The sequence below is a fragment of the Dehalobacter sp. genome, from assembly GCF_030063005.1.
GTDB lineage: Bacteria > Bacillota > Desulfitobacteriia > Desulfitobacteriales > Syntrophobotulaceae > Dehalobacter > Dehalobacter restrictus.
In genome coordinates this window covers 1-42,940 of the sequence record NZ_JAPDHR010000040.1, presented here as the reverse complement: position 1 = coordinate 42,940, position 42,940 = coordinate 1, and the positions used below count along the sequence as shown (strand labels likewise).

38 protein-coding genes and 4 pseudogenes are annotated in these 42,940 nt (G+C 40.5%); 13 read left to right on the top strand and 29 right to left on the bottom strand.

The genetic code is table 11. The annotated features are described in order from the left end of the window. Positions 1-227: 227 nt before the first annotated feature. From OKX56_RS11130 to OKX56_RS11085, 10 genes are all read right to left on the bottom strand, one after another. Positions 228-1,094: a uroporphyrinogen decarboxylase family protein gene (locus OKX56_RS11130; protein ID WP_021315235.1), complete on the bottom strand. Its 867-nt coding sequence runs from the start codon at positions 1,092-1,094 to the stop codon at positions 228-230. A gap of 118 nt (positions 1,095-1,212) precedes the next feature. Then, the gene (locus tag OKX56_RS11125) at positions 1,213-3,039 is read right to left on the bottom strand and encodes an ASKHA domain-containing protein (RefSeq protein ID WP_021315249.1); all 1,827 of its coding nucleotides are present in this window, start codon (positions 3,037-3,039) and stop codon (positions 1,213-1,215) included. Beyond that, on the bottom strand, positions 3,036-3,656 hold the full coding sequence (locus OKX56_RS11120) for a DUF1638 domain-containing protein (RefSeq protein WP_021315241.1): 621 nt from the start codon (positions 3,654-3,656) through the stop codon (positions 3,036-3,038). The genes OKX56_RS11125 and OKX56_RS11120 overlap by 4 nt, the downstream gene beginning before the upstream one ends. A gap of 16 nt (positions 3,657-3,672) precedes the next feature. Then, on the bottom strand, positions 3,673-4,572 hold the full coding sequence (locus tag OKX56_RS11115; RefSeq protein WP_021315254.1) for a Tetrahydromethanopterin S-methyltransferase subunit H: 900 nt from the start codon (positions 4,570-4,572) through the stop codon (positions 3,673-3,675). Positions 4,573-4,585: 13 nt separating this feature from the next. Beyond that, positions 4,586-5,599, bottom strand: a complete 1,014-nt coding sequence (locus OKX56_RS11110; RefSeq protein ID WP_034378052.1) for a uroporphyrinogen decarboxylase family protein — start codon at positions 5,597-5,599, stop codon at positions 4,586-4,588. Between the two features lie 12 nt (positions 5,600-5,611). Then, positions 5,612-6,427: a response regulator transcription factor gene (locus OKX56_RS11105; protein WP_021315238.1), complete on the bottom strand. Its 816-nt coding sequence runs from the start codon at positions 6,425-6,427 to the stop codon at positions 5,612-5,614. A gap of 49 nt (positions 6,428-6,476) precedes the next feature. Next, positions 6,477-7,637: a uroporphyrinogen decarboxylase family protein gene (locus OKX56_RS11100; protein ID WP_287896477.1), complete on the bottom strand. Its 1,161-nt coding sequence runs from the start codon at positions 7,635-7,637 to the stop codon at positions 6,477-6,479. Positions 7,638-7,646: 9 nt separating this feature from the next. Then, positions 7,647-8,288: a cobalamin B12-binding domain-containing protein gene (locus OKX56_RS11095; protein ID WP_287896475.1), complete on the bottom strand. Its 642-nt coding sequence runs from the start codon at positions 8,286-8,288 to the stop codon at positions 7,647-7,649. A 330-nt stretch (positions 8,289-8,618) separates the two neighbouring features. Continuing rightward, on the bottom strand, positions 8,619-9,905 hold the full coding sequence (locus OKX56_RS11090) for a sensor histidine kinase (RefSeq protein WP_287896474.1): 1,287 nt from the start codon (positions 9,903-9,905) through the stop codon (positions 8,619-8,621). 502 nt (positions 9,906-10,407) lie between these two features. Next, complete coding sequence (locus OKX56_RS11085; protein WP_015043241.1) at positions 10,408-10,557, bottom strand: helix-turn-helix domain-containing protein; 150 nt, start codon at positions 10,555-10,557, stop codon at positions 10,408-10,410. 27 nt (positions 10,558-10,584) lie between these two features. Here OKX56_RS11085 and OKX56_RS11080 point away from each other — a divergent pair. Then, positions 10,585-11,442 (top strand): annotated as a pseudogene (locus tag OKX56_RS11080) (transposase); the annotation flags it as partial. 549 nt (positions 11,443-11,991) lie between these two features. Here OKX56_RS11080 and OKX56_RS11075 read toward each other — a convergent pair. The 5 genes from OKX56_RS11075 to OKX56_RS11055 all read right to left on the bottom strand — a co-directional run bounded on the left by OKX56_RS11075 (position 11,992) and on the right by OKX56_RS11055 (position 16,892). Continuing rightward, the gene (locus tag OKX56_RS11075; RefSeq protein ID WP_287896472.1) at positions 11,992-12,885 is read right to left on the bottom strand and encodes an FAD:protein FMN transferase; all 894 of its coding nucleotides are present in this window, start codon (positions 12,883-12,885) and stop codon (positions 11,992-11,994) included. A gap of 154 nt (positions 12,886-13,039) precedes the next feature. Next, positions 13,040-13,438, bottom strand: a complete 399-nt coding sequence (locus OKX56_RS11070) for a NusG domain II-containing protein (RefSeq protein ID WP_193352139.1) — start codon at positions 13,436-13,438, stop codon at positions 13,040-13,042. A 63-nt stretch (positions 13,439-13,501) separates the two neighbouring features. Next, positions 13,502-14,848, bottom strand: coding sequence for an FMN-binding protein (locus OKX56_RS11065; RefSeq protein WP_287896465.1), 1,347 nt, complete (start codon positions 14,846-14,848; stop codon positions 13,502-13,504). 193 nt (positions 14,849-15,041) lie between these two features. After that, positions 15,042-15,359, bottom strand: a complete 318-nt coding sequence (locus OKX56_RS11060) for a VcrB family reductive dehalogenase putative membrane anchor (RefSeq protein WP_015043246.1) — start codon at positions 15,357-15,359, stop codon at positions 15,042-15,044. 18 nt (positions 15,360-15,377) lie between these two features. Next, the gene (locus OKX56_RS11055) at positions 15,378-16,892 is read right to left on the bottom strand and encodes a reductive dehalogenase (protein WP_287896461.1); all 1,515 of its coding nucleotides are present in this window, start codon (positions 16,890-16,892) and stop codon (positions 15,378-15,380) included. 355 nt (positions 16,893-17,247) lie between these two features. Here OKX56_RS11055 and OKX56_RS11050 point away from each other — a divergent pair, with 355 nt between their 5' ends. The 3 genes and pseudogenes from OKX56_RS11050 to OKX56_RS15045 all read left to right on the top strand — a co-directional run. Then, positions 17,248-17,865: a DUF1638 domain-containing protein gene (locus OKX56_RS11050; RefSeq protein WP_015043248.1), complete on the top strand. Its 618-nt coding sequence runs from the start codon at positions 17,248-17,250 to the stop codon at positions 17,863-17,865. 40 nt (positions 17,866-17,905) lie between these two features. Next, a complete protein-coding gene (locus OKX56_RS11045) occupies positions 17,906-18,217 on the top strand; it encodes a pyridoxamine 5'-phosphate oxidase family protein (protein ID WP_015043249.1) in 312 nt (103 codons plus the stop codon). Between the two features lie 27 nt (positions 18,218-18,244). Continuing rightward, positions 18,245-18,412: pseudogene (locus OKX56_RS15045) on the top strand (energy-coupling factor transporter ATPase); the annotation flags it as partial. A gap of 31 nt (positions 18,413-18,443) precedes the next feature. Here OKX56_RS15045 and OKX56_RS11040 read toward each other — a convergent pair. The 3 genes from OKX56_RS11040 to OKX56_RS11030 all read right to left on the bottom strand — a co-directional run bounded on the left by OKX56_RS11040 (position 18,444) and on the right by OKX56_RS11030 (position 21,603). Continuing rightward, positions 18,444-19,130: a hypothetical protein gene (locus OKX56_RS11040; protein ID WP_015043250.1), complete on the bottom strand. Its 687-nt coding sequence runs from the start codon at positions 19,128-19,130 to the stop codon at positions 18,444-18,446. 125 nt (positions 19,131-19,255) lie between these two features. Further along, complete coding sequence (locus OKX56_RS11035; protein ID WP_015043251.1) at positions 19,256-20,149, bottom strand: hypothetical protein; 894 nt, start codon at positions 20,147-20,149, stop codon at positions 19,256-19,258. 404 nt (positions 20,150-20,553) lie between these two features. After that, positions 20,554-21,603: a group II intron reverse transcriptase gene (locus OKX56_RS11030; protein WP_256364963.1), complete on the bottom strand. Its 1,050-nt coding sequence runs from the start codon at positions 21,601-21,603 to the stop codon at positions 20,554-20,556. 145 nt (positions 21,604-21,748) lie between these two features. On the opposite strand from OKX56_RS11030, the gene OKX56_RS11025 reads away from it, so the two are divergent. From OKX56_RS11025 to OKX56_RS11015, 3 genes are read left to right on the top strand one after another with little or no spacing between them, the layout of a single operon-like run. Beyond that, positions 21,749-22,984, top strand: coding sequence for a site-specific integrase (locus tag OKX56_RS11025; RefSeq protein WP_015043253.1), 1,236 nt, complete (start codon positions 21,749-21,751; stop codon positions 22,982-22,984). Continuing rightward, positions 22,977-23,963 carry a tyrosine-type recombinase/integrase gene (locus OKX56_RS11020; RefSeq protein ID WP_015043254.1) on the top strand — a complete coding sequence of 329 codons (987 nt, stop codon included), beginning with the start codon at positions 22,977-22,979 and terminating at the stop codon, positions 23,961-23,963. The genes OKX56_RS11025 and OKX56_RS11020 overlap by 8 nt, the downstream gene beginning before the upstream one ends. Then, entirely contained in the window at positions 23,950-24,963 is a 1,014-nt protein-coding gene (locus OKX56_RS11015; protein WP_015043255.1) for a site-specific integrase, read from the top strand. Before OKX56_RS11020 ends, OKX56_RS11015 begins: the two co-directional genes overlap by 14 nt. Before the next feature lie 101 nt (positions 24,964-25,064). Here OKX56_RS11015 and OKX56_RS11010 read toward each other — a convergent pair whose 3' ends face one another. Both OKX56_RS11010 and ltrA read right to left on the bottom strand, forming a co-directional pair. After that, on the bottom strand, positions 25,065-25,799 hold the full coding sequence (locus OKX56_RS11010) for a reverse transcriptase N-terminal domain-containing protein (RefSeq protein ID WP_015043256.1): 735 nt from the start codon (positions 25,797-25,799) through the stop codon (positions 25,065-25,067). A gap of 663 nt (positions 25,800-26,462) precedes the next feature. After that, the gene (ltrA, locus tag OKX56_RS11005; RefSeq protein WP_015043257.1) at positions 26,463-28,274 is read right to left on the bottom strand and encodes a group II intron reverse transcriptase/maturase; all 1,812 of its coding nucleotides are present in this window, start codon (positions 28,272-28,274) and stop codon (positions 26,463-26,465) included. A 1,140-nt stretch (positions 28,275-29,414) separates the two neighbouring features. Between ltrA and OKX56_RS11000 the strand changes: the two genes are divergently transcribed. The 6 genes and pseudogenes from OKX56_RS11000 to OKX56_RS10975 all read left to right on the top strand — a co-directional run bounded on the left by OKX56_RS11000 (position 29,415) and on the right by OKX56_RS10975 (position 33,375). Then, positions 29,415-30,035 (top strand): DUF1638 domain-containing protein, encoded by a 621-nt coding sequence (locus OKX56_RS11000; protein ID WP_287896453.1) that lies wholly within the window; start codon positions 29,415-29,417, stop codon positions 30,033-30,035. Positions 30,036-30,079: 44 nt separating this feature from the next. After that, entirely contained in the window at positions 30,080-30,391 is a 312-nt protein-coding gene (locus tag OKX56_RS10995) for a pyridoxamine 5'-phosphate oxidase family protein (protein WP_287896451.1), read from the top strand. Positions 30,392-30,524: 133 nt separating this feature from the next. Further along, positions 30,525-31,211: a Crp/Fnr family transcriptional regulator gene (locus tag OKX56_RS10990; protein ID WP_287896449.1), complete on the top strand. Its 687-nt coding sequence runs from the start codon at positions 30,525-30,527 to the stop codon at positions 31,209-31,211. A gap of 416 nt (positions 31,212-31,627) precedes the next feature. Next, positions 31,628-31,828: pseudogene (locus tag OKX56_RS10985) on the top strand (hypothetical protein); the annotation flags it as partial. Positions 31,829-31,862: 34 nt separating this feature from the next. Beyond that, positions 31,863-32,048 (top strand): YcaO-like family protein, encoded by a 186-nt coding sequence (locus OKX56_RS10980; RefSeq protein WP_287896446.1) that lies wholly within the window; start codon positions 31,863-31,865, stop codon positions 32,046-32,048. A gap of 223 nt (positions 32,049-32,271) precedes the next feature. Further along, positions 32,272-33,375 carry a lactonase family protein gene (locus OKX56_RS10975; RefSeq protein ID WP_287896444.1) on the top strand — a complete coding sequence of 368 codons (1,104 nt, stop codon included), beginning with the start codon at positions 32,272-32,274 and terminating at the stop codon, positions 33,373-33,375. A 507-nt stretch (positions 33,376-33,882) separates the two neighbouring features. Here the strand turns inward: OKX56_RS10975 and OKX56_RS10970 are convergent. The 9 genes and pseudogenes from OKX56_RS10970 to OKX56_RS10935 form a co-directional block, all read right to left on the bottom strand. Beyond that, positions 33,883-34,578, bottom strand: coding sequence for a flavodoxin family protein (locus OKX56_RS10970; RefSeq protein WP_287896441.1), 696 nt, complete (start codon positions 34,576-34,578; stop codon positions 33,883-33,885). Positions 34,579-34,648: 70 nt separating this feature from the next. Beyond that, positions 34,649-35,077, bottom strand: coding sequence for a Crp/Fnr family transcriptional regulator (locus tag OKX56_RS10965; protein ID WP_287896438.1), 429 nt, complete (start codon positions 35,075-35,077; stop codon positions 34,649-34,651). Positions 35,078-35,209: 132 nt separating this feature from the next. Next, entirely contained in the window at positions 35,210-35,746 is a 537-nt protein-coding gene (locus OKX56_RS10960) for a DUF3231 family protein (protein ID WP_287896436.1), read from the bottom strand. Positions 35,747-35,889: 143 nt separating this feature from the next. Next, positions 35,890-36,129, bottom strand: a pseudogene (locus OKX56_RS10955) (DinB/UmuC family translesion DNA polymerase); the annotation flags it as partial. Between the two features lie 815 nt (positions 36,130-36,944). Next, complete coding sequence (locus tag OKX56_RS10950) at positions 36,945-38,219, bottom strand: hypothetical protein (protein WP_287896433.1); 1,275 nt, start codon at positions 38,217-38,219, stop codon at positions 36,945-36,947. 275 nt (positions 38,220-38,494) lie between these two features. Further along, positions 38,495-39,328 carry a reverse transcriptase domain-containing protein gene (locus OKX56_RS10945; RefSeq protein WP_287896431.1) on the bottom strand — a complete coding sequence of 278 codons (834 nt, stop codon included), beginning with the start codon at positions 39,326-39,328 and terminating at the stop codon, positions 38,495-38,497. A 391-nt stretch (positions 39,329-39,719) separates the two neighbouring features. Beyond that, complete coding sequence (locus OKX56_RS14955) at positions 39,720-40,586, bottom strand: reverse transcriptase domain-containing protein (RefSeq protein WP_353737770.1); 867 nt, start codon at positions 40,584-40,586, stop codon at positions 39,720-39,722. Continuing rightward, a complete protein-coding gene (locus tag OKX56_RS10940) occupies positions 40,531-40,974 on the bottom strand; it encodes a reverse transcriptase family protein (protein ID WP_287896429.1) in 444 nt (147 codons plus the stop codon). Before OKX56_RS10940 ends, OKX56_RS14955 begins: the two co-directional genes overlap by 56 nt. A gap of 1,547 nt (positions 40,975-42,521) precedes the next feature. Continuing rightward, positions 42,522-42,650, bottom strand: a complete 129-nt coding sequence (locus tag OKX56_RS10935) for a hypothetical protein (protein WP_287896427.1) — start codon at positions 42,648-42,650, stop codon at positions 42,522-42,524. Between the last annotated feature and the right edge of the window lie 290 nt (positions 42,651-42,940).

Sequence of the window (42,940 nt, the reverse complement as noted above, 5' to 3'; positions counted from 1 at the left end):
TACCCGATATGCGTAATACGACTTAATACTTTAATTCAATATTCATTTTTAAAGTCCGCATTTGGTGGGCTTATTTTGGTGTACCCTTCTTTTTACGCAGTCTCATGTCTGAACTCTTTCAAACTAACTACCTCAATCATAAAATATTATAATAACAGGCATCCTTGAAAACCTAGAAGAAATTTATTATAAAATATAGTAAAGAGGATATTCATGACCTTTTATATCTAGGTTAATTCTATTCCCCAAATGTAGGGCTGATCCATCTTCATTGGACCCCATGCTATACACCTGTGACCCACAACAATAGGTTCAGTTAACTTATCCAGAAGCCCTGCCAGAGCTTGACCATAGGTGGAAGCATTGTCGGTGTCAATAGCATACGAGTGGACCATATCTGCGTTTTCAAGCGCTGCGGAGGTTCGGCCACAAAGATGGATCAGAAATCTCCCCCCAACTTCTTTTATTCCATTAATAATTCGTAGGTTTGATGAGCCGCTGAAATCCTGGTAAATAGTTGGTCCTATAACATCCGGTACACCTACCGCGTCCTCGTAGGAAATAATAGAGGCACCCCTTTTTACACCCTCAATACCATATTGAATAACACTCTTTTCAATAACAGCCATGATTTTCTTGATTTGCTCTGGATCCTTACGCAAGCCATGGTAAAAAATTGTATGATTTATCAAGGCATAAATAATCGTGAATGGACCGACAATGTTGAGTATTACTTTTTCACCCGACTCAGCCAGGATCCCCACAGCATCCAGTACTTCTCCAATTCGGCCTTTAGAAATATCTGGCGCTTGGATACCGGATAGTTCTTCAATAGACGAGAAGCGGTGGCCATTTGGTCTTGGTCGGTGCATAGCATCGCCCATTTTTATATATGCTCCGAAGGCTTCTGCTTCGACCGTGACACAAAAAGGTACCTTGGCAAACACATCGTCCTGGTATTTCTTTTGTACTCTGGCAAGAGCAACTATGTTATTTTTATCCGTGTAAGCCTTCGGAAAAGTTATCCCAGCTTCCCTTAGAACCTCTTCTGGAATATGATCTTGATTATGTCCAGGACATTTAAATTCCACCATTCTTCCCTCCAATAAAGTAAACTAGTAATATTTACTTAAAAGATTTTGAAGTACAATCTATTCCTATTCTTAACCTTCTCCAAACTAACCCGCGTTTTAGCCCGTCCATTGATCATGTTCACATAAAAGCACAGGCATCTCTAAAGGACCTATTGAAATCCGCTCTGAGCGAAAGTTCGACGTGAGTTGCCTTCCTAGCCAGATACTGTGCATGATTTCGCTCGTTTTCTGAAGAAAGCGCTAAAATTGCACCTTCTCCTGCTGCATTTCCTACAGAATAGACAACTCTCTCATCTACTCTTGGAAGCATTCCTATTGAGAGAATACTCTCTTTCCTGACAAAGCTACCAAATGCCCCAGCCAGCATCACCGCGTTTAAATCTCTTGCCTTAATGTCTGCTTCCTTCAAAAGAATTTCTGCTCCAGCCCTGACAGAAGCCTTTGCCATCTGTAATTCACGTACATCCCGCTGGGTTAAAACTATATCATCAGCATCTGTTGTGCCATAATAAAGGACAAAATCCTGTCCAGAGCTACTGTGACGTAACCGGTGCCACAATTCTTCTGGAATTTTCCCATCCAGGTCTTTTTGAGACATAATCCGGCCGTTGTTATTAATAATACCTGCTTTTACCAATTCCGAAACAGCGTCAATTAAACCGGAGCCACAAATCCCACATGGAGCAACATTTCCGATAACATCAACAGTCACCGTTTTATCAATACGTACTTTTTCTATAGCCCCTTTAACGGCTCTCATCCCGTGATAAATATGAGCACCTTCAAAAGCTGGCCCTGCAGCTGTAGAGCAGGTATACAGTCTTCCATCACACGCCAGTGCTATTTCTCCGTTGGTACCTAGATCAATCATCATTGCCGATCCGGTATATTTGTCTATCTTCACTGCTAACAAAGCCGCCACAGTATCAGAACCAACATATCCTGCAATGTTAGGCAACACGATAACCTGCGCACGATGATTGATTTCTAATCCCAAGGCATAGGCAGGGATTACTGTCATGGAAGAGAATGCAGGAATAAAAGGTGATTTTCCCAGTGCAGCGGGGGACAACCCTAAAAACAGATGGGACATGACGGTGTTTCCTACGACCAACACCTGATAGATGCTCCCAATATCAATTCCATTCTGCTGTGTCAATTCATTGATTATTTCATTTATGACACTTAATACATCTTCCTGCAAACATTTCAAACCGTTATCTTGTTCATTAGAAAACTGGATGCGGGATATAACATCTGCCCCATAAGAATTCTGCTTATTAGTACGGGATGCGGCTCCTATTACAAGACCTTGACATAAATCCAGCAAAAAACCAACAACAGTGGTTGTTCCAATATCCAATGCTACTCCATAGATTTTGTTACGTGTATCCCCTGCTTCTACTACCAATAATTCGTTTCCCGCCAGAACAGCAGTAACCTTAAAATCATTTTCCCGCAGGATAAATGGTATAGTAGATAATACATCGAGCTGCAATGGATTAATTTGTTTCCCTTTCAACCCATCTATGAGGCGGTTTGCATCTGATCTGAAATCATGAACATGTGGTTTCTCTAATTCCAAGTATTCTTTTCTTAAATCTGTGTCCAGTAATACTTTTTTCGATTCCAGGCTCAATTTTCGAGATAATTCATTTCCTTTTTCCGGAACAAAAACCTCAAGATTACCATAGCCCCGGCACTGACAAGCCAGGGCTATCCCTTTTTCTACATCTGATGAACTAAGGAAGTTTTCCTCGACATTTGTTAATGGTTCTCTTGCCCCATGTTGAATGCGTACCCTGCATTTACCACAAGTTCCTTTGCCGCCGCATGTGGCTTCAATAGCTATACCAGCTTTTTGAGAGGCTTCTAAAATAGTTTTTTTTTCACCAGTCAAAATCATCTTCTCTTCAGGATAAAAAACTATTTTTCTATCAGTCATAGCTTTCCTCCATTGCTCTTGGGAAACTGCTTAATTTCTTTTAAAGTTTGCCTAATAAGTGTTTCAAAATTTTTGCTACCAATTCTTTGAATTTCCAGGGGTAGGTTAAGAAAGTCAGCTATTTCGCGAGCTTTCTTGTCAAGGGAGTTATCTTCCATGACATCCAAGTAGACAACTCGTTGATAATTCCGAAGCATCATTTCTTTAATCCTAGGCCGCTCTTTCCAATCCAAAGGCTCTACAACCAGCTTGTTAAAATTCCTGCATACATCGTCTGTCAAAAAATAGGTTCCCGGCACTTTTTTAAGCATTTCCCGGTAGATGTCTTCACCGACATACATCGCATAACATAATTCGCCTGGAACCCTGATTGCCCCATGTTGATTAACTATTTCATCAATTCTGTAAGCACATTTGCCGTAAACAACAATTATTCCACTGTATATGCCTTTAAAGGAAGCGAGCAGTCCATTAATAGCAGCTGACAACTTATCTGGATAAAGGTGCATAATCGCAGGCAGGTAAATAATGTCCGGCCGCTCATCTTCGTGCAATGCTTCGATAGCTTTTTCTAATGGAATTTTCAAAGTTCCGCAGGCGACAATTATGTTAGACATTTTTCACCCCAAAAATTTACTTAAAAACATTGTACAAAGGATGATCATGGCTGGCAGGCCTTACGCCATGCTGCATACAGCTATAAGCAACCAAAGCATCAACTGCCGCCATGGACGGCACTATTTCCGTTTGTTTGATTCCATACATAATAAAGTCGGCACCCAAAAGCTGCAGGCTGGTCGCCATACTGGTTTTGGTGGAAGCTACTTCAATCTTGTTATACATAAATGATTTCTTCCATCCGGTAATCACCGTATGGGTTGGTGAACAGCCGGCAGGATATCCATATTTGTCTTTGAGCATATATATTGCTTTAGCTGCCGGCCCCGGCTCCACTATGTCCAGTACGGCCATGTCAAGCATCAGTTTTTGAAAACCATAGGACTTAGCCCGTTCAATCAGTGCTTCAGCAATATCTACTCTGCCCTGGGCTGTTGGCTTCTTTGAATTGTTCAACATAACTACGGTGGCCTTCAAACCATGCTTTTTTACTTCTTTCAGTTCCTCATCTTTACTCTCAACGTTTACGGAATCAAACACTGCCCTGTCCTGTAAACCAAGCTTGGCAGCCATTTCCACTCCGGCAATTCTCACTTTGGCAACCGTCCCATCAATGATGAACGGCAGATCTGTGTTGCGTCCGATGAATTCAACATAGGCACGCATAGCATTTTCGCTGGCTCCGACAATATCTATCATCAGAGGAAGTTTAACTTTTCTGCACATATCATCAATTTTGTTAATCCAGCCAAGGGCTCCTTCTTGATCAAAAGTTCCCTTTTCTTCATCTTTAACAAGCTTGTCACCCTGATAAAAGATGCTTGCCATTAATACTGTCGGATGCTGTCCAGGTTGGCCGCCGATTGTAACATTTCCAATTTGATAAATTTTCTGTTCAGCTTTGAATTTGAACAAATCGTCCCCCCCTTTACTCGTACCGCCCAAATTTTTCTGCAGCTCTAACCATGGCCTCTACATTTTCCGGCGGTACATCAGCGGTAATTTCACAACCCGGTGACAGCATGTACTGTCCGCCTTCCTTGGCGGCAGTGATGATCTCTCCGCATTTTTCCTCTACTTCCTCTGCGGAAGCCTGGGGCAAAAAGACAATATGGTCTAGGTTTCCGGCGAAACCAAGCTTTCCGGTATATTTCTTTTTAAACTTAAGCATGTCTGTGTGGTGCCCTAAACTGACCATCTGCAGTTTTTCCATGTCAGACAGAGCATCCCCATTTACATCAAGATGATTATTTACTTTCCCGCACATGTGCAAAATGTTATATTCGTAGGTGAGCGCCTGCTTTAGATATGGGATGAAAAACTCGGTCATCGTTGCGGGAGCGAACATCTGCAGATCGTGTTCACAGATCACCAAGAAAGATGCCCCGGCTTCTTTTAATGCTTGGGCATACGCGTTCACTACTTCTGTGCTTTTCTGAATCAGGGCATGCATAAATTCTTTTTTATTGATACTTCTGATGAAATTCTCATAGGGAAATAGCTGCATTGAGAAGGTAAACGGCCCGGTTACATACGCACCTACCGGAACGTCTGTACTTTCCGCCAGGATCCTCGTCCCCTCTACAGTCACTTTTGAACCAGGAGCTTTAGCAAAATCCGGCATCTTAAAATTTTTAATATCTTCTTCTGTTAAAATAGGATTCTTCGTGATCCACGGGTATTTGTCAGGGGGATAAAAAAGTGTTCCGCCGCACGCTTCAACTACCGGCCAACTTGGTTCCACCTGGATCGCCACCGAATCATACTTGTACCGATTTAATGCCTTTAGGTGCGCCTCAGCTGCTCTCCTCGCATCCTTGTACATTACATCAAAAGTTAAACCCTGACTAACTCCTGCATGATCTCCAACCTGGGCAAGTACAGGTACCCGATCAGGTATCTTTCCGTCTAAAGTAGCAAAAACTCTCTCTCTCGAATTCATGTCTTAGTCACCTCACAGTTTATTTAGTAGATCTTTCCAGTCGTCTTCTTTCCCTTCTTGGATGTGATAACTGGAAGGAGTGGTCCCAACCTTTTGACTGAACACCTTGCTGAAATAATCGGGATCCTGAAATCCGGTTTCACGCGCAATGGTCTTGATGGGAAGATTTGTATTCTCCAAAAGGACTTTAGCCCGTTCAATCCGAGATTGGATTACATATTCTTTAAATGTCATGCTCTCTTCTTTACTGAACAAAGTACTGAAATAGCTCATACTAAATCCCACATGGTCGGCTACTTCTTTCAATGTCAGCTGTTTTCTAAGGTTTTGCCGAACATATGACTTGGCTGAGTTAATGACGCGTTTAGTTGAGTCTAAAGGGTTCCATGAATTAATGTCTTCAGAAGTATTTTCTTCATCTTTCTCAGATATCAAATTTTGAGGATCTACCATTTTCCAAAAAGCATTGACAATTTCTCGCCGGTGTACCGGTTTCAGGAGATAATCTTTAGCTTGCAGATTTAAGGCCATGCGCAGCATAGGATAATCACCATAGGCTGATATGAATGTGAACTTTACCTCTGGATAATGCAACTTGATCTGTCCCGCTACATCCAATCCGTTTTTCCCTGGCATCCGTACATCTAAAAACGCCACTGAAATATCCTGCCGGCTCAATATTTCCATTGTTTCATTACCATCTTGCGCCTGGAAAACCTGAATATGGTAATTCTTGTCGCATCTTGCGTTACTGGTAATAGTTTCAATAATTACAGCCCGCTCCAATGATTCATCATCCGCAACCAATAATCGGATTGTCTCTGCCATAGTAGACCCTCCCTTACAGAAAACTAGACATTCCAGCATATAGGACTATTTAATCCAATTTATTCAGATTGATGGGGAAAGTCCCATATTTATTTAAAGCATCAATAAACGCACGGACATTTTCCACAGGTGACCCTTGGGGAATCGCACAAGGCACAACCATGCACCCTCCCTTACATGGATACAGCCCTTTGATATATTCCTTGACTCGATTTTCAATTATTTCCGGTGTCCCTTCTTTAAACAACTCTGTATGGACTCCTACGGCATATGCCTTATGAAAAGTATTAGCAAGCTCGCGGAAAGTCTTCAGATCCCTGCTGGGTCCTTGCTGAGGATCAGGGTCAAGATTTGTCATGATATATGTTCCTGTTGAAGCCTGGCGGGCCAAAAACCTTGTCCAATCATCACCAAGAAGGTGCAAGCCCCAATAATAGTGCATAAATGGCAAAGGACTGGCACTTTGAATCATTCTGGCCAGATACGGTGTGTCGAATTCCCAAAGCTGCTCCGGCCTAAAGTTGGGCACGCTGTTCCAAGCTGCAATAGATGTAATCCCATGAATCCCGGTTTCTTTAAAAGCCTGAGCAAACTTTATGGCTGCCTGGGTACATGCCTCAACCACTCTATGCATTAAAAGAGGCTTTGTTTTCATCCATTTAACGGCCAGAGGGTATCCCAAGATTTGTATTGCCACCGGGAGAGGCTGCATCGGCGTGGCAATTACTGCATACTCACCTTTTGTCTTTTTCACCAGCTGTTTAAACAGTTCCAGTCTGACCGGCATACGCCCTTCGGTACGTCCGTCCAAAGCTGCCACTTTTTCTTCCAGTTCTTCAACATCACGTTCACAGGTTATTGCTTCTTTAACAATTTGAGGGTTTGAATCTTTAGGTCTCTTTAAAGTACACCCTAGGATTTCTGCCTCGACAACGGTCGTTTCAATCCCTGGAAATACTACGTCATAGTCGAATTCTTCAAAAAACTTCACTATCGCATCCGAATGCTTTTCGGGATCTGCGGCCGCTTCACTGCAGGAGTAACCATACCGGTTGACAATCCATTCCGTGAACAAAAATCCTGTCGGTATCCTATCGGCATGCTCTTGGAACACCGTCAGAATGATCCTCTCAATGTGCTGCAGTTTCTGGCCCTTGTCCCTTTTATCAATGATGTTTTTTACCATTTCTATTTGCTCTTTACTGGCCATATTAATTATTCACCCCCCTATCAATCTTTTCGCTTCCCGTATGGCTCCATCGGCGTCCTCAGCAAATCCGTCGCCACCGACCCGTTGAACATATTGTGGGAATACAGCTACTCCTCCCATAAGCACTTTCACTTTGTCTCTCAGAGATTCTTTGACCAGCAGGTCCATTGTGTCTTCAATCCCTTTTAGGGTGGTGGACATGTAAGAACCAAGGCCTAAAATCTCCGGTTGTTCCTTTTTTACCGCTTCAATAAACGTATCGGCTGAAACATCTACTCCCAAGTCTATTACTTCAAAACCATCTGCCCTTAATAGCGCAGCAACGATGTTCTTACCAATGTCATGGACATCTCCTTCAACGCTACCAATTACTACTTTTCCGATAGATTTAGGAGAAGCATCACCCGTCATATAAGGAATGAGTATCTGTACGCCGGCATTCATTGCCTCACCAGCCATCATTAGCTCAGGGAGAAAATATTCACCTGTCGCAAATTTCCGACCTGCTTCTCTGGCTCCCGGTGACATTCCATTGATTATTTCTGTTGGAGTTAATCCTGCTTCAATCCCTTGACTCACCAATTCTTTGGTTAGATCATCATTACCGTTCGAAACTGCTTCAGTTAGCTGTTCTAAAATTTTTTTGCTCATTACATCTAATTCCTTTCTTTTTCTACTTTAATTGAGTCCTTTTGAAGTGGCCACCTTCAAAAAAATTTCACCCGTCCCAAGGAGTGTTTTGCTCTAGGAAAAGGTTATTGAGATAATAGATTCTATTTTATTTGATTAGTCCCTCTGGATTAATTTTTGTTGATCTGGAGAAAAATTTTGAATTTTCGTTTAATCGATATCCTTAAATACTTAATATAGATAAAATATAATCTTAAAGGAAAATGGAAAAAGATGATTTGCATCCCAAGAATACAAAGATATGGCTAAGAAAAGCTGGTGGAGTATGAGTGACAATAGTGAACTGTATCACTAATTACCTATAACTAGCGGCATAATTAATGTTACCTTAGTACCTTTGATATCCGGCGGCCCTGATAACTGCAATCCATATGCCTCGCCAAACGACCGTCTCAATCTTTGATGGATATTTTCCAGACTGGAACCAGGGCAATGGCACCAGTGATCACTTTCGGTAAAACGTCGAGTTTCAATACCTATTCCGTCATCAATGACATTGACTAACAAACGATTTCCCTGGATATCCTCATCAACCTTTATTAATAGGCGGTGTTTGCCGGGGACCGATTCGAACCCATGTTTGAATGCATTGTCTACCAGTGGTTGTAAAGTATAAGGAAGAATTTTCACGTTTAGATGTTCTTTTTTTACTATGATTCTTACGTTAATCCGGTTTCCAAACCTTAACTGTTGGATGCTCAAGTAAGAACTTATATGATCTAATTCCGTTTTCAAAAAGACCATTTCGATATTTCCCTCGATACCGTAACGGGCCACATCCGCTAAAGCAAAAACAGCTCTCTCAGTCTCAACTGCTCCTTCGGCAAACGCCAATCGGGCGATTACATTTAAGGCGTTAAAAAGGAAATGCGGGTTCATTTTGGCCTGCAGTTCCCTTAGTTCTGCATGTTTCAGCATCAACTGGTACTCAGTAATTTCTTTTTCCAGATTGCCTGTTTTTTGGATTTCTCGAAGCAGACGCTCTTGATAGGACATCAATTCTTGTTGATAACGGGAAAGACTTTCGGAAACTGTAAGATAATTAGCCAAGGTAGAAATTAATCTTGCAACGGCTGTAAACCGATCACCAGAAATCTTAGGGATAGTACTCAAATGTTTTAAATAATTCTCGTGTGGTCCATCTGTCCCTCCGGGCAAAGATTCCGCTTCCATGAGCTGAACTGGCCCGGTAATTAAACATCCTAAAAGAACATCATCTCGGGAATATAGAGGAGCAGAAATTAGAGTGAGACCGCAATGTCCTTTATAGACCTTGGAACTTTCATTGTTATAACTATTTTTCAAACCCGTTTCAAAACAGTATAAACATTGAAAGAAATGCTTTTTATTAGCAAAATAGGACTGGCACCAATTAGGGAAAGACCCTAATGGGGGAGATATGGGAACTGCTCTGTTATCAATGAAGACAATATTAATCGCTAAGACATTAAAAAACATATTATTAATTTCTTGCATTGTTTCTCGTGTAATAATCTCAGCTAAGTGGTATGTCCTGTCAATAATGGTACTTATTCTATTAATCGCCTTTGCTTTATCGTTGCTTTGCGCCACTACCATTCCCCCTTAGCAATTCTAGTTATATTATTAGTAGTAGTTATGCAGTTCTAGGATAATACTCCCAACTCCATAACCTTAGTTACAAAGATCGTGGCCAAAATTTATCAATAAGCCTTGAAAAATGCTCGGTTGCCGTGTCGAAATAGACTTGGATCAACTGCTCGCAACAGTGGATCAGAATCAAACATTTATTTCACCTTCTTTTCGTATCGTATACTTGCATTATTCTCTACAAAACCGAGGATCGATCCTCTACCTTTAGGATAAAGTTCCAAGATTTCAGTAGGAAACAAAAATAATTTTCAATCTAGAAGTCGGAAGAAACATTAAGCAGCATAGTAATTTCTTTAAAACCTCCTTTTTATTAGTGGACTGGTTTAAGTGTATATTTTAAAGAAATATATTTCTGTAAAGTATTTTACAAAAAAAAGAGCTGTCTTTGGTAAGACACTCCTTCTGAAATATAACTTAATTTATATCCAGTTTTTATAAATTCCTTTTACTACATATTGTCCACTAAATAGAACATTCGTTGATTAATCATAATGACACCTTCATGTTTAAGTTCGTTAAGAACATTAGTAACCATGACTCTTGAAGCATTAACCAGATTGGCCAACTCTTGGTAGCTTAAGATAATGTTTATTTTCAATCCCTCTGGAGTCAATTCTCCATGATCCTTCGCGACCTGATGCGCTATCGGTTTAAGTTGACTAATTTTATGTCCAGCGAGAAAAATCGGCTTCAAAACAGCTTAACGGTTTCTAATATTCAGCTTGGCAATGTGGTTTCAGATACCTTCGGTAAAAGCTCCATGAACATCATTGACAAGATCTTGGAAAATCCGCTTGATACCTCTTTTGACATCGAGCCTTTGATCCATGGTTCCATGAAGAAGAAGGTTCCTGAACTCGAACTCGCGATCGACGGATTGATGACACCCGAACAAGCAGGAAAATTAAAAGTCATTCAGCGACATTACGAAGACCTAAATTCGTGTAAAGCGGGCCTTGAAACAATTATTCTTTCCCTTGCCAAGTCCTACTCAGAAGAAACCAACCTCATCTTAACTGTTCCGTCGTTTAAAAACCTGTTTTCCGCTATTGCCATGGTTTCGGAAATTGGTGTAAAAATGGACGTATTCCCGACAGCTAAGCATTTATGTTCCTGGGCAGGACTTACTCCCACTAATAACGAGAGTGCCGGCAAGAAAAAGTCAGTAAGGATTTCAAAAGCGGGCTGTTACATTAAGCCACTATTAGTACAGTGTGCAACCGCCGTTGTCAAAAGTGATAAGCACCCTGAAATCCGAAACCGCTACTTAAAAAAGAAGCGTCGAGGTCACAAACGTGCAATTATTGCTATTGCACGAATGCTGCTAACTGCAATATATAACATCTTGAAGAACAAAGAGCCCTATAACCCTGAATTGTACAAAAAATCGGACGTTCTTCCAGTAGAACGTGAAATTACGATAGAGCAAGCGATTTTATTGGCAAAAGCCCAAGGTTACCGTATTATGTCGGTAGCAACATAACCAACCAAAAACCATATTTACCCATTTAACCATTATTCGATGGCTTATTTGTTGTACCTATTTACTTCGGTGGTTAGAGTTACTGTCAATTTCAGACTTGCCCTCCTGACATTCAAAGAATGTCATTAACCAATTAACATCATTAATATAAAATATTAATGGAATATTCAATAATTTCATTGCAAGAACTGTTCCAATCTATGTGTTTATATATTTTTATTATCAGAGCTTTAGCCATTTGTAAATCCATCCTTTGATTACATAATTGACCAAGCTAACTAAGTGAGTAGATACCCACCCGTGCGAATGAATAAGTCGCAGATAACGTAAGCGTCAAATAATTCCTACATAGTTTCATTTTTTTGTGCATGAGATAATCTTCCTAAGACACAAAGTGAGAGGTTTTATCGATGACACAAACGATAGTGGCCTAGTGGCTGTTTTCCACGTAGTACTGAGGAACATCTACAAGGTAAAGACCGCCCTAGGTAATAAAATGTTCCCCTAGTTATTAGATATAAATAGCAGGTTACTGCCATAAATAAGTACCTATTTCTTAAATATCTCTTTCATCTTGGAAGAAAAAAACAACTCACCTTCTGAATTGATGACCAGTCCCGAACCATTCACTTCGTCTATCAATTTCAGACCCTTCTCTGCACCAAGCACAAAAACAGCCGTAGCCAATGCATCCGCTTGTGAAGCCTGAGACACGATTACCGTGGATCCACTCACTCCTTGAACAGGATAACCAGTACGTGGATCCATAATATGACTATATTTTTTCCCTTCAGCCCAGAAGAACTGTTCATAGTCACCTGATGTATCTATGTCTTGATTTTGCATTTGAACATAGCCAACTACCTTTCCCTTAGCAACAGGATTACGGATTCCGATTTGCCAAGGGTTATTGTCACTTTTTTGGCCAATGGTGAAAATGTTTCCTCCCGCAGATACTAGAGCTGAAGTAATACTATTCTTACGAAGGATGCTTACTGCCTGATCTACAGCGTACCCTTTGGCAATACCACCTAGATCGAGAACCATCCCCTTCTGAGCTAGAAAGACTGTCTTTTTCTCTTGGTCCAAAACTACCTTCCTGTAATCTACCAGCTTCAAGGTTGCCTCTACCTCCTGAGCTGATGGCACCCTGTGTTGCCCCTCCAACCCAAAGCCCCACAGGGTCATAATCGGTCCGATTGTTGGATCAAAAGCGCCTTGGGTCATCTCTGCAACCTCTATAGATTGTTGGATGGCCTCAAAAGTCAAATCCGAAACCTCAACTGGCTTAACTCCAGCAGCTTGGTTAATCCTATCCAGTTCGCTTCCCTTTGAGAACTTATCGAGTTTCGAATCGATTTCATTCATACGGTTCAACGCTTGTAAACCAATGCTCTTAGCTCCCCAGCCATTCACCTCTAGGGAGACTTCAGTATCAAACAAAAATCGGGTTTCCTGATAATGCACATTTTGGTTATATAGTATGAATCCAATCCACCCACACAGGCAGGTGAAAAACAAAATGAGAGATATTTTCAGAAATCGTCCTACTTTCATATCACAAGTCCTTATGCTGAATTTTCCAAAGAAATACTATCTACAGAATGCGTATTACCAGTTTGTTGGGAAGGCAGGTGATCGTCTCGCCGGACTTCGTGATCGAGCCCATCAAGGAACAGATCTTTTTTTCACAGATGTTATTGTCTTCAGGTAAATATATTCGTCCCTGATCGAATACGATCCGTGCGGTTCCGTTTTGGACAGGGATCAACAATTCCTGCTTGATTTCAAGAGGGATCAAACCTTCCTTCACAACTTTTCCATCGATTGAAACTTCCCAACGGTCGCTTCTCAATCGTTCGAACGATTGCGCAAAAATATGTTTATTACCAGCCAGAACACCGCCCATAGCAAGAGCGCCTGCGGCCACACTACCGACCAAAAATTTACGCCTACTTATCTCATCTATGGGCTTATCGACTTCATTATGTTTCATTTATCTTTCCACTCTCATCTTTCTCTGCTTCGCTTGCAGATCTGACAGCCTTCCTTAATAAGGTCATCGATTGAGATATATTTGAAACATATTAACCACAATCATTAGAATAATGCTACTAATTAACACCAAGAACACAACGTCTTTAAGATTTATCTCGAATTTCATCAACGTACCGCATTCCTTAGTGTGTACTGTTTCAAGAACTGTCATCTTTTTATGACTCAATTTATCAATTCTCCCATTAATGAATTTTTTGAAGCTTCTTAAATTTAAAATGAATTCATTAAAGACCATACCTGGACAAAAAAATCGACACCAGAATCTCCTGATTAGAAGTGATGGAAAGAGCACTAGGGGTAGGATAAACCATTCAATGCCAAAACCTTGTAACCCAAATAAAGTAGAATAAGGCTCATAACCGGCAAAGCCGGGGGATCTAAGTAAGATGGAAGCCAATAATGCAAAATATACCAAGAAATATTTGATCTTAGAGGCTTTCGTTTCTATTTTTTTGTTACAGCATTTAAAACTGCCTCCGCCAATCTTACTTAAAATTTCCTGCAAAGCACCAAACGGACAAAGCCAGAAGCAATAGAGGTTTCTACCAACCACAAAGGTAATAATTGGCATGCCGATCAGCAGAATATACCAGACCAGGTCCTCCCGAATGGAAGGGAAATTACCCATTAATAGCGCCGCCACGTTAGCCAGAGAAAAAGGAGTATTAAATTTAAAACCTATAAAGATTAGGCTGCCAATTAAGGTTACCCATCTTAATTTTTTGCTTTTTAATACAACCCCAATCAACATTAAAATGACGAGCAACAGTACAGATATCTCTTTTGCACCAAACTTAAAAGCAACTTCCTCATCCGAAACATCCAATTTAAACTGGGTTCTTGCTACAGCGTGACTTCCTTGGGAGATTGCCTTAGCTATTCCGCGGGAGGTATACGTTGCCCCGGAGACACGATCAATGCCTTTTTCAATGTTCAATGGCTCAGTAATGTCCTTGCCAATAAACTGCTTGAGATAGCCATGGTTCAAAACCATATGAACAAAGGAAGGAGTATCTTTATAGTTTACAATAACTGCATTTTGGATTTTTCCTTCCAAATCGATACCTATAGCCATCTTGATCGGTCCGCCATAACCCATCGCTTGATCAATAACTACATAGCCAACTCTTTGCGTCTTTCCATCCTCACCTTGAACTATTCCCTCATATGTTAAAGGAGAAGACGTAACCTTTTGGAAGGATTGGGCTTGAGGAAGGACTTCTTTGACAAATGGCAGTAAATCTTTTTCGGGTAACATCCAACTAACAAATAATGAAATTACTAATATCAATATAGCAATAATCTTAATGCCATTTTTCGTTTTATTCTTTATTTTTTTGTTAATCATTGTGACATTGCCCCATCTTTTGCACCAAATGGATGTTCTTATGCCTGAATTTACGATAATATTTGTTGGAGATCATAAACACATGGGAAGGGGAAGCGCTTCCCCCTCCCCCTTCGTTCTAATAAAACTTTTAATCTTAAAACCAATTATGATAACTATATTATCAATTTACTTATTTACATTGCTTAGGGCTTTACGTACTCTGACTTATGCCACCAGTATGATCTTTTTTAGATGCAGGAATTCCTCTTATAATTATTGTCCTGCTTAATGCCCCGATAACAACCGTAATACTTCCAAAGATAAGAAAACCTACTCCTGCAGCTTGAGGAGTACCCTCTAAAAGGCAGCTCCATGACCAAGCAATAGTAAACAATAAAACCATAAAGCTTAAGGCAATTCCTGTCCAGCCAAGCCAAGTAATTGAAAATTTCGTATTCTTCCTCCAGATGTTAACGCCCCAACCAAAACTAGCAACCAACAATCCCAGGACAAAAGTCATCAGGGCCATGTTCTTTACCTCCTTTTATTATTTCCACCAATCTGCTATCGCTTTTTCATCATTCGGCTTTCCGTATCCAAAAATATCATCCATATCTTTCATGAATGGAGTAATAACAGGTGCTCCTACTAGACTCCTAATTAAGGTATGGTGCCAGGCTTCCGGCTTAGTAAATGGGCAAGCAGCTATACAAACTCCGCAGCAGTTTCTGACGTTATCACGCGACAAGAATTCAATGCACTTCACCGGGTCAACATACCATCTCTTTATTCCCGAATTTTGCATTTGCCCACAAGGTCCATCAATGGTAGGATCTTCATAGCTAATAGCTTGAGGGGCGCATGCTTCAGCGCATTTTTTGCACGTTTTGCAAAATTCAGTTACTCCGAATGAAATAGGTTTATCATGATTTAAAGGCATGTCAGTAAATACTTCACAGAGTCTAACATTTGAACCAAATTCAGGCGTAATCATTAGCCCCGACCTGCTGTATTCCCCCAGACCCGCCTGAATAGCTATAGGTATAGCTAATGCACTGTCAGATCCGATTGGAACCGCATGATATCCCAGATCTTTAATAAACATGGATAAACCGAATGCAGCATATCCAATCTGGGCAGTACTTAATCCATATTCAGTTGATCCTAAAAAGGACGGGTCACACTTTGTTCCTTCTGGCGACTGTGGGATAATCATCGATATTACGTGCTTGGGCTCAAACCCAAAATCCGGAGGGATAAATTTCAGACTTTCACCCTCAGGCGTTTTAACAAAGGCAAACGTTTCAGTAAAAACCCAACGTTTGTCAAAAGGCGCTATCCCAGCTTTAGCAGCGCCGAAAAATCTAGCCATTCTTTTTACTGCCATCGTTCCTTCTTCGGCACTTTTTACACCGGGGGAATGAATATTTCTCTCCGGATCGCCCCACCTAAAGTTCAGCTCGGGCACTTTGGGATGCCATTCAAAAAAACCTTTATTGGCCCTGCAGGCGCTATTTTCCCCGTTAAAATAATAATCAACGGCAAAGCTTGCACGAGCAGCCGCACCATCAAGTACAGTAAGACCGGGCGAACCATCTGTCTGCCAACCATTCCATCTTACTTCATCAAAACGCTCTACAAGTGCTAGAGGTTCGGGTACTCCCAATACAGCCTGGCCATATATATTCCTTTGATTGGTAAACGGTTTGTAGTCTGCCGGGATATTAAAGGGAAGTTCATCCAGTTCCTTGACCGTTCCAGCATATACCTGTTTGGGATCGATAAGTGATTTCCCTCCCAATGCAGTAGCTGCAGCGGCAATTGCAATACCTGAAGAAGCTCCAGCTCCAAATTTAAGGAATCGTCTGCGATTAATTTTTGTTGCCGGCTTATCGTTGTTACTTTTTTCCTTGTCCATTGTTGCCGGCTCATCATTGTTACATTTTTCTTTTTCCATAAGTTGACCCTCCTTTAGAATATCGCTGAGTTTGGTGTTTTCATGTCCTTTCGAGTGCATCAGAGCAGCCGCTGCTTCTACAATCTCTTGACGTTTATCTATCAAGTTCATCACCTTCCTGTACCTACCGGTTGGTACAATATTAAAATACCATATCACTAGTTCTCTGTCAAGTTTTCGTCCAAATCTTATCTCCAAGATCGCTGGCGAAATCAAAAATGAACTACTCTTTAAAGTTGTCGAAAATCAGTTGCAGCCAGTGTTCCAAGTTAAATTTTCGATGAAGGAGGTCCACTATACAAAGTTATATACATTTTATTGAACAATACTGAGGCCTTTTTTGATTTTTGTAAAGTATCTAACATATTGCTTTTAAACCCTATGTTAAAATGAGTCAAGTTAAGTTGTTTGATCCAATAACTTGAGGTATGAAATAGCTCAGAGAAGAGGTGATATTAATATGGAGGTGCGCATAGTCGCCTGTGGTATCTTTCAACTTGAGCTTGAGCGAGCACTAGAGGAAATAAAAGCGGAATGGGCATCTTCTGACGAGTTCAAAGTTACTTATACAACCCCGGCTTTGCACGTAGACTATACTAAACTAAAAGATGGCATCACTGAAGCACTGGATAAGGTGACCGAAGAAAAGATAGTCCTCTTTTTCGGTTCTATATGCCATCCTGAGCTTAGCGAATTTACGGAAAAATTTCACGTTATTAGGCAGCAACCCAAGAATTGTATTGAATTGGTTTTAGGTCAGGAAAGACAGAAGGAGTTAGAGGCATCCGCTCGGGTTTTTTATCTTACTTCAGGCTGGTTGCGGAATTGGCAAAATATATTCAGGCATGGACAGGGCTGGGACGAAATAGACGCCAGACAGAATTTTGGTTTCTATGATAAAATTTTACTTCTAGACACTGGTGTTTCGGAGTTTAATCATGTGGATATCCTGGAGTTTTATGAATATACTCAGGTACCAATCGAAATTGAGAGAGTCGAACTAGACGTTTTTAAGAAGCACGTGCTTGAAACTTTAAAAGAAGCATTAGCCCAAAAGCCTCCCCTTACAGCGGTTTAATTGAGTAAATACTCGAAAAATATTTAAGGAGTGAATTTACATGGTTCTAACTGAAGAAATTAAAGAAGTTATATCAAATGCTCCGTTTATTCCCATTACCACTGTTTCCACTAATGGAGACCCGCACATGATCATAGTGGGAAAGGTAGCGGAAGTCAGAGATGGGGACATCCTGGGGTTTGGTATTTATAAAATGGAAGTTACCCAACAGAACATCAAGGATAACGGAAAGATGCAGGTTGTGATAGCGACAATGGAAGGTGGACCCAAAGGCTTCAGGCTTGAGGGCCAAGCCTGTATAGAAGAGAAACTGGTATTATTTAAAGCAGATAAAGTACAAAAGCTGCTCTAGAAATTTCTAAATGCACAATAATCTTCCTCGGGACAGATTAGCGTCGCCGGTCATAATGTGAGAAAGACCTCGGTGCAGTCGTTATCAAGGGTCCTCGGGCTTGTCCTACAGGACCCTGAATCTCAAATCATTGGTCGGACAGTAGAAGAAGATATCGCGTTTGGTCCTCGTAACTTTCTGGTCCCGTTAGAAGAGAATTGTCTAGGGAGGAGGGGTTCCCAAGTTTTCAAATTATTCTATCGTACTCTAATAGAATAATAATTATTTCTAAAGCAACAGGTAACACGTTATCTCTAAGCTTCCTTACATCACATAAAGCCTTATCCACTGGAACCGCGCCATGATCTAAAAAATCAACAAGGTTACCACTGAGCGAATCCGGTAGCGCTCTAACAAAGGATTCTGGCTGCATTAAAAATATTAGCCCAGGTGAATATCTATGTTTGAATTTGTTATCTAAGTCATTATACTCTTTTGAATCAAACAACAACTGAACAGCTTGGTTCAATTGTTCGTTTTTAGATAATGTCTGTAACTTACCGACTTTACTGAAAAGACTGTTAAAGGACAATGCTTTTTCGTCTTTTTGTTTATTGCAAACATTGATGCCGTAAATATAACCAATGTTATCTAGCATATCATGGGATAGACTCATGATATTCAAATAACAATATGAAGCCTTTGACATTGCAAATAAAGAATCATAACCATCTACATTAGTAATTGTTTCTATTAATTTATCAAACTCCAAAGAAATACTCAGGATTCCAAGCGTACGGGATAAGCAACCGCTTGCCCACACGCACAATAACCCTTGACCCGCATTTGCAAATTTTTGTAATAATTTGATTCGATTTAAAACGGTAGAGCTAACACTTTCCATGCAATCATAAAATTCTTTTGCTAAATCCACAACGTGTGCTCCTTTTAGTCAATCATATAAAACGAACACGTTCACCAAGACAGCCACCCCGGCGGGTCTTACCACACAAGGTGCGACATTCTAGGACTCAAAGAGATCATAGCTTTCATTGTTTGTTATTTCTTCGCTCGATAGGGAGACATGAACTTTTCATGTCTTTCTAATTGTTGATCCAGTTCATCCTCTGTTATGTCCGGAAGGTTATTGATATGGTTTAGAATTGCTTGAACATCTTTGCTTTGCTCACTTATAGTATTAAGAAATTCCCGTTCATCTTCAGGAATTATTGAAAATATCAAAGCGACTTGGTGTTCTTCTAGAAATCCACCTAACGGAATTTCTAACCCAAACTTCTCAAATATTGGTAAGGACTGTGAACCAATCGGATATTTCAACAGCATAGTAATAACAACATCAGTCACTGCCCTTGTCATAAAAGACTCATACATTTGAAGTGATTTTTGCGAGAACGTGCTATAATTGGCCAAATTTAATGCTTGTGAACTGTATCCATACCCCCTAGTATGAACAAATCCTCCTAGTTCGTTCAAGGTTTTCGACACCCGTTCTCTGAGCTTGAATTTGGTGTCGAAGTTTCGAAACAACTCAATTCTATCAAGGCTTTTGAATATGTCTCTTTGCCCCGGTGTACGTCCCTCCGAATGAAGCCAAGGTTGGACTTCAATATGCTCACAATCAATAGCAGCGAAGGAAATCCCCAACATCCCTAATTCCATAAATGATCTCAAAGCAAAAAAGGCATATGAGTAGAAGCCCTGAAGGGCTAATTCAAGTGAACTTCTTAATTCACACTGTGATTCCGAATATGGAAAGTAATGGCCCGAATCCAGGTTCACGTTGGTAAATGGAATCAAATCACCTATCTCTTCATAAATCAGCAGATTTAAATGCAGCCTTTGCTCAAAACCCTGATTTTCGGAAATGAACTTTATTGATGTACTATATGTTTCGTCACAATGCGAATGATAAAGCTCATGCTTACTGACCAAATAGGATCACCCCCTAGAAAACAGCTTATTATTTCCGCATTTTCCCTACGTAACAGAACCTACTCTCCTCTTTCATTCTACATGCTTCCTCTAATTCCTCCCAAAATAGCTTAAAACAGCTGCTATTTCTCCGGAAAACAAAGCCAGAATGTCCAAAAGACGACCCGCAATACAAATCAAATATAGTTCTGCGTACGCCTCTTACTCCAAAAAGACTATATGCCTGCTCAAACCCGCTCATACCAAGGCTTTCAGTCACCCTCGAATAGCAATAGGTAAAGCTTTGATATGATCTCCACTTTTTGCCGGCTAAGTCGGAGGGATTGCTCCCTCTTTCTCGCCTAAGAACCGTACGTGTTGATTTCCCAACATACGGCTCAAGCATACCTTTCTCCAAAAGTGATTTAAAGCACTCCCGCCAATCTCTTGCCCTTGATAACTTTGTAATACTGGGCAATTTGTGCTGGCATTGGGATTTCTCCCTTTGTTGGGAATGCCTTGTGATAGTCTATGTGGCATGAACTGTGAACTAGTTGAAGGTTCTTGTATGCACCTGTTCCACCCTGTATTACAGGATGTTTATGATGTGGTTCCAGGTCCTCCTTAAAATTCACTATGCTCATTCTACACATGGGGCAAACGTAGTTCTGCTTTTTAGCTAGTTTCTGCCGATAGGCTACATTGTTCAAGTCAAATTCCCGTTGGTCTCTCTTTGCAAAATATTCTTTGAGAGTGACATCATATGGGGAGTAGTTGTACTTGATCTGCTGATGCCTGACAATAGGCGTCCATGCCATTTTCTTAAGTTGATTGCCAGTATTCGGGTCTGTCAGAATCCACTTGTTTCTGCTCTGTCCTGTTTTGTCCGGTTTGAAGTATTGGGCTTTAATCCACTTCCAGCCCTTTTTGGGGTGGGAGTGGATTAGAAACCGATATATCTTCTTCCAAATATAGTTGTCCATAGCAGAGAAGATCTCTTTTGCGACCGTTCTGCACCAGTAGTTAGCAGTGCCGATGATTACAGGGTTCAGCCTATTGATTAGAGTCTGCACATTGTTACCGTATGAGCTTTCTACAATATCCGCAACCTTTGTCTTGAAACTGCGGATACTGCTTTTTGACGGTTTAATCAGCAACTTTGCACCTGTGTGTGTCGTGTATCTCCTAATATTGAAGCCAAGAAAGTCAAAGCCATCGGAGATATGGGTTATTTTTGTTTTTTCTTCCGATAGCGTTAAACCTCTGTCACGCAGGTAACTACCTAGTGTCGTGTAAGGATTTTCGGCTTCCTGTTTCGTTTCACACAGGATTACAAAATCATCAGCATATATACACATTGTGTAGGGGGTGTGGTTTTCATAGCTGGTTTTTTTCCCGTGGTGAACCAGAGTATAGTTAATCCCCAACTCTTGCTCCATGCCGTGAAGGGCAATGTTTGCTAAAAGAGGAGATATTATTCCACCTTATGCAAAGAAAGTAGTTATGCAAAGTAAAGTCGTGAAACACTGATGGAATCTGAAGTTATGTTAAATTTACTTTGCATAATGTCCAAAATGATAATGAGTAATTAACTCAAAATATCTTTTTGGAGGGATTCTTATGCATAACAAACCGTTACCAGTACTTCTAGAAGAACTTGAGCAGGAAATGAAGCGCCTCGGCTATACAGAAGCTACATTAAAGTTTTATCGCCGGCGTTGGCAGATGCTTATGGAATTTGCCAAGTCACGTGCTGAAGTATACTTCAGCGAGCAGCTTGGAATTGACTTCATTGAAAAATACTTCGACATTTGGAAAAAGGATTTTGAAAAAACTCTTTCTCAGCGCGATACTCAGGAGCTGCGTGTCATCCGGATAGTAGGCGACTTCCAGCTCCACCGCACTGTTTTAAGACGGTATTATAAACATCGAGAATTGCTTACCGATTCGTATTACATAGATATCAGCAACGATTTCAAAAAATACTGCGAACGCAAAGATTATTCCAAGGTGACGGTTGAACATTACGTGAAACAATCGCAGCGTTTCATGGATTATCTTATTTCTCAAGGAATCAGTCACTGCTATGATATTAGGCTCCCTGTTATCAACAGCTATATCCGAACACTAGCTGGGTATACCTATAAAACTGTGGAACAAATCATATGTTCCATACGTTCATTTTTAAGATATTTACAGGAGCAGGACATCCTGAAAACAGACTTGGCATCCAAGACACCAATGGTTCAGGCTCGTAAACAGACACGCATCCCATCTGTCTGGACGAAAGAAGAATTGGACTTACTGATAGGTGCCATTGACCGTGGAAATCCAAAGGGGAAACGGGACTATGCCATTATTCTTCTAGCTTGCGTGTTAGGTCTTAGGGTTAATGATATCAAAAACCTTACTTTTGGTTGTTTCCGCTGGGAAGAAAATAAACTGATATTCGCCCAGTCAAAAACAAGGGAAACAGTCAACCTACCAATTCCTTCTGAAGTGGGATGGGCTGTCATCGATTATCTGAAATATGGCAGGCCCAAAATTGATTCACCGATTGTATTTGTGAGACATTTGGCACCATTTCTGCCTTTTTCAGAAAGTGATCATCTGCATCAGTTAATTCGAGATTATATGCGGATTGCCCATCTGCCGACCTTGAAAAAGCACCGGGGTATGCATTCGCTTCGCCATACGGCGGCTTCAAGAATGCTTGAGCATGACACCCCTCTTGCTGTTATATCAGATATACTGGGTCATACCAACACGGACTCCACGGCTGTTTATTTGAAAGTGGATGTCAATAAACTGAAGGAATGCTGTTTAGGTACTCCGGAGGTGGATGTGTATGAGTAATTACCTGTTTAAAGGACCATTTGCAGAGCATATTGAAAACCATGTCTCCCTGAAGAAAGCAATCGGCTACAAATATGAGGCAGAAGCAAGGCATCTATTGCGGTTTTCTTCCTTTACTGAACAAAAATATCCTGAAGCAACAATGCTTACAAAGGAAATAGTGTTAGATTGGTGCTCAAAAAAAAGTTATGAGGCACAGGCCAATCAGTGTACGAGGGCTTCGATCCTACGGCAACTTGCCATATATATGGACAGTGTGGAGATTGGCGCATACGTCCTACCGAAAGGCTATTACCCCACGGAAGAACAATATGTGCCTCATATCTATACGGAAAATGAACTGCAGCGTTTCTTCCATGAGACAGATCAATGCCACTATGTCAGTGAATGTCCATATCGCCACCTCATCATGCCAGTATTCTTTCGTATGGTTTATTCCTGTGGCCTTCGTTCCTCAGAAGCAAGACTCCTGAAAGTATCAGATGTGAATCTTGAAACAGGCATACTGTCCATTCATCATTCAAAGAAAGATAACAGCCGATTGGTTCCGATGTCAGACGAACTTACAGAACGATGCCGGAATTTTTCTGCGAATGTGCATATGTTCTTAAAAGAAACTGATTGGTTCTTCCCAGGATTAAATGGAAAACCAATGACTTTAGGGAACGTTTACCACAATTTCAGGCGTTTTTTATGGAGAGTTGGCATTTCTCACGGCGGGAGGGGAAAAGGACCGAGAGTCCAAGATTTTCGACATGCATACGCGTGTCACTGCCTAAAAAAATGGGTTATACAAGGAAAAGACCTTGCAGCATATCTTCCAGTACTGAAAACATATATGGGGCATGATTCTTTTGAGGAAACAGCGTATTACCTTAGGCTGACTGCTGATGTTTTTCCGGACATATCTATCAAATTGGAAGGATGTTATCCAGACATCATTCCAAGACTGGAAGGTAGTGCCGATGAAACCGACTGATTTTGCTACCTACCTTACAGAATTCCTTTCCATATATCTGCCCGGGCAGAAAAATGCAAGCAGAAATACAATAGCGTCCTACCGTGATACCTTTAAATTATTAATCCGGTATTGTCAGGAACAGAGGGACATCCCTGTCGAAAAGCTGAAGATGAGTATGCTGACAAATGGGCTGATTACTGATTTCTTGGAATGGATTGAAAAAAGTCGCAAGTGCAGCATTGCAACTCGGAATCAGAGGCTTGCAGCCATACATTCCTTTTACCGGTATGCACAGTACGAAGAACCGTCAGGAATACTTCATTTCCAAAAGGTAATAGCCATACCAATTAAGAAGACATCCAAACCATCGGTACCACATCTGACGCCTGAGGCAATGAAACTTTTATTATCACAGCCTGGCAAGATGACATCAAAAGGCAGACGAGATCTAACACTGTTAAGCGTCCTTTACGACTCCGGATGCAGGGTGCAGGAATTAGCCGACCTCAAGGTGCGTGATGTTGTACTCAATAATCCAGCAGTACTTATCCTTACAGGAAAAGGTAATAAGGTACGAAGGGTTCCACTGATGAAAAACACTATGACTTTGTTGGAGCATTATATTCAGGAGAATTCCCTTGATAAGCCCTGGAAAAGTGATTATCCTCTCTTTATTAATAAGCAGCACAACAAGCTCACAAAGGAAGGCATAGCTTACATTATTTCTCAGTACGTTAGTTTAGCAAGAAAGATATCCACGATTGTGCCGGAGAAAGTGATGCCCCATATGTTTCGACATTCGAAAAGCATGCACCTGCTGCAGGCCGGTGTCAACCTTATCTATATCCGAGACTTTCTTGGGCATGAGGATATCAAAACCACCGAAATTTATGCAAAGTGTGATTCTGAGTTGAAACGCAAGGCTATTGAGAATGCCTATCCAGATTTGGTAGATAGTAATCTTCCTGATTGGAATAAAGATGCTGCATTACTTGTCTGGCTTTCGAATCTCAAGTAGTCCAGATATTATGCAAAGTAAATCTTGATGAAACACCCGAAACACGGTAGCTTTAGGGATTTACTTTGCATAATCATTTACTTTGCATAAGGGGGTTTATGCTAAGCTTTGCATAAGCCGCCCTGCGGCGTTCCTTCCTCGGTTTCATTAAATACCTTATTATCTACAAATCCAGCTTTGAGCCATCTGCCGATTAGTTCCGTTTCGGGAAATTCTTTGAGTTGTTGCATGATGTAGTCATGGTTCAGAGCGTCGAAGCACCCTTTGAAATCACCCTCAAATATCCATACTTTTTTGTTTTTACCTTTCATGGTATTGAAGATTCTTTCTGCTGCATCATGACAGTTTCTTTTTGGCCTAAATCCATACGATGTGGGGTTAAACCTTGCTTCCCATTGCGGTTCTAATGCCAAACGAGCCACATTCTGATAAACTCTGTCTAAAACGGTAGGTATTCCCAATGGACGGAGTTTGCCATTTTTCTTTTCAATGTATGTCCGGTATGCTGGCTTGGGTTGATGAAGGGACAGACTCATATTCTTCATTTTCATGTACAATTCAAGTCTGTCTTTGGGCGTTAACGCCTTATATCCATCTACTCCGGCAGTTCTCTTACCTCTGTTAAGCTGTGTTACCCTGCGGATCGATACTAACAATGCCGCCTCGCTGTTCATCAGCATTCTTTGAAGGTCTCGTACTTTACGTTTGTCGCCTACACTTTCGGCATGGTATATTCGTTGTTGCAATTTCTCTACATACTCATTGATTTCCTGCCAGTTTATCTGGTCCCAATTAGTAATGAGAGGTCTTGCGGACTTTGTTTCCAAAGTGTTCATCGGCTGTTACCTCTCTTTTAAGAATTCACTTTCCGCTTTATTACCATGTTGTACACCAGTCAGAAGTCTGCATCCTTTGAGTTTATGCCATAGGGCACTATCCACACAGTTATTTCCATTTCTGTTGCCTTTCAGCTTGTGGCGTTCGCTTTCTCTGACCTCCTATATCCTCTGAAGGATTCCGCTTTCCTTACGGTCAGCCTACCATCCTATGATGGACTTCATAGGACTTACCAAGTTCGACTTCTATCAGTTACGAGTGGGTTAGGTTCCTCCAATACGCCGGTAGTCCTATAGGTTGTGCTAAGTGCATTTTAGGGGAAGATGCACTCCTTATACTACTAAACGATAGCAATCATATCCTAACTATCGACTGCGGTGACGACGCTTATAGAGATTCACTTATCATTAACCGATACCACTCTTTCTCTTGCCCTCCAAGGCTTTGGATACTAAGCGTTGGATTAGGCTTTTCCTCATGCAACCCACAAAGGAATTACTCTCTTTGCAGTTTCGGACGAGAATATCCCACACAACTGGAATAGTAGCTTATGCTACACTGATATTTTGCGGAAGAAGTCGCTTCTTGTCGCAGCCCCTGCTCCACACCGTGCACGAAACTTTCGTATTCACACGGCGTTCCATCAACCTAACACTACTTCCTTATATCACAATATTTCCTACTTGTACTCTGAATTTATTCACTTTGGCTATCTGCTTTTTAGATAGTTCAAGCTTCGCCAGTATTTGTTGAATTGTTTCGGATTTGGTTGCATGTATCAATCTGTGAATATCAGGAGCAATTATGACAAGATTACTGTATTTATCTCCTCCGCCAGCAATAATTGGAATGATACGATGGCAATGGAAATCATTTACTTCTAATCTTTTACCGAGTACCTCACACATTCCGCCTTGGGCAGAAAATAAGGATATTCGGTTGTCATTATACTCAATACTTCGGTCTATTACTGGATTTTTGCTTAGGTATATGAATTCGAAACCTGATACACTTTCGATTAGTTGATGAATGAATTTTCTCCCTTCAGGTGTGAATTTGTTTACCATTTTGGAGTGATTCATTGCATTTTTAGTTTTACATGCTGACATGGGGAATATGATGTGACCATGTATATATGTCTTCTTCTTAGCATATCCCTTATACCTTTCCAAGTATAGCTTGCTGGGAGAACCCTTATTGGTAGAGATTGACTTCCACCTGATTTTAATGTTCCTATCAAGCTCATATCCGATTTTTGAGAAGTCTTTAGTACAATGTGTTGCTATACGATAGTAATTTTGAGTTCCAAGAACATAAGAATTGTAGAGACTTACATTCTTGTCTGCTGAATTCTTTTGGATTTTCTTGATAAGATCCTTCCCTTTAGCTATTATTTTCACAACAGCACTGGGTTTGATATTTGAGTTAGCGACTCGTTTCCTTCCCTTAACAACAGCTTTGATTTTGAAGCCGAGGAACTCCGATGATTTCTTGCGCAGGTTTGTAATCTTTGATTTTTCTGAACTTATTTCTAGATTTAGTCTCTCTTTGAGCCAGAGTTTAACTGCGACAAACATCCGTTCTGCTACATCTCTGGTTGGACACATGATTTTGAAATCATCACAGTACCTGATGATATAGCATTCCTTCAGTTTTGACCCTCTGCGTATTGCTCTAATTTTGCCTTCGTTTCTTTTATAGGGGTATGAAGTTTCATAGCTTTCCCATTGATCGCTGATCCACCAATCTAATTCATTAAGGACCACGTTAGAAAATAATGGAGAACACAGACCACCCTGCGGAACACCCTTATTGGGGATTCCTATTCCTTCAATTTCTGCCTTTAACATAGCCGATATAATACAAAGAAGGTTCTTGTCCTGAATCCCCATAGTCCACATCTGTTTAAGAAGCTTTCCATGATCGACATTATCGAAAAATCCCTTTATATCCACATCTACAACAAAATGCAGGTGCTGAATGTTAATCATCCTGTGCATCGTGGCTAGTGCATGCTCTGTCCTTCTAGTGGGCCTAAATCCATAGCTATGATTGTGAAACCTTGCTTCACAGATTGGCTCAAGGATTTGATAAATACACGCTTGAATCAGACGATCGGACATAGTGGGTATTCCAAGAGGGCGATTTTGGCCATTATCTTTTAAGATTTCTACCCGTCTGACCGATTGTGGTGTAAAGTTCTTCAACCTTCTTTTGACCATTGTAATGACTTCTTGGTTGGTCATACCTGCTATGTCTTTGATGGTTAAACCGTCAGTGCCTTCTGTTTTACTCCCTGTGTTAGCCTTAATGTTTCGATAGGCTAATAGGATGTTGTTTTCTTCTACAATTTTTTCGTATAGTTTATTAAACTTTGCACCCTTGAGACTTCTTTCATACAATTCATCAAGTATACTTTGTTGCCCATAATATTCATTGTGGCGCAACTTGGTATTCGCTGTAGTGGTAGCCATAGTCGGCAACACCTCCTTTCGAGGTTAGCCTCTTTTAGTCTCACCAGAACCTATGGAGTGATTTTGTGATCGTAAGTTTTCGTTTATTATAGATTGACTTGGGCCTATCCCTCCGCCACTTATTATCATGGTTTCATTGGTACTGTGGCCCTACTTTCACATTGATAGAGATAAGTTGCCTTATCACCGTTTCATAGAATATAAGTTCTTAACGTCCAATGCTTACCACGTTCCAACATCTTTATCTATGCATATACCTTTAGGTTGTTCCTTTGGGTTTGTAGACTTGATGATGCCTTTAACATCATAAGGATTTTCATACTATATATTTTTACTTTTCCTCGTCTACCAAGCTTTTGCTTGTACTAACATTTCTATTAGCCTAGTGATTCACCCGTACATTCGGAACTTTGTCAGTAGGTTTTGCCTACATTCTTACCATGGATATTTTTTAGACTTCCGCGCTAAACCCGCACTGTTCACCTCTGAACAGATTTCCAAAAGGTTTTTAATTCCAAAAGGGCAGGGTCACGCGACTTCACCGAGCTCTAGACGCTTCGACGCTTATACATATACACGCCCATCGGAGTATTAAAGGAGCCTTTTTAGGCGTTACCCTATCATTCGACTCATCAAGATGTTAGTTCTCTTTGTATTTCTACAAATGTCTAAACTTTTCATTTAGAAACGTGTCGCACATATAGCACTATTAAGCACTCCACGTGCATCGTCACGATAAAAGAGCTATAAATTATATAGTCATACTGCCGTGACAACGGTGCCCTGTCACGTTGAAAAGAATATAAATCACCATATAGTGTAGCTTCAAATCGTATGGAAATACTTTAGTATTATGGAATAAAGATAAGAATATACCTGCCTATTTACCACTCATTGGCAAATACCGCCCTCTCCCATGAACCAATGCCTCACTTCGCCACCAATTTGTATAAAAGCGTAATACTGACGTTTGTTTATACACTTTTACACTCCTTGCCAAGAACATTTAATTATTTTAATTTTTGTTAATTATTTAACATTCTTCTTTTTTGCCCCATGTTAAGATCATATAAGACGAGTTAACTTGTTAGATCCAATGATTTGAGGTATAACGCAGCTCCGAGAAGAGGTGAAATTAATATGGAGGTGCGCATAGTTGCCTGCGGTATCTTCCAACTGGAGCTTGAGCGAGTTCTAGAGGAAATAAGAACTGAATGGGAATCTGATGCTGAGTTTAAAGTCATCTATACAGCACCAGCTTTGCATGTAGACTATGATAAACTGAAAGATGGCATCACCGAGGCTCTAAATTACAATGCGACCAAAGAAAAGGTAGTCCTTTTTTTCGGCTCAATGTGCCATCCTGAGATCAGCGAGTTTGCGGAAAAATACCATGTTATCAAGTTGCAGCCCCGAAATTGTATTGAAATGATTTTAGGAAAGGAAAGACAGGATGAGCTAGAAAATTCAGCTAAGATCTTTTACCTTACTCAAGGATGGTTGCAGAACTGGAGGGAAATTTTCAAGCAGGGACAGGGCTGGGACGAGATTGACGCTAGGCAGAATTTTGGTTTCTACGATAAAATTTTGCTTCTGGACACCGGTGTTTCCGAGTTCAAGGATGAGGATATTTTGGATTTTTTCGAATATGCACAGGTGCCAATCGAAATTGAAAGTATTGATCTGGCAGTTTTCAAAAAAAGTGTGGTTGAAACGCTAGAGAAAGCATTAGCTAAGAAAGTCCCTACTTACATCGGTTAAGTTACGTAACATACTCTACAAAAAATTTTAAGGAGTGAGTTTAAATGGTTATAACTCAAGAAATTAAAGATGTAATATCAAAGGCTCCGTTTATTCCCATCACTACTGCTTCCGCCCATGGAGAACCGCACATGATCGTGGTGGGAAAAGTAGCGGAAATAAGAGAAGCTGACATACTAGGGTTTGGGATCTATAAGATGGAGGTCACTCAACAGAACATCAAAGATAACGGAATGATGCAAGTTGTAATAGCAACGATGGAAGGTGGCCCCAAAGGCTTTAGGCTTACAGGCAAAGCATGCATTGAAGAGAAACTAGTTTTATTTAAGGCAGAAAAGGTAGAGGTGCTTCTGTAGAATCTTCTGAAATGCACAATAATCCCGCTTATGACAGGCGGGATTATTGTGCATTTCAGGTTTTATAGTAGTGTTGGACATTTTTCTGATACAATCTATTTATAGCAACCGTTGATACATGAGGAGGAAAAGTATGAAGCGTTGCATTATATGTCTGCAGCAATTGGACCTATTTCAGGGACTAGAACGAGAGCAACTTACTAACTTGTGTCAATGTACGAAAAGAAAGAGATTACCTAGAGGACACTACCTTTTTCGTCAAGGAGAGTCGACAAGTACCATATACCTTATAAAATCAGGCAAGCTGAAGCTCGTACAAACTACTGCGGAAGGCCATGAAACAATTCTGGATGTATGCGGACCCGGTGAAGTCTTAGGTGAATTGTCCTTATATCAAGAACAAAATGAGCATTCAAGCGCCATTGCTATGGAAGAGGTTTGCATATGCTGTTTCAGTAAACTCCAATTCGAAGCGTTAATCAAACAAGATCCTTCGTTTGCCATGAGGATTATTGGTTATTTAGGGCAAAAACGATATGAAACCATGTTGAAATTAGGAAAAGAAGCTGGACTACCTGTAAAAGAGAGATTGTTGCAACTTTTTTATCGTTTAGCAGAACAATATGGACAAAAAAGACCAACCTCGACGTTGATAGATCTAAAAATTACTCAGCAAGAATTAGCTGATATGATTGGTTCTTCACGGGTAATGGTCATTCAGGTACTTAATGAGTTGAAAGCAGCCAATATAATCGATCGGGAAAAAAGATATTATGTCTTGAAAAATGACCCTTGCATCAGTGCTCATACGTTTAATTAAATGCACTAAGAATACTTTATTTATATAAACCTTCTGCATAAAGTGAAGGCGAAAATAATCTTCAGTTTCGCAACGCCCTTGTCAGCAGGACTTTTACTGATATACCATTATTACTGTCAAGAATATCACATTTAACATCTACTCTCAGTCCATCGCCTCTGAACCGTGCACAATGCACATATTTGTGTACGCCCAAACGGGGAAAGTCTTTAATAGCCTATAAAACGGATCGTATGTAACGATCTGTTTTACTTTTTTCTAATGCTTTCGAGCTATTATATCTCGTCTCTTATTACCACATAATCCCACATGACCTTACCAAACAGAAGTAGCCTACCATGAATACAATAGTTGGAGATGGTTAATCGTTTATTGTTTATTAAAAGGGGTGGCACTATAGATTTAATGGCAAAGGGACAACCTACCAATATGCCTTGGCAAGTGCTTATGGCGAGTTGATGGAACGGTTGAAAAACCAGGCCCCCTTTCGTCTGAATACAGATGTGAGGCAGGAAGCTATGGAATCTTCCGGTTTCTTCTATGCTCCAGATGAAAAGCACGTGAGTATAGACGATCTTTTAAACAGCAAAGAGGAATGGATAAGGGATAAATTGTAAACTCTTGATTCAAAATGTACTCAAGAGAGAACTTTTGAAAACGTGGCAGGATATTTCCTATGAAAAGCCGCCCAGTGACTTTATCACAGTCCCCTTCTGCAATTTAAACAGCGGTAAACTGTCTTACATCCCTATGAAAATGTTATCGAAGATGTATATGTCGAACGGAATGTGTGCCGGAAATACACCGGAAGAAGCTTTGGTTCAGGGCCTTTCTTAATAGTTTCAAAATCAAAATAAGATGAGTACTATAAACGAAAGCATCATGTAAAACGGAGCAAAGAACTGGATTGATAATAATCCAACCAAGAATGACCGGGAAGACCCAAAGACTATAACAATGCAGGTTAGAAGGCTTAGATTTACTTACCGGAGTGTAAATAAAAAAATCTAAGCATATTGAGATATTAAAAGAAAGATTATGAAAGGAGGAGAGTCATAAAATGCAGATACCAAACAAAAATTTTCGCACAAGCATGGTTTACATGATGACCAACATGCCAATAATAAATGAAGTCGTTGCTTTTTACCGCGGAATGAATGAAATACTCACCTTTATGGGTTCCTACCCAACTGGTGGCAGAGGTACTGGTGCAAGGGAAGTCTCAACTGCAACAACAAACGACGGAGTCGATCCCCTTGCGTCAAAAGGGGCAATTTCTTTGTCCCGTGATGGCCGTTTCCTGTTTGCAGTTAATGCGGGAAGCAATACTATCAGTAGTTTCATCATAACTGACAGCGGGGAACTCATTCTAGCGGATGTTAAGCCATCGGGAGGCGCTCAACCCAATGGCCTGGACGTGTTCGGTGATCTTCTCTATGTTTCCAATGTAGGCAATGTTGCCAATAATTTTGCATCAAATATCACTGGTTTTCGTATAAATGATGACGGACGTCTTACTCATATTGCGGGATCCACCCATTCCTTAAGTACTATTAATGCTCAACCGGCGGGGTTTGTATTTACTCCTGATGGCAGCAAAATCGTTGTATCTGAGTTTACTACTAACCGTCTCAGTGTATTTAAAGTAAATAGAAATGGTACAGTTACAGGACCAGTAATTAACAATTCTTACGGTATGGGGCCGTTCGGCTCTTATATTCTATGCTCAGGAATCCTTTTAGTTACGGAAGTAGTTTCCAATGCGCTGTCATCATATTCAGTTAGCGACAATGGGATCCTTAATGTTATCAGTGGCTCTGTACCGACCGGCCAAAAGGCCACTTGCTGGGTTATTACTACGAGAAATGAACGTTTTGCTTATACCACCAACACCTTAAGTGGTACAATAACCACATACCGTATTGATGATAGAGGAGCGCTGACGGTTATTGGGAATACTACCAGTACACCAGTAGGTGCAGCCACTGGTCTGCCAATAGATGTTGGTGTAAGTAAAGATGGACGCAATTTTTATACCCTTAACGGAAATCAAGGCACAATCTCAGTATTTCATATCAATAATGATGGTAGTCTTGTCAGATTGCAGATTGCTGCATCGACTGACTTCCCATACCTTGGATCGCAAGGTTTAGTTGTTCTCTGATTCTCCGTTGCTTCAACCAAACGCATCGAATTATCTTTAACGTTAAAGATTCCAGAATAACCAAAATACTCAGATGTCAAAACGACCTGACTATTTTGTTATAACATATACTCGTTCACAGGCTCCTTTTAGCCACTAATAACTTGGCTTATCACAAAAAGTGTGAATTGAATAACTGACATGTTCCCATGAAAGTAACTGGTCCTATTAAATTGTTCTACAATTTACACCCCAAAACTGAAACCCGCACCACAGGCCGCTTTCATAAATAACCATTCAATGAACTAACACCAACGTGCCTTGTCACCATAAAAGAGCTATATTTTTCATCGTTTTACAGCCAGAGAATAGCTATATATGGTATATTATGGGTCAAGATAAGTCAGAAGGAACAGCTTTTTGTCATTTTGTCTATTGGTTGAATTTTAGACGAAAATGTGTACTAATGTAGAAATCTAAAGAGGGAGAGTGCATATAGACTCTCCCTCTTTTCATTGTAAAGTTCCGCTACTCCATTGAAACATTAGTTTTGGCTGTATAAATATCTACTACCTTACTTAAGACGGAGCCCAAATCAAGTGCCGCCTTAGTAATATCCCTTTTTTCAGGCTCTAAATTACAATTTTCCGGGTGCTGATTTGTTATTGATGGTATTCTTTCAGGAGTGATCTCTGTTCCTAGGGGGAAATATTCGATCAAGCCACCAACTGGACAGTAGTTTCCATAACCGCAAGTAAAACATGGATATTCACCTTGTGCTGCAATTTCCCCTACAAGGTTGATCTTTGCATCTTCAAAATAGATTTTCATATCTTTGAACACAAACTGCCCATCGCCGTTGCCATCTACCGCGACAACTGCGGCAGGTTTTCCGGCCATAGGAAACAATGAATTATGGCGACCTGAGAAACATAGTCTCTCCCAGAAAGCTAGGGCTTTTGAATTCATATGCCCCCAATATACAGGGGCACCAAATACCAGGCCACGTGCTTCCTTGACTTTCTCAAGAATAGGTTCAAAGTCATCTTTTAGTACACAGCGATTCGTATTAGCACAGCAATTGCAGCCTTCGCAAGGTCTAATAAGCTTTCCAGATAAGGACACAAGTTCAAAGGATTTTCCTGTCCCTTCTAGAACTTGTCGAACCACAGATTCAACTATTTTATTCTTTCTCCCGGAACTGATTCCTATAATATCTACCATAAACATCTCCTCCTTTTTTAATAGTACAAAATTTAGAGATGTTTGTATGTTAAATATTTAACATTAATCCTTAACTGAAATTGTCATTCATGCAAGAATCAGTCCGCAAGGTGTGGTACCTGCCGCGTTTTCCGATTATCCCTATTTTTTGTAACTCTTTCAAGGTTTGCTCAACCATTACTCGGGATGCTCCAATCATATCAGCAATATCCTGTTGGGTAATATTTAATTCAATAATCTTTTCCGATGGTGTTTTTGTGCCATGATCATCTGCAAGACGAACGATTAGTCTCAAAAGTTTATCTCTAATCGAAGTACCTATAGAATCTCCAGCTTGTTGAAAGGAGTCATTCAATTTATCCGACAAATAGTTAATGATTTTAATCGCAATCCGAGGATTTGTTATAACTAGTTTCTCGAACTGTTCCTTTGAAAAGCTACAAATCTTAACTTCTTCCATAGCAATCGGGACTCTTTCCAACCAACCATTTTCAATCATCAAGTCTACTCCATCTTTACTACATTCCAGGATTTCTGCCATGAGACGTGTGAGAGCAAGAACAATATCTTTTAGGTAAGTTGACTACAGTAACATTTTGCTTGAAATTATCAACGTTTCTAAACATGGTATTTAATGTTCGACTTTTGCTATTTGTGGAAGCCAGCCCCTATGGAGCATCAGTTGCAGCAGACGGTAACCCCAGTCTAGGGCGATGTTCAACTGTTTACGGAGTTCAATGCCAATTTCTAAATGGTAACATTGGTTAATTGCCGTCAAAAGTGCCATTTGGCTTGCGCCATGCATATTAACTAAGGCCATAGCAATTTCCATGTCGCTTAAGTGTGCAGCACTTGGGATATTTTGAGCACTTTCCAGTAAACGTTCCGGAAATCTTACAGTCGGAATCATTGCATCCTCTGTCTGCAATAAGTCTTCACATTTTTTGATGGTTTTTTCTGATAGATTATCGAGGGCATCTTTTATTAGCTGCATGAGTTCCAGGTCTTTTGCATGATTATGGAAAATAGTGAGTAGAGCAACATGATAACGCCCAGTTACAACAATCTGGTATAGTAAACCTGCCTCAATATAATTTGCAGGTTCTTTATCAACAAATTTTTGAACAATAGAACGACTCGTGGCATTTACTTTGTCTAATATAGTCATACAAATTCCTCCAATTTTATATATGTATGTTTACCTAATAAAGCTTTCATTATTCGGGTATTCTGATAAACAAACAATAATATAATGGTTTTGTGGTTGTTGGGTAAGAATATTCCGAAACTGCATAAGGGCAGAAAAGTTAGTACTATTCTTTGTTTCTCGTAATCTTTCTCAAATAGAGCCATTTGGTGAAAGTCATTTTGACATAGCTCGGAAACTCGAACTCCTAAATGGCGGATAGGTTCACCTTTCCAAAGCTCATCGAATAGTTCACAAGCCAATTAATGGATCGCATTCGTACAGTCAATTGCGGAGAAGATCTTTCTCTGGTGTGAGCAGTTGTAAAACTCGTTGGTCCTTAATGATACAGATACCAACCGAGCACAATGACCTGCTTGAGTTACTCCTTCTTTTAACCACGTTCTGCCACTTTCCTCTAAGAGATTAGACATTAAAGTTAGATAGATTAAATCAATTGGTCATTCAACAAGCAAATTATTTGGAGAAATAAATAAATTTTGAGCAATATCATATCCCAATGCAGCTTGTAACGGAAACAAAGTGTTAGGGTCCTTTTCTTGAATGCTATCTAAAATTGCCGTTCCATTTTCTTTTTCTACAACAGTCCAAGGAAAAAACTATATATGCTTGAATACTCCGGGTTAAAATGCGCTACAAAGATACGTATTATTCATTTTAAAGTTATTTTCTTTTCGAGGAATTTATGATAAAGAAATATCAAAGTGAAAGCTAGCATATACACGATTGGGGACCAAGGTATAATTCTCCATTTTGGATACATTGTAATTCTTAATGGCACTACAATATAAATCTCAAATAGTGTAAGTGCGAACGTCCAAAAAGTGACATATAAGCTTACTGCATAATTTGATCTAGGTGCAAATTTTATAAACGTAATTGCAAGGCTTGGAAATACTATTAGACATGACCAAAAGCTATACCACGCTCTGTATGGCACACTTACTATGTAGTACATCGAAAACTGTTTGCAAAATAGCATATCACTGCCCATTGATAGTGCGATGACCATTACGATTACCAAACTATCAATAAAAGTCATCTTATGTATTGACACAGAAGTCACTGCCATAACCACAAATACCGCTACCATTGTCCAATATGGAATGTAAAACAAAGAACCACCCCTATTTACATTGAAATAAGTTAATGCTCATTTCTAATTTAGCTGTTCGTTATTATTCAAACTTAGTTTTCTCACACCAAGAGCATGGTGCTTCCAAAGTAGGTCATGTACCATCTCTAATTGATTTTCTTTACACTCAATGATTAACACGACTTCTGTTGCCTTAGTTTTCTTTTGCCTATTATCGTATTTCCTAATGGTTATCAGCTTAATAGCTAGCCCTAAACTAAAACCAGCAATCATACCGATTACACCCCATATAATTGGTCCCCATGTTAGAATAAAGCCGTAAATACTTCCAACGAGACAAAATAGAGTTGCGAGGAGAATGGGCAAATCCAACATGCTTAAGCCATCCGCAGAATGAATCGTATCAAACATTTGAACGTCTTCCCCTCGCTTATCCATTGATACACCGAGTATGTTTTCTTTGGCAATTCCTTTCATTTGAATTGCCGTAATAGCCAGCTCTAGATAGTTTGAATGGTCAAATGTTGAGACAATATACATACCTTCACCGCTTCCGTCCATTGCTCCAACGGGCATTTTATAATTCTTATGTTCATAATTTTTCTTAAGGAATTTACTTTGTTCCCAATCGAACAACTTATTAAAATAGACAGTTTTCATATAGGCACTATTGATAGCGTATAAGTAGATGCTGGGAATATTTAAAAACCACTGTGGATTAATAATGGATTTGGCGGAGTCAAATTGTCCTAGGAAAGTGTAATGAATGGCAGAGAGTAGATTAGACTGCGTGCCAATCACAATAAATGTTATTACAACAAATACGCCAGCAGGGAGCCGACTGTTTAAGATATCCCCTAGTCCAGGCATTAAGGCCGACCACATAGCCGAATGCCAAGGCACTCTTTTATCGCCATAATTAATCTCAAAGAGCCCGATGTTAAACATTTTAACTTCCGCATCTTCTCTGGATGCTAATATATATTGATTATTGAGTTCAATTGTGCTTCGGTAGCTATCCCATATGGCGAAAAAATAAGTTGGAATGTAAAACAATACCCATTTTATATCGATGACGTCTTTTGCCATTTGGAATCTACCTGTTAAGGAATATAGAATTGCCAGGTTAATATGTGCATGTAAATTAACGTAAATTTCCCATACGAATAAAAGATATCCCCTGAAGTATTTACATAATAATATATGACCTGCCCCAGGGAAAAAAAGTGACCAGCAAGCAATTACATAAGGATTCTTCAAGTGAATCTGTGTTATGCCAAACGGATTAATATACGCTGTATAACGGCGCACATCTGAATTAGGTTCAGGTCGGTCCATAATAACCCCCTCGGTATTGGTAAGGTTAGTATGTGTTTGTTCGTATATATTTAAGTCAGATTAAACTATGTAAATTATTACAAAAACGTAATTTATATCACATATACCTATTGTTCGTCTTTTCATTACCATAAAATGGGACAGAATTTTTTATGTATCTAAAGGCAATGATAAGGGTCTTGGATAAGTTGGGGCGAGTAGAATGGCACTTTACAGTGCCAAACCCTCTCAGAACCGTGCTTGCAACTAACGCACACGGCTCCTCATACTATCATTTACATCATATAACTAAAGGGTTTATTTAGGTCAAAGATGCTGACATATATCTTAGCTTTGGCTAGAGGGAATCTCTTGAGGAAAAGTGCATACTTATCCCACATCATGCTCTTCTTTTGGCTTCTTCTATTGAACATTTTGTAGAGCATGCTTCTAACCTCATCTCTAAATCTACTGATCATAGTAGAATTGTCAGTTATACCATAGTATCTGTAATACCCATTCATCTTGACCGCCAATTTCTCCATCACATCCCGGGCTGGCGTTGTGAGTTGCTCCCACAACCACGCTTTGGCTTTCTTTAAGCTAGCGTTATACTTCTTCTTGCTGGTTTTCCTCTTAACTCTGAAGCGTCCGTTTTTACCTTTGCTACAGTAGTGTGTGAATCCAAGAAAGTCAAATGTTTCCGGCTTCTTTATGCCGGCTTTCATGCATTCATCTACGGCAAATCTGCCAAATTTTATAATCTTCGTTTTAGCTTCTTGAATTTCAAGATTGAATTTGGCAAGTCTCACTTTAAGTTCATGATAGAAGCGATATGCTTCATCCTCATATTGAAAACAGAAGACACTATCGTCTGCATATCTAACCATGTAGGCATCGCCTCTGCATTTCTTTCTGATGACCTTCTCAAACCACAAGTCCAGAGCATGATGAAGATACAGGTTTCCAATTATTGGCGATATATTGCCACCCTGAGGTGCGCCAACTACGGTGTCTTTGTATTCCCCATTCTCCAGAATTCCAGACTTAAGAAACCTGGATATCAGTCTATGAATATTGACATCCGCTATTCTATGGTCTATGAACTTCAATATCCATTTGTGGTCCATGTTGTCAAAGAAGCCCGCGAATATCAGCGTCTACTACATAGTTTATCTTCTTATCACCAATAATTTTGTTAACTGCTTTCTTCTTGCTCATTCTATCATGCGCTTCAGTGAGGCTTTCTTTGTTAAGGAGTCCCGCAAGTGATGTGATTTTCTCTTTTGGCTTTTCTTTAGCGCTATTTGTGCTATCCTTGTCAGTTTCGTTTCCATTACTTTATCCACCTCTTGTGCAGGTAATGTTTCAGTTTCAAGGGCTATAGTATGTTATAGCCTTCCCTCCACAGGAATTACCCCGCTTCACAGGTGTAGAGTCGAAGGAGGTCGGCAAATGCCTTCCTCCGTCCGCTCGTTCAAACGGATCGTACAGTTTTCCCGTAATCCGCTTTCCTTTATGTCATCTAATAGATGCAGTCTTGCGATTCAAATCCGGTATGAGTGATGTCAGGTTCGCTAGGTGGTAAACTTCATAAAGTTTCTTAACAGGATATTTCTTCCACCCAATGTTTCGCCACCTTTTATGACGATGGCTCCATATCCTCCGTACAATCCATCTTTGTAACTTATTGAATAGCTTACGTACGTGGGCTTTTCGATAGTAGTTACCCCAACCTTGTATGATCGGGTTGATGCTCTGAATGAGTTCGTTAAGCTTTAGAGGTACTCGACGTTTTGTTCGGTTTCGGATCGTACCCACGAAACGTTCGAGAGACTTTTGGGTTGGAATTGCATAAAGATTAAGCTTGTTTGGACCTTTCTTAATCTTGTGTGACGGCAATCTTAGTCCTTGGCCCTGTTTCACTTTGTACCCAAGAAATTCAAACCCATTACTTATGTGGGTTATTCGAGTCTTTTCTGGGTGCAGTGTTAAGCCCAAAGATTCTAGGATTTCCTTGGCATCACGTAATGCTTGCGTAGCCTCTCTTCGTGTTCTGCAAAGGACAACCCAATCATCTGCAAAACGAGTTAAGCGATGTCCTTTTTCTACCATCTTATGGTCAAACGGATTAAGATAGATATTACTAAATAGCGGACTAGCGACCCCGCCCTGGGGCGTTCCTTGTGGCGTCGGGTACTTTTTCCCTTGGTCCATATACCCAGCTTTGAGCATTGACCTCGTGAGCTTAAGAACCCTACTGTCGCTAATCTTTTCTGCAATCATATCAATAAGGGCTTTATGCTCTACATTCCCGAAGAAATCTCGAAGGTCAGCATCGACAACCCACTCGTGTCCAGACATAATTTCGTGATAGATTTTCCTCATGGCTTGATGCGCTGATCGTCCAGGCCGATAGCCAACAATCACTGAATTCCGGTTCGAAGATGGGTTCTAATCTGTTCTTTAGAGCTTGCTGACAGACGCGATCTCGTATAGATGGAATTCCTAAAGGCCGCTTCTCATTCAACTTATTACGTTTGGGGATATAGACTCGCCGAACGGGCATAGGCTTGTAGGTATCATTCTTTAGTTCGTTATGCAGTTTTACGAGTTCCTCATCGGCTACCTTATCAAAGTCGATTATTCTAACGTTGTCGATTCCGCCACTACCTTTATTCGCTTTAACCATGTCCCATGCCATTCTTAGGTTTGTCGGTTGATACACCTTATCAATCAGAGAATGAACCTTTTTGACTGTACCATCTTCCTTCATGGCTTTCGTCTCCTCCGCCTGCAAGTTCGGGGTCTTTCACATAGGGAACTTTCCGTTCCTTGCCGCCTACTCACGAATTTCCGTTTCGGCTTCTGGTTCCATAAAGCGAGCCGCCTTCCCCTTCGTCATAGCCTTTTGAGCTAGTACGAAGCCACCTGTACACGACAAGTGATCCTAACGTTTCTGTTGTTCGTTAGTTAGAGTACTATTCGGCTCTCCGACTCCTCGCACCACGTTGACTTTCACTTCGGGGTTGCCTTATAGAAAGCCTTACTGAGTTGCTGTGCTTGTCTGACTGAGGTGAACACGCACAACGGTCTCCACCTCGGCTACTTTATACACCAGCCCATGACGGTGTTTCCACTCAGATAATACGAGGTCTCCGTGGGTCGCTACGCCATCTTCCATACCATGCCGCCCGCACACACCTTGGTTCGATGGGTGGACTGAAATGCCTTCGCCTCCATAGTGCAGGCTCGACCTTGCCCCATCTTTGGCCGACCGGTTCGCAATTCGGGTGGCCCCTTTTCACTACGGCCTGGTACTTCTCCTCAAGCCCTTCAGACTCCGCTTCGCAGTGGACGCCCTGCCCTCTGATGCAAGAGCATCAGCCCTTGAGACATTACTCCCAAGTTTGGATATGGATCCCCCAGTCCGGGATCCAGTGGGACTTAAACCCACCTGATGATCGTGCTGCCACGCACGCACTATTCTATAATCCGACTTCCTAGAGCCATCCGCTTCCTCACTTTATTATCGCTTGTTATGCGTACCTCAGATAGACTCTGAGGAGCAGCTAGGATCTCATGTGTTACCGTAAAATATCAATGTATAGCATGCTGAGTTCTACGACCCCGGGGAAGCTGCGGTTTTCTTACCATAACGTTAACCACAGTATTGCTTTCTGTTCTGACAACTACATCAGCCTTCCCGTTTTCGGTATTTCGGAGCTCAATCACTTCAACCTTTCGGCTTTCAGCCTACTATCTCGTTTGCCTACGCTTAAGGAAGTGAGTTACCCCACTTCCTCCAAGGCTAATTACGGGCGGTTGGTCTACCTTACCCGATGGGATTCCCACCCACTATATTTTACGACCTGGCACATCCGCACTATCAGGCACCGCTACCCTGCTTCAAAGTTATGATGTTAGTCCTAATCATATGTCGAAAAAACTGGAATTCCGCTAAACGATCTAAAAAATAAATACACCTATCGTTCAGATATACTTAAAGATGTAATTAATGATCACACTACTCCAAAGACTTTAAACGAAGTATCATAGTTTGATATCGCTAGTGAATCAAAACTTTTTCTATATAAGCGTGCAGGTTTACCTAAAAGAAATTCAAATCGTTTAACCGGTACAGTCTTGAGCTACGTGAAATCTCTTATTAAAGAGGATAATCGTGTGGAGTTGTTAACCCCCCATCAGCAAATCATTACATTCGATCAAGCCTTAAATCCCAGAAAAACAATACTTAGAAAATTAAAGAATGCGGTTAATCGTTTTATACCTTATCGGAGGACTAGCTAACATTTAATTTCCCTAAGTACAAATTGAAAAAGCCAGAGTTAAGTAGATGACATAGCTCACTTGTGCAGAGCCATCTACTCTTCTTTCTTTTGATAGAATCGACTTATCAATCCATCTCACCCCAAGCACATCATCTAACAACCACAGTCCCTCTTTGCCAAGCCAGGTACGCCCTTCCCCCGAATGGGCGGGCGACCTAAGCGAAAACTTTTCTAATTATTACTAACTAGCTTGGTTTATCCTCTCGAATCGGAAGATTGACCAGAGCTGCAGCAGAAGCTAATACGATGTCAGCGTACCACATTGACCTTGCCTACGTTTGGTAGACACGGAGAAACCCTAAATAATTATTGTTTTCATTGAATTACGCAATCATGCTGCATCATGCACCTTTAATGGCGCTATGTAATCGTTGGAAGAATGAATGCGAT

Coding starts and splice junctions, on each gene's coding strand:
- OKX56_RS11025 (WP_015043253.1), top strand. CDS start 21,749: ATGCATAACAAACCGTTACCAGTACTTCTAGAAGAACTTGAGCAGGAA.
- OKX56_RS10950 (WP_287896433.1), bottom strand. CDS start 38,219: ATGGACCGACCTGAACCTAATTCAGATGTGCGCCGTTATACAGCGTAT.
- OKX56_RS11125 (WP_021315249.1), bottom strand. CDS start 3,039: ATGACTGATAGAAAAATAGTTTTTTATCCTGAAGAGAAGATGATTTTG.
- OKX56_RS11000 (WP_287896453.1), top strand. CDS start 29,415: ATGGAGGTGCGCATAGTTGCCTGCGGTATCTTCCAACTGGAGCTTGAG.
- OKX56_RS11110 (WP_034378052.1), bottom strand. CDS start 5,599: ATGAATTCGAGAGAGAGAGTTTTTGCTACTTTAGACGGAAAGATACCT.
- OKX56_RS11105 (WP_021315238.1), bottom strand. CDS start 6,427: ATGGCAGAGACAATCCGATTATTGGTTGCGGATGATGAATCATTGGAG.
- OKX56_RS11010 (WP_015043256.1), bottom strand. CDS start 25,799: ATGAACACTTTGGAAACAAAGTCCGCAAGACCTCTCATTACTAATTGG.
- OKX56_RS10960 (WP_287896436.1), bottom strand. CDS start 35,746: ATGACTATATTAGACAAAGTAAATGCCACGAGTCGTTCTATTGTTCAA.
- OKX56_RS11060 (WP_015043246.1), bottom strand. CDS start 15,359: ATGGCCCTGATGACTTTTGTCCTGGGATTGTTGGTTGCTAGTTTTGGT.
- ltrA (WP_015043257.1), bottom strand. CDS start 28,274: ATGGCTACCACTACAGCGAATACCAAGTTGCGCCACAATGAATATTAT.
- OKX56_RS11045 (WP_015043249.1), top strand. CDS start 17,906: ATGGTTCTAACTGAAGAAATTAAAGAAGTTATATCAAATGCTCCGTTT.
- OKX56_RS10975 (WP_287896444.1), top strand. CDS start 32,272: ATGCAGATACCAAACAAAAATTTTCGCACAAGCATGGTTTACATGATG.
- OKX56_RS11020 (WP_015043254.1), top strand. CDS start 22,977: ATGAGTAATTACCTGTTTAAAGGACCATTTGCAGAGCATATTGAAAAC.
- OKX56_RS14955 (WP_353737770.1), bottom strand. CDS start 40,586: ATGAGGAAAATCTATCACGAAATTATGTCTGGACACGAGTGGGTTGTC.
- OKX56_RS10945 (WP_287896431.1), bottom strand. CDS start 39,328: ATGGACCACAAATGGATATTGAAGTTCATAGACCATAGAATAGCGGAT.
- OKX56_RS10990 (WP_287896449.1), top strand. CDS start 30,525: ATGAAGCGTTGCATTATATGTCTGCAGCAATTGGACCTATTTCAGGGA.
- OKX56_RS11095 (WP_287896475.1), bottom strand. CDS start 8,288: ATGAGCAAAAAAATTTTAGAACAGCTAACTGAAGCAGTTTCGAACGGT.
- OKX56_RS11065 (WP_287896465.1), bottom strand. CDS start 14,848: ATGATTAACAAAAAAATAAAGAATAAAACGAAAAATGGCATTAAGATT.
- OKX56_RS11090 (WP_287896474.1), bottom strand. CDS start 9,905: ATGGTAGTGGCGCAAAGCAACGATAAAGCAAAGGCGATTAATAGAATA.
- OKX56_RS10970 (WP_287896441.1), bottom strand. CDS start 34,578: ATGGTAGATATTATAGGAATCAGTTCCGGGAGAAAGAATAAAATAGTT.
- OKX56_RS11120 (WP_021315241.1), bottom strand. CDS start 3,656: ATGTCTAACATAATTGTCGCCTGCGGAACTTTGAAAATTCCATTAGAA.
- OKX56_RS11050 (WP_015043248.1), top strand. CDS start 17,248: ATGGAGGTGCGCATAGTCGCCTGTGGTATCTTTCAACTTGAGCTTGAG.
- OKX56_RS11100 (WP_287896477.1), bottom strand. CDS start 7,637: ATGGCCAGTAAAGAGCAAATAGAAATGGTAAAAAACATCATTGATAAA.
- OKX56_RS10995 (WP_287896451.1), top strand. CDS start 30,080: ATGGTTATAACTCAAGAAATTAAAGATGTAATATCAAAGGCTCCGTTT.
- OKX56_RS10940 (WP_287896429.1), bottom strand. CDS start 40,974: ATGAAGGAAGATGGTACAGTCAAAAAGGTTCATTCTCTGATTGATAAG.
- OKX56_RS10965 (WP_287896438.1), bottom strand. CDS start 35,077: ATGATTGAAAATGGTTGGTTGGAAAGAGTCCCGATTGCTATGGAAGAA.
- OKX56_RS11070 (WP_193352139.1), bottom strand. CDS start 13,438: ATGAAACATAATGAAGTCGATAAGCCCATAGATGAGATAAGTAGGCGT.
- OKX56_RS11130 (WP_021315235.1), bottom strand. CDS start 1,094: ATGGTGGAATTTAAATGTCCTGGACATAATCAAGATCATATTCCAGAA.
- OKX56_RS11015 (WP_015043255.1), top strand. CDS start 23,950: ATGAAACCGACTGATTTTGCTACCTACCTTACAGAATTCCTTTCCATA.